We start from the raw sequence: 57671 nt of genomic DNA, 5'->3' as shown, positions 1-57671 counted from the left end.
GCGGACGCCCCGACCTCCTTGGCCAGCCGGTTGGACTCCGCGCGCGATTCGTCCGTCTGCCCGATCACCGTCGTGCGCCGGGAGAACAGGTCCTCCAGCGCGGGCAGGTCGAGCGTGAAGCCGCGGCGCGCCAGCTTGCGCACCGCGTCCGTGGCCGGGTCGAGCAGTACACGCGGGTCATGCATGGGGACCAGACTACTGAGCGGAGCTTGCGGAGCGATCGTCACTACTGAGCGGAGCTTGCGGAGCGATCGTTGCTATTGCGCGGGGCTTGCGGAGCGATCGTCACTACTGAGCGGAGCTTGCGGAGCGATCGTTGCTATTGCGCGGGGCTGTCCGTTTAGGCGTCGAGGCCGTGTTCGATGGCGTAGCGAGCGAGTTCGACCCGGTTGTGCAGCTGCAGTTTCCGCAGCGTGGACTGCACGTGGTTCTCCACGGTCCGGTGGGACAGCACGAGCTTGGTCGCGATCTGCCGTGCCGTCATGCCCTTCGCGACCAGCCGAAGGACGTCGGTCTCCCGGTCGGTCAGCCGCGGCAGGTCCTGCTTCGGTTCCGGGTCGGCCGCCATGCGTCGGTACTCGCCGAGCACCAGACCCGCGAGGCCCGGGGTGAACACCGCGTCCCCCGCCGCGGTCCTGGTCACCGCGTCCACCAGTTCCTCCACCGACGCGGACTTCAACAGGTAACCGGACGCGCCCGCCTTCACCGCCTCCAGCACGTCCGCGTGCTCACCGGACGCGGACAGCACCAGCACGCGGGTGTCCGGCAGATCGCTCGTGATCTGCCCGGTCGCGGTCACCCCGGACAGCGTGCCGAGGTTCAGATCCATCAGCACTACGTCAGGTCGCACGGTCCGTGCGATCCGCACCGCCGCTGCCGCGTCACTCGCCGTCGCCCGCACGTCGAAGCCCCGCTCCGACAGATCACGAGCCACCCCGTCCCGCCATATCGGATGGTCGTCCACCACCATCACCGAGATCATCGGTTCACCCGCAGCTCCCACTCGACGCCCTCTCCCGGTGCGGTTTCCAGGGTGATTGTGCCGCCGAGCTCGGCGAGCCGCCCCCGCAGCGACCTCGCGATGCCCATGCGTCCCTCGCGCTCCGCCTCGGCCATCCGGCCCGGCGCGATGCCCACGCCGTCGTCCCGAACGCTCACGACGATCTCCGAACCGAGGTCCTCGAGCAACACCCACGCCTTCGCTCCGTCGCCCGCGTGCCGCTCGACGTTCACGAGCGCCTCCCGCACCGCGGCCGCCAGCTCGGTCGCGACGACGGCCGGCACCAGCACCGGGGTGGCCGGCGCGGACACGGCGACCCGGTCGGTCTCCAGGACCTTCAGTCGCGCGCAGAGGTCCGCCATGCCGTCCTCGCTGGCCGCCGGCGCGCTGGACACCAGCGCTCGCAACGCCGTCTCCTGCTCGCCGGCCAGTATCGCGAGCTCCGCCGCCTCGCCACCCAGCTCGCCACCGCGCCTGCGCACGTGCGCGAGGACCTGCAGCACGCTGTCGTGGATGGACCGCGCCAGCCGCTCCCGCTCCGCGGTGGCCGCCTCGACGCGTAGCGCTTCGGCGAGCCGTGCCGCCGAGAGCCGCAACGACGTCGCCGCCAGGCCCAGCACGAAGCCGATGCCCACCAGCAGGAACATGTCGCGGGTCAGGTCGACGTCGAAGTAGCCGCGCACCCCGAAGTTGAACGCGGCGACGACACCGCCGAAGACGGCGCCGATCGTCGCGCCGGCACAGATCGCGCCGGCCGCCACAACACCGGTGACCCAGATGGTCGGGACCAGCGGCACCGCGTCGGCCCGCAGCCCGTCCGGTGTGAGGATCCAGCGGGAGGTCGTCATCACCGCACAGCAGAGGGCGAGGTCGACGACCGTGAAGGCGAGCAGGTTCGTCCCGTTCGGCCGCAGGTACCGGTAGGAGACGACCGCGGTCCACACGGTCATCACGCCGGCCATGGCGAGCGCGAAGTTCGGCCGCGCGTAGTCGGCCCAGTGGTGGTAGATGACACCGAGCGCGAACAGCAGGGTCAGGACCCGCAAGATCACCGCTGCCCGCCACAGCGGCAGCGTCGGGTCCTGTGCCTGCTTCGTGATCACGGTTCCCAGGTCGCCTTCGTGTCCTTGGGCTCCCCCTCGGGCGGGGGCTGCTCGTCCTGGCGCAGCACGTCCACGTCCTCCGGTTCGGTCACCTCGTCGTGGAGCAGCGACTTGACGCCGGCGTTCAGCACCGCGAGCAGCGGCACCGAAAGCAACGCGCCGGCGATGCCCGCCGCGATCAACCCGGCGGCGATCGCGAGCACCACGGCCAGCGGGTGCAGCCGCACCGCGCGGCCGAGCAGCCACGGCTGCAGCACGTGGCTCTCCAACTGCATCACACCGACCACGATCGCCAGCACGATCAGTGCGGCGATGAACCCGTTGGCCACCAGCGCGATCAGGACCGCGACAGTGCCGGCCAGCACGGCGCCGATGATCGGCACGAACGCGGACAGGAACACCAGCGCGGACAGCGGGATCACCAGCGGGACCCCCACGATCGCGAGCCCGACGCCAATGCCGACGGCGTCGACCAGCGCCACCGCGGCGGTCGCTCGCACGTAGCTGACCAGCGCGCCGAACCCGCGCCGCCCGGCGACGTCCACCTTGGTCCGCGCCCGCTCCGGCACGCCGCGCGTCACGAAGGTCCAGATGCCGGCGCCGTCGTACAGGAAGAAGATCAGCACGAACACGGTGAGCAGCAGCCCGGTGAGGATCTCGCCGATCGTGGTGGCGGTGGTGATCGCGCCCTGGGTGATCGCGGACTGGTTCTCCTTGATCGTGTCGATGATGTTGTTGACGAAGTCCGTGATCTGCTTCTGGTCGATGTGCAGCGGACCGTCGTTGAGCCACTTCTGGATCTGGTCTAGGGAGTCCGACACCTGTTGCTGCAGGTCGGGCAGGCCGTCGATGAACTGGATGATCACGAACGTCAGCAGCCCGCCGACGACCGCGATGCCGGCCACCATCACCAGCAGCGCCGACAGCCCGCGCGGCACGCCCCACCGCACGAGGCGTTCGACGCCCGGCGCCATCAACGCCGCGAGCAGCAACGCGATCGCGATCGGCACGACGAGGTGCGCGAAGTAGCCGGCGAGCCAGATCAGCACATAGAGCGCCGCGATGACCACGATGAACCGCCACGACATCGCGGCGCTGACGCGTAATCCGGTCGGCACCAACTCGGTCACGTCGGCCGGCGGATTCTTGCGGCGTCGCTTCTTCGGTGGGGGGTTCTCGGAGGTCACGAGAAGACGTTATCTAGCGACTCCGACATTCGGCAGCTGATCCGTCTCACAAGGTTCACACGATCGGGCGGATCGTCGGCTTCTGGCGTGCGAAGCGGGGCCCGAGAATGAAAGTGTCTCGCTGCACGGCCGGATGGGACCGAGTGTGATCAGTCGATCGCTCACCGTCCGTCCCCGTCCCCTACCCAGCGAGGATCAGTGACACAGGTGAAGAACGTCCTGCAGACCGCCGCGCTTTCGCGGCGTGTGGTCTGCCGTGCGTTGACGGTGGTGGGCGGCGCGGCCGCCGGCACCGCCCTTGCCTGGGCGCTGTCCTCCGCCTCCGCGTCGGCCGAAGTCCCGACGCTTGTCGGCGACGTGTCCGCCACGGTCCAGGAGATCACCTCCCCGGTCACCGAACCGGTCGACGCCGTGGCCCGGAACCTGCAGGAGCCGGCTCCGCCGGAGGCCTCGCTCGCGGATCTCCGCGATCAGGTCAGGGAGGCGTTCCACACCGAGACGCTCCCAGAGCTGCCGGCCTGCACGGTGTGCGCCGAGCCCCGGGACTACCTCACTGACAGCGTCAGCCGGTCCGACGTTCCGACCGCATCCGCGGTGCTGGTGCCAACTCCGTCGGCCACCGTCCCCAACGTGGTCGAGGCCGTCACCGTGCCCGTCACCGCCAAGGAGCGGGCGTTCACGGGCGGCATGAGCCGGCGTGCTGGGCCGGAGCTGAGCCAGCCGGCGCGGCCCGACGTGCCCGGCTGGCCGGCTCGACTGCCGATCACGCCCGCCGGCATCCCCACCGCCGGCAGCCAGGCCCCGACCGGCAACGTCACCGACTCGCAGCTGTTCGCGGCACTCCCGTGGCAGGACAGCGGTACCGATCTCGTCGCGCGGGGCATGGCCGCCGCGGCCGACGCGACTACCTCGGGGCGCCCCGGCGCCCAACCTGGTGTCGCTCCTGACTGATCCCTGACCGGCGCGTCCGTCAGAGCCCTGAGTTCTCGGCGGTCCTGCACCGTGTCAGCCCTTCTCGCGGTGCCGCGCCTTTCACCCTCGCGGGCCTCGCCCGCACTCCCAGATCCGGGTGGCCGACCGTCCCGGCGCGTCCTTCCGCGTCCGGCTACCCGCCCCAACCCTCAGAGGGACAACGAAAGGAGCAGCTGACAATGCAAACCTGGGCGAAGCGAGGTCTCCAGACCGCGCTAGTCACCGGTGGTTTGCTGATGCTGGGTACCGGCATCGCTTCTGCCGACGAGGACGTCAACCCCGACAAGCCCGCCTCCGAGCTTGACGGGTCGGTCAGCGTCCCCGTCCACATCGACAACAACGCGGTCGGCAACCACGTCGTGCCGGCCGTCCACAAGGACGTCACCCTTCGCACGTCCGACGTGACCGGCAAACTGCCGTCGAACAAGGCCACCGCGGCCGCCGACCCCGTGGTCAACACGGCCAAGCGGACCACCCTCGGCGCCGCCGCACCGGCCGTGGACCGGGCACGCGGCACGCTGTCATCATCCACAGAGGACGCACGCGACCAGGCGACCCCGCTCGCGGCCAAGACCAGGCCTGTCACCGACCGCCTCTCCGCCGTGCCGGGCGCCGACCGGTTCTCGCAGGTAACGGCCCTCGACAAGGTGGAGCTGCCCACCATCGCACGGGACGGCGAGACGGCCAGGGGCAACCAGGTCAACCTCGACCTCGTCATCCCGATCGAGATCACCGGCAACGCCGTCGCGGTCCTCAGCAACGCCTCGGCCACCAACAACTCCGCGCACAGCTACGGCCACGACCACGACGTGCACGGCAGCAGTGGCGGCGGAACCATCTCCGGCAACATCGTCGACGTCGACTGGGCGGCGCCCGTCCAGGTCACCAACAACGCGATCGCCGTGATGGGCAAGGCCTGCACGGACGGCACCAGCTCGCAGGACGCCTGGGCGACCGGCGACATCGTCGCCGACGGCTCGCAGAGCGTCCTCGGCGGCAACGTGGTCGCACCACAACTGGCCACCCCGGTCCAGGCCGACGGCAACGCGATCGCCGGTCTCGGCTACGCCGACGCGAAGTCCGAGTCGGACTCCTCCGCGACCTCCGGCGGGTACATCCTCACCTCCGGCGAGGACAGCGTCGGCGGCGGCAACGCCGTCCCGGTGCCCGTCGGCATGCCGGTGAAGGTCAACAACAACGCGTTGATGGGCCTCGGCAAAGCGAGGTCCGAGGGGAACTCGACCGCCGACGCGCACGCCGGCGCGACCCGCCCCGGCATGTACGGCGTGCCGACCTACACCGAGACCAGCGGCGCCTCGGCACTGCTGGGTGGCAACATCGTCGACACGTCGGGCTCCGGCCCGGTGCTGCTGTGCGGCAACGCCGGTGGTGTCGGTGGCGTCGCGGGCGCGACCTGCGACACGAAGAGCAAGGCCAACGCCGGTGGCACCAACCGCACCACCGGGGCCAACGGAATCGGGTCGGGTGCCATCGGCGCCCCGTCGGTCGCGCTGCCGGTCGACGGCTACGGCAACCCGGTCGTCGTGCTCGGCAGGGCCACGACGGACGCCAACAACACCGTGAACTCGTCGGCCGGCGGTGACTCCTACACCCGCGGCCACGAGGGTGTGCTGTCCGGCACCACGGCCACCGGCTCCGCGGCCGGCCCGCTCGAGCTGTTCGCGAACCCGATCGCAGGCGCCGGGCAGGCCTCGTCGACGGTGCACAACACCATGACCAACGACGCGGGCGGCCACTCCGGCACCACCGGCGACGACTCCGTCGGCGGCGGCAACATGGGCACCGTGCCGGTGGTCATGCCCGGGGAGATCTTCGGCAACACGGCGGCCGGCCTCGGTAGCACGGAGGCCACCGTCACCGAGGACAAGACGTCGGAGTCCGGCGGTGGCAGCAACACCGACGACGACAACGGCGTGCTGGCCTCCAACGTGGTCAACGCCCCGGCCGCGTCCGCGGCCCAGGTGTTCGGCAACGGTGCGGGCGCCGCAGGCGTCACCAAGACGACTGCCTCGACGGACGAAGAGGTCACCGCCGGCGGCCCGAGCAAGGCGACCGGCACCGCCGGTCTCGGCTCCGGCAACATCGGTCAGACCCCGATCTCGCAGCCGTTCCAGGTGTTCGGCTCCGGTGGCAGCGTGCTCGGCAAGGGCAGGCAGACGGCCATCAACAAGCTCGACTCGGAGTCCGGTGGCGACGCGACGAGCGACGGCACCCATGGACTCGCGGCCGGCAACGTCGTGTCCACCCCGGCCGGCGGCGCCGGGCAGGCGTGGGGCGAGTCCGTCGCGGTGCTCGGCATGAACCACGCGCTCGCCGGCTCGAAGACCGAGTCCGACGCCGGCGGCGACACCGACACCAGCGGTCAGGGTGGCACCGGATCCGGGAACGTGGTCAGCCCGCAGGCACTGCCTTTGGTACAGAGCTTCGCGGTAGCGGCGTCAGGACTGGGCGGGAACAACTCCTCCACGGCCACCAACCAGACCGACGCCGAGTCCGGCGGTGACATCGACACCAACGGAGACCGGGGCGTCCTGTCCGGGAACCTCGTGGACACCCCTGCCGGTGCGCAGGCGCAGCCGTTCGGCGACGCCGTCTCGGCGATCGGCAGCAGCTCGTACGCCCAAGGGTTGAGCGAGACCGAGGGTGAGGTCGGTGGCACGTCCGACACCAGTGGAGCCGGCGGCTCGCTGTCCGGCATCGACGCGACCACGCCAGTAGCCGCCAGGGCGCCGCTGTACAACGTGCCGATCGAGATCCTCGCGCAGGCGATCACCGAGTCGGCCAACTGGGACAGCCTGAAGGTCGGCGAGAGCAGCGAGCCCCAGTTCGACCTGGCGGCGAACAACGGCGGCATCGCGCCGACCGAGGTGCCCTCCTTCTCGCGTCAGGCCCGCACGATGCCGGCCGACCCGGTGCAGGGCGTGTTCTCCGGCATCCTGCCCGGGTTCGCCGGGGCCGTGCCGCAGGGCCCGGCCCGTGCCGAGGTGAACAACCCGGCCCCGAACCCGGCTGGCGATCTGCTCGGCGGCCACCTGTTCGGTGGGCTGCTCGGTGGCGGCGCTCCTGAGCTGCCGCAGACACCGGGCGCCCGCATGGACGCCCCGCAGGAGTACGCACCGGCGGCCGGCGACCTGGGTGACATGGTGGACGTCACGACGCTGGTCCCGGTCATCCCGGCCGCTCCGGTCAGTGCCGACCTCCCGGCACTGCAGCAGGCGCCGAGCCCGAGGGCCGCGCACGAGTCGTCGCTCGACTCGACCCGCGCCGCGCTCGCGAACCTCTTCACCGCTCACCCGGTCGCCTGATCGGGTAGCCGAGAAGGGTCCGGGAGCGCAGCCCGCTCCCGGACCCTTTTCCTGTCATTCCCAGTTGGCGAGCCACTTGGGTGCCGGCATCCCGATCGTGGTCGCGAGGTCCTGCGCGTCCCTTCGCATCCGGGCGAGCTCGTCCTTGGGGTCGGTGGCCCCCATGACGGAGCGCACCACGTCGGCGAGCGCGTGCGAGTCGTGTTCCTGCGCGGCGGCCCGAACCGACGCGGGCACGGACGAGTCGAACGACACCCCGAACCGCGACAGCCCGCCGCCGGCTCTCGCGCAGGCAGGACATCCGCAGTGGGTGACCTCGGTGCCCCTGAGGTCGACGCCCCGCTGCCAGTACAGCAGCTTCGGCACGAAGACCTGCGGGCTCCGCTTGGGCCGCACCCCGTCCTTGCGCTGAGCGACAGGCCCACCCAGATGCCGGGTCGAGGAGGACAACCCGATGGCGGCCACGTTCGCCCCGGCCGCGATGGCAGGGATGCCGATGGGCCCGGTCCGCAGGAGCTCGAGCCGGCGACCGGTCCGATTGCTCCACCGCAACAGCCGCTGCAACCCCTGCACCTTGTAGGAGGAGTCGACCGGATCGAACGGCGCGCCGAGCACGAGCGAGACATCCCGGTCGGCGGCCCGCAACTGCTCGGCGAGGACACCGCTGTGCTTGGACCCGAGCCACCCACCGTCGAGCACGAGGGACACCGACACGGGCACGGGATAGTCCCGGTGCAGTTCGGCCTGGAGCTCGTCGATCTGCCCGACCCGCAACCGTGGCCCGGCCGTCCGTACGACCGGCAACCCGAGCTCGGCCTGCGCGATCACCCAGTCGAAGACGGGCAGGTCGAGATCGAACCCCAACTGCCCCTCCACGACCGGCGCCTTGGCCCTGCCCCGCGCGAGATACACGGCTGGATCGAGATCGATCCCCCGCAGCTCCCCGGCCCGCGCGAGCCGCGTGGCGACGCCCAACCCGTGCAGCCCCTGGAGCGTCACCGCCCCGAACCGCTCCCGGTTGGCCACGACCTCGGCGGCACCACAGCGCCCGAGGTAAACCTGGACACGCCCAAGCGCCGAACGCGAGGGACGCCGGTCTGCCATGCCCCAACGGTATGCGAGAGCGTCAGGCCTGGGCCAGATCGGCGAAGCGGCTGTAGTGCAGCTGGTGAGCCACCGTGATCGTGGCGGTCGGGCCCGCGCGGTGCTTGGCCAGGATCAGGTCGGCCTCGCCGGCCCGGGGGTCGTCCCGTTCGAAGGCGTCCGGACGGTGGATCAGGATCACCATGTCGGCGTCCTGTTCGAGCGAGCCCGACTCGCGCAGGTCCGCGAGCATCGGGCGTTTGTCCGTGCGTTGTTCCGGGCCTCGGTTGAGCTGGCTGATCGCGATCACCGGCACCTCGAGTTCCTTGGCCAGCAGCTTCAGCTGCCGGGAGAACTCCGAGACTTCCTGCTGCCGGGACTCGACCCGCTTGCCGGACGACATCAGCTGCATGTAGTCGACGACGATCAACTTCAGGTCGTGCCGCTGCTTGAGCCGCCGGGCCTTCGCGCGGATCTCCATCATCGTCATGTTCGGGGAGTCGTCCACGAACAGCGGTGCCTCGCTGACCTCGCTCATGCGGCGGGCGAGCCTGGTCCAGTCGTCGTCGGTCATGCGGCCACCACGCATGTCCGCCAGGCGGATCTTGGCCTCCGCCGACAACATGCGCATGACGATCTCGGTGCGGCTCATCTCCAGAGAGAAGATCACGCTGGTCATGCGGTGGGTGATCGAACAGGACCGCGCGAAATCCAATCCCAGGGTTGACTTGCCGATACCGGGGCGCGCGGCAATGATGATCATTTGGCCTGGGTGTAGGCCGTTGGTCACCGCTTCGAAGTCGGCGAAACCAGTGGGGATGCCCAGGGACGTGCCGCCGCGGGAGGCGATCGCGTCGATTTCGTCCATCGTCGGCTGCAGGAGCTCTTCGAGGGCTACGTAGTCCTCGCTCATGCGGCGTTCGGTGACCTCGTAGATCGAGGACTGGGCGCGGTCGACGATCTCGTTGATGTCCGCGCCTTCGGCACCGGAGTAGCCGAGCTGCACGATGCGGGTACCGGCCTCGACCAGGCGGCGCAGAGTCGCCTTCTCCGCGACGATCTCGGCGTAGTAGCTGGCGTTCGCCGCGGTCGGGACGGTCGCGATCAGCGTGTGGAGGTACGGGGCGCCGCCCATCCTTCGTAGTTCGCCGCGGCGTTCCAGCTCGGCGGCCACGGTCACGGCGTCGGCCGGCTCGCCCCTGCTGTACAGGTCGAGGACGCAGTCGTACACCAGTTGGTGTGCCGGTCGGTAGAAGTCGCCGGGGCGCAGCACCTCGACGACGTCGGCGATCGCGTCCTTCGACAGCATCATGCCGCCGAGCACGCTCTGCTCCGCGGTCAGATCCTGCGGTGGCTGCCGGTCGTACCCGTTGCCGCCTTCCGCTGGCCCCGTCGCGGACGTCCGGTCATCGGTCAGAGCCACCGACGATGCCCCCTCATTGGCCGCCCCCTCATTGACTGCCCCCTCATTGACGCGGCCCCCTCAATCTCGAACACACGTTCGAACATCCACGATAAGCACTCGCGTTGGCGGCGGCAAGTCGCAGGCCGCCGAGCTGGAGCCGACACGCAGAGCAAGCGGACAGACGGAACCTAGATGGCGCGATTCCGGTCCGCAATCCCTCCTGTGGACAGACCTGTGGACGCCCTGTGGACGCCGTGTGGACGTGGTCGGGACGACCCAGGCAACCAGTCACAGCCAATCGGGCAGCCTGTGGACAACTTGGGGACAGCTTGCGCCATCGCCAAAGAAACCCCTGCTCAGGGGCTGTGTACAGGTTGTGGAAAAACTCCCCTGAATCCGACCGGCGTGTCGGAGGAAAACGCGCCTTCGGCGTGTCGCCGGCGCGTCACGGAACCGGTGTCGCGCGAACACCCGTCAGCCCCGGCCAGGTTGCGGAAACCCGACACGGGGCTGACGCGATGACGACTACTCTCCGTGCATTTAATGCGAGGCGGCGTTCAGCCCGCAGTGACCTCGAGCTTGATCGCGACGGTGACATCCGGGTGCAGCCGGACGTTGACCTGGTGCTTGCCGGTGGTCTTGATGTGACCGGGCAGCTCCACCGTCCGCTTGTCGAGAACCGGACCACCGGCCGCCTTGACGGCGGACACGATGTCGGTCGAGGTGACCGAACCGAACAGCTTGCCGGTGCCCGGGGCGGCCTTGGCCACCAGCTTCACCGGAGCGACCTTCTCGATCGCCGCCTTGACCTCCTTCGCGTGGTCGAGGCCACGGATGGCCCTGGCCTGCTGCGCGCGACGGATGGTCTGCACCTGCTTCTCGGCACCCTTGGTGGCCGGGATGGCGAACCGGCGGGGCAACAGGTAGTTGCGCCCGTAGCCGTCCTTGACCTCGACGATGTCGCCCGGCCCACCGAGACCCTCGACATCCGTGGTGAGGATGAGTTTCATCTGAGGACTCCTGATCAGCGCGCGGTCGAGGTGTAGGGCAGCAGCGCCATCTCCCGCGCGTTCTTCACCGCGATGGCGACGTCGCGCTGGTGCTGGCTGCAGTTGCCGGTGACCCGGCGAGCACGGATCTTGCCGCGGTCGGAGATGTACTTCCGAAGCAGCGTGGTGTCCTTGTAGTCGATCTGGTCCAAGGTGGCCTTGGCCTTCTTGTCCGCCTTGCAGAACACGCAAACCTTCTTCTTGGGCTTGCGAATGGGTGGCTTAGCCACTGGTCTTACTCCTCAGTCAAATCCCGAAGCTGTATGTCAGAAGGGTGGCTCGTCGGAGAACCCGCCGCCGGCGCCGGCCGGTGGGGCCGAACCCCACGGGTCGTCGGCCGGGGCTCCGCCGCCGTAACCGCCGCCACCACCAGCGCCGCCGCCGCCACTGCCGCGTGCCACCTTGTTGATCTTCGCGGTGGCGTACCGCAGCGAGGGGCCGATCTCGTCGACCTCGAGCTCGACGACGGAACGCTTCTCGCCCTCACGGGTCTCGAAAGACCGCTGCTTGAGCCGGCCGCTGACGATCACGCGAGCGCCGCGGGTCAGCGACTCCGCGACGTTCTCCGCGGCCTGCCGCCAGATGTTGCACCGCAGGAAGAGGGCTTCGCCGTCCTTCCACTCACCGGACTGGCGGTCGAAGGTGCGTGGTGTCGATGCCACCGTGAAGTTGGCGACCGCTGCGCCGGACTGCGTGAACCGCAGCTCGGGGTCGGCGGTCAGGTTGCCGATAACGGTGATGACCGTGTCGCCGGCCATGTTGTACCTCCAGGTGTCAGGCCCCCGCGGAGTCGCGCCGCAGGACCTTAGTCCGTAGCACCGACTCCTGGAGCCCCAGCTGACGGTCGAGCTCCTTGACCGCTGCTGGCTCGGAGTTCACATCGAGCACGGCGTAGATGCCCTCGGTGTGCTTCTTGATCTCGAACGAGAGGCGACGCTTGCCCCAGACCTCGACCTTCTCGACGTTCCCGCCAGAGGTGCGGATGACGTTGAGGAAGTTGTCGAGAGTCGGCTGAACCGTGCGCTCGTCGAGAGTGGGATCGAGGATGACCATGACCTCGTAATGACGCATGAAGACCACTCACCTCCTGTGGGCTTGGCGGCCACGGGCTCTCCGTGGCAGGAGGGGTCTTGCGGAAGACAGGCTACATGGCGGCCGGCAGCGCCCTGCGCAGCACCCAGGTGCGGACGAGCGCGGCCGTCACGCCGGACAGCATGAGCACCGCGAGCAGCACCGGGAACTCGACCCGCTGGCCGCGTGAGGGGCTCATCGCCTCCGCGCGCCCGGCGACGGAGACGCCGTCGTCCGGCGCGGTCTGCCCGACGATGCCGAACTCCGGCGAGTACCCCGGCACGCCGCCGCCGTAGCGGACGCCGGGCGACGGGGCCCACATGCCTGGCCGGGCGAACGGGATGTTCGAGTAGTCGGCCATCGGTGAGCGGCCGAAGTTCCACAGACCCGACTGGTACAGGTCGAGGCCGAGGCCCGACACGCCGCCGGTGACGGGTTGGTTGGGCGCCGGGGTGCCGCCGCCGGTGCTCGGCGTCGTGCCGGGGTTCGAGCCGGGAGACCCACCTGGCGCGCCGGGCGTGCTGCCCGGGAGGCTGGGGATGACCTTCGCCGTCGCCTCCTCCGAGGCGTCCGCGACGGCTGCCGCGCCGTCCTGCACGGGTGCCACCGCGGCGTTGGTGCCGGTGACCGTCACGCCACACACCTGCGTCAGCTGGGTCTGCACGCCGGCGATGAAGTCCGCGAGCAGGCCGCCGATCCCGAGCGGGTCCTTCCTGAGTTCCGTGGCCACGGCGTTCGCGATGGTGCCGCCGGTGATGTAGCTGGTGCCGTTCGGCACCGCGCCGATCGGGATGGGCGGCAGCGTGGCGATCACCTTGTTGGCCTCGGCGGCGATCGGCGGGCCGAGGAGGGGGATGGCCCGGATGACGTCGGTGATGATGCCGAGCACGGCGGCGGGCGCGAGTGAGATCGGCTGGCCCGGGGTGCCCTGGACATTGACGGAACAGTCGCCGATGATGATCGGCTCGGCCGCGTTGGCGGTGCCGCTACCGGCCAGAAGTGTCATCGACGACGTGGCGAAGACGAGCGCGGCCGCGGTGACGAAGCTCTTCACGCGTCGGCGCATCGTTCTTCCCCTCCCGGTACTCGCCGGTAACACCTGTTCAACGACGTTAACCCGCTCAGGTGACGTTGACCAGGCTGGCAACTTGCCTGACGGGCGTTATTGGACCATCCGGCCCAACGGTTACCTACTAAGGAGTAGGCCGGACACCTCCTCTTTGTGTCGGCACGGCCGACTACGCTCGCGGGCCATGAGCATCGGCGCCCACATCCACAGCGACGACCCTCTCGGCGCCGCGCGAGAGCGGAACGCGGACGTCGTGCAGTTCTTCCTCGGTGACCCGCAGAGTTGGAAGGCGCAGCCGCCCCACCCACAGGCCGACGCGCTGCGCGAGGCCGGCATCGACGTCTTCGTGCACTCGCCGTACCCCGTGAACATCGCCTCGACGAACAACCGCATCCGGATCCCGTCGCGCAAGACGGTGCTCCAGTACGCGGAGTCGGCCGCGAAGACGGGCGCGAAGGGCCTGATCGTGCACGGCGGCCACGTGACCCAGGGCGAGGACCCGGCCGCCGGACTCACAAACTGGCGCAAGTTCTTCGAGCGGCAGGCCGAGGCAGGTGGCTTCCCGCTGCCCATCCTGATCGAGAACACCGCGGGCGGGGACAACGCCATGGCCCGCCGGTTCGACATGCTCGCGCGGCTGTGGGACGAGGTGGGGGAGTTCGGCGCCGGTTTCTGCCTGGACACGTGCCACGCGTTCGCCGCCGGTGAGGACCTGGTCGGCATCGTCGAGCGGGTCAGGGCCATCACCGGCCGCATCGACCTGGTCCACCTGAACAGCTCGCGGGACGAGTTCGCGTCGTCACGTGACCGCCACGCCAACATCGCGACTGGCATGATCGACTCAGCGCAGCTCGCCGCGGTGGTCGCCGAGGCCGGCGCGCCCGTCGTGGTCGAGACGCCGGCCGAGGGGCAGGCGGACGACATCGCGTTCCTGCGTGAGGCCACGGGCCGGTGAGCATCGTGCCTGCCGGTGCGGCGGCGGCACCCGAGTCGCAACCGAGGTCAGGGGAGTCGGACGTGTCGGAGGAGGGGGCGGGGGATCGCACCGGCCTCGGCGTCCGCCTGACCTCGCTCGGGCTCGTCCTGCTCACCGCGCTGTGCGGCATCACGCTGATCCTGGGGTTCGTCAACAAGGACCGCTGTACCGGACCGCGTTTCGACGAGCTGGGCCGCAGCCAGCCCGACTTCGACGAGCGTCGGTACCAGGAGGTCTGCTACTCGGACATCCAGACGCTGTGGATCGGCCGCGACATCGACCGCCACGTCTTCCCGTACGTGCACGGCAAGTTGACCGACGAGGGCCAGCCGGTCGGCGGCGTGGTCGAGTACCCGGTCCTGACCGGCGTGTTCATCTGGGCGTCCGCGATCCCGGCGCACACCGACGCCGAGTTCCTGCTGTACTCGGCGTTGCTACTGGCGCCGTTCGGGCTGGCCACCGCGTGGATGCTCGGGCGGATGTCCGGCTGGCGGGCACTGCTGTGGGCGGTCGGTCCGCCGCTCGTGATGTACGCGTTCCACAACTGGGAACTGCCGGTGGTGCTGTGCGCGACGGCGGCGTTCTACGTGGTGCACCACGGCTGGGGCAGGCGAGGCGCCGAACGCCCGCTGCTGACCAGAGCCACGGTCGCGGCGGTGCTGTTGGGGCTCGGCTTCGCGTTCAAGGTCTACCCGGCGATCTTCGCGCTGCCGCTGATGCTGTACGTGCTGACCGGCGGTCGCGGCGGTGCGGAGTTCGGCGGCCGCGCCGGCCCCGACTGGCGCGGCGCGCTGCGCGTGGCCCTCACGGCACTCGGCACGGCGATCGCGGTGAACGTGCCGTTCATGATCGCGGGCTTCGAGGGCTGGCGCGCGTCGTTCACGTTCCAGCTGCTGCGCAAAGCCGACCTCACCACGAACTCGATCTGGTTCTGGGGGTTCCGCCCGTTCTCGGAGTCGAACAACGCGGCGGTGCAGGAGCTCATCGGTGTCCTGTCACCGCTGCTCATGCTGATCTCCTTCGTGGTGGCGTGCGCCATCGGCTGGGTGCGGTACCAGAAGGAGGGCACGTACCCGTGGGTGCCGGTGTCGGCGGCCATGCTGTGCGGGTTCCTGCTGCTGCACAAGGTGCACTCACCGCAGTACACGCTGTGGCTCGTGCCCATGTTCGTGCTGCTGCGGGTGCGGTGGGGTTGGATCGTGGCGTACTTCGCGGCGGATCTGGTGATGGGGATCGGCATCTTCCGCTGGCTGTACGAGGTCTTCTACGGAAGGCACGGCGGCATCCTCGACGGTCTCGCGGCGCAGGCGGTGATGGTCGGCGTGTGGGGCAGGGCCGCACTGCTGATCGGCCTGTTCTGCGCCTTCCTCACGGCGAAGGAAACGTTCCGAGAACGCTTGACAGTGTGACCATCGGACGTTCTGATGGCCCATGGCCAGAACGGACGGCACCGACGCGCGGCTCCTGGCCGGCGTGGTCGCGCTGACCGCGGTCGTCGTTCCGGTGATCGGCCTGAACGCTATCCCCGACACCACCTTCGATCCGACGGCAGGCACGCTGATCCCGCTGTTCCTCGCGGCGGCGGGCTTCCTCGTGATGATGCTGATCGTCGACCCGATGCTGAGCGCGAGGAAACCAACCACCCGCGACGACGTACACGTCTGGCTGTCGAAGTCGCTCGTGGCCCGCCAACCGGCGATCGAGCTCCCGGTGTTGGCCGGCCTGGTAGCGACACTGGTCGAGCGCGAAGGCAGCGTGCTGCTCATCGGTGCGCTGGGCACCATCGTGCTCGCCATGGTGTGGTGGCCGGGCGAACAGTTCTTCGGCGTGATGCGCCGCCGCCTGCAACCCCTGTCGGCGGACAAGCTGCTGGACGAACTACTGACGTCCTCGAACGGCCGCCTGTTCCTGAAGACCAGGTGATCTGTCCACACCTATCCACAGGCCGATGTGCGTAGGTCCAGGGATGTCGGCACCCTCCGGTAGCGTCGAATCCGGGGGCCGGAGGCCAAGCCGCGGAGAGGTGTTCCTCAGCTCGCGCCGCACTCGCGAAACCTTGTGCCCCAACGGATCCACGTACGTCCCTGTGTACCGGGCGTGGCCTCCGGCCCCCGGTTTCCAGCGTACGGCAGGGCACCGACAGTTCCCGCCGCCCGAGGTGAGTTGTCCACAGTCAGGAAGTTATCCACAGCCCAGGCTTTGGTCGGCACCGAAGACCCGGTCAGCCAACGAGTTCCTTGACGCGTTTGCGTAGGACGAACTTGTCCGGCGCGCGGTCCAGTACGCCGCCTGCCGGGTCGTCCTCGCCGCCCATGCGGATCAGGTCCCTCGTCGGGTGGTAGATCTCGTAGATGATCAGGACGCACAGGCCGATCACCGCCAGGTCGCGCAGCACGACGAACGACATGAACCAGTCGATCGGCAGGCCCTTCTTGTCGTCGCCGAGGTAGAACATCATCCGCGGGGCCCAGACCAGTGCGTCGAGCGTCATCCAGCCCAGGAGCAGTCGCCATCTCGGCACCGCGAGGACGGCCAGGGGCACCAGCCACAGCGAGTACTGCGGGCTCCACACCTTGTTCGTCACCAGGAACGCCGCCACCACCAGGAACCCCAGCTGCGCCACCCTGGGCCGGATCGGGGCGTGCAGTGCGATGTACGCGATGCCCGCACAGCATGCCAGGAACAGCACCAGCGTCACCAGGTTGAGCCACACCGGTGACTCGTTGAACGCGAGCGGACCGTCGAAGCCCTGCCAGCCGGTGAACTGGGTGATCACGTTGTAGATCGAGTCGGGGTCGGCGCCGCGCAGGCTGTTGCGGTGGAAGAACTCCCACCAGCCGCGCGGGAACAGCACGGCGATGGGCAGGTTCACCGCCACCCAGGTCGCCAGGGCCGCGCCGGCCGCCGTGTAGAACGCGCGCATTCGGCCAGCTCTCACGCACAGCACCAGCAACGCGCCCAGCAGGAACAGCGGGTACAGCTTGGCCGCGCCGCCGATGCCGAGCAGTACGCCGGCGAGGGCGGGGCGACGTCGGGCCCATGCCAGTAACGCGGTCGCCGCGCATGCCGTGGCGAGCGTGTCGAAGTTGGTGAAGGCGTGCACCATCACCAGTGGGGACGCGGCGATGAGCGCGGCGTCCCACGGACGTCTCCGTGCCGTCCTCGCGACCGCCCAGATCGTCACCAGCCACGCCAGCGCCAACCAGAACGCCGAGATGTCGAAGAAGACCGTCACGGCCAGGCCGGTCGGTAGCCAGCCAGCGTTCGCGATCTTCATCCAGCCGTCGGTGAGCTTCGCGTTCACCCACTGGAAGAGACCGGTCAGGACCGGGTACTCCATCCACCGCTGGTGCTGCGTCGGCTTGCCCTCGTCGTCGTACCAGCTCGTCTGGTACGGGAAGCCGCCCTTGTCGAGCTGTTCCGCGCTGTACAGCGGGATGATGTCCGAATAGCACATGGCGGTGAACGGCCGGTTCGACCGCCAGTCCAGCTCGAGCTTCTTCGTCTCAGGGCTGAAGTGCTGCTGGACGCAGGCCGCCTTGCCGAACCAGCCGATGGTCAGGCCGATGAGCGCGATCAGCAGCGCCGCCCGCAGCGGCGTCCAGAACCAGTGCCGGCCGATGACCGCGTGCACACCGAGCGGGCCGCCGAGCGGGGTGCTGCCGGCACGGGCCAGTGGCTCCGTCCACGTCGGAATGACGCGGTCCGTCGGTCCGAGCGTCGCGGTGTCGCTGACGGCCGCGGCGCGGGTACGAGCCGGGGCGTCGTCGCCATCGGTGTTGTCGTCGATGTCGTCGTCGGGCTCGGGGTGGCCTGGCACGCGGCCGATGCTACGGGGCCGGGGAGACCGCCCGGCGGCCCACCTCTCCCCCGAAAAGGAAAGAGGCCCCACATGGGGCCTCTTTCTCGGGAACCGGTCAACCGCCGCTGGTTCTACCCGTTGGCAGGATGTTGTTGGGGTTACCCGGATCCGGATCGGTCTCCGTCGGATCGGTCGGCTGAGTGTCCGTCGGATCGGTCGGCTGGGTCGTCGTCTGGCCGTTGTTGTTGTCGCCGTCGTTGTTGTTGTTGTCGCCGTCGTTGCCCCGGCCGTTGTTGCCGTCGTCGTTCTGGGTCGGGGGGTTCGTCGTGCTGTTCTTCTTCGACTCGCCGTCCTCGTCTTCCAACGCCTTGCCGATCGGCGAGAACTTGATGAAGGGCGTCTTCGGCAGGTCCTTCAGGTAGTTGTTCATGAACGTCTGCCAGATCTTGCCCGGTATCTTGGCGCCGGAGACGGGGTTGCCTTCCTTGTCCCTGACCGGCATCTGCTGAGTGCCGGTCGGGTCGGTGGCGGCCAGCGACACCGCGGTCGATATCTGTGGGGTGTAACCCACCATCCAGGCCTTGGCGTTGTCCTTGGTCTCGCCGTACTGGTGGGTGCCCGTCTTGCCGGCGACCGGGCGCTTGCCCGCGAGCGGGATCTTCGAGAACTCGGGGATCGGCATCAGAGCCTCGGTGACGTTACGGGCGATCTTCTGGTTGTTCTGCGAGTTGTTGGGGTCGAACGCGGCCTTGCCCTCCGTCGCCGCCTGGCCCGGCTCCCAGAAGAGCTTGCCGTCCGGGGTGAGGATCTGCTTCACCAGATGTGGCTTGTGGTAGATGCCGTTCGCGGCGAACGTGGAGTACGCCGAGGCCATCTCGAGGGTCGACACCTGCGTCTTACCACCGCCGATGGCGATGTTGCCGTCCGGCACGTCGCCGTTCGCCATCAGGTTCGTCTGGATGCCGGCCTCGGCAGCGGCGTTGGCCACGGCCCTCGTGCCGACGTCGTTCACCGCCATGTCGTAGAACACGGTGTTGATGGACTTCTTCATCGCCAGCGCGACGGTGCACTTCTCGCCGCACGAGTCGCCACCCGCGTTGCGGACCGTCTGGCCGTTGAACACACGGTTGTTGCTGCCGTCGTAGGTCTCGGCGAGTCCCCGGCCCGTCTGGAGCAGGGCGACCAGGTCGAACGGCTTGAACGACGAGCCAGGCTCCTGGGGTGTGCCCGCCCAGTCGAGGCCGTTGCCTTCCGCGCCGCCGTAGTAGGCGACCACCTCACCGTTGGCCGGGTTCACCGCGACCAGGGCCGACCGCAGGTTGTCCGGCTGGCCCGTCAACACCTCCGTCACGGCTGCCTCGGCCATGTCCTGCGCGGCCGGGTCGATCGTGGTCTTGATGATGTAGCCGTTCTTCCGGAGCTCGTCGACGCTCAGACCCGCCTCCTTCTCGACCTCCTTCAGCACGGCGTTCTGGATGTGCGCTCGCGATCCTTCGATGGCCTTCGGCCTGGCGTTCTCCACCGGGATCATCGACGCGGCGGGGAAGACCGCGGCCTTGCGGTCGGCGGCGGACAGCCAGCCCTTGTCGACCATCTGGTCCATCACGAACTTCCAGCGCCGCTGCATGTAGGCCTCGTCCTTGTACTTGCCAGGAGTCTGGATCATGCCGGCGAGCAGCGCCGCCTCGGACGGGGACAGCTGGTCGAGGTTCTTGCCGTAGTACGCCTTGGCGGCCGCGGCGATGCCGTTGGCGCTGCGCCCGAAGTAGATGGTGTTCAGGTACGCCTCGAGGATGGCCTCCTTCGAGTACGTGTTGTTCATCTTGTACGCCTTGACGACCTCGAGTGCCTTACGGCTGTAGCTCACCTCGTCGTCGCCGGTGGCCTTCTTGATGTACTGCTGGGTGATCGTGGAGCCACCACCCTTGCCACCGCTGACCTGGTCCCAACCGGCCCGCATCACGCCGGAGATGTCGAAGCCGGGGTTCGTCATGAACTCGGCGTCCTCGGCCGCGAACACCGCGTGCTTGACCGTGTCGGGAATGTCGTCGTACTTCACGAACTGACGGGTGCCGTCCTCGGGGACGATCTGGGACATCTGCTGGTCGTTCCCGTACAGCAGCGTGACGACCTGTTCCTGCTTCGCGGCGACCTGCTGGGGGGTCGGCACCTCGACCATCTGGTAGGCGACGAAGAACGCGATGATCGGCCCGATGATCCCCAGCGCGGTGAGCACGTACATCGTGCGCCGCACGCGCCGCCAGATCTTCTTCTTGCGGCTCCTGCGGTCCCCGTCGCTGAGCGGGTAGTCCTCGTCGTCGTAGAGGTCCGGATCGTCGTTCAGGTCCTCGTCGTAGTCCAGCTCCCGGTGCGTGAGCAGCTGGGGCTCCGGGCCGCCACCGCGGTTGGTGGGGCGCATCAGCTCCGTCGGACCGTCGGGGTCGACGCCTGGTCTCGCTCCGGGTCGGGGCGGCCCGGCGGGACGCGGCGGGCGGACCAGCTGGGTGGTCGGACCTCCTGGCGGACCCGGCTTCCGGCCACCGGGAGGTGGCGGCGTGTGCGGACCGCCGGGACGGCGCACCGTCGGCGACTCCTCGGCACTGGGCCACACCGGGGCGGCGCCACGGCGGGCGGCCGGGCGCGGCTGTGCCGGTGGCTCGGGACGGCGAGGCGCGGGTGGCGGCTCGTCGGCAGCCGGCCACTGGTGCCCACCGGCCGGCTCACCGCCGCTTTTGCGGGCATGCCCGTTCGAGCGCTCGTGCCGCCCGTTCGCACGTCCGTTCGTGTGCTGCGCCGCAGGCGCGTCATCATCGTCGTTCTCCCACAGGGGGCTCCAGAAGCCGGTGCGCTCCTCCCCCTGCGCGGACGCCCGTGGCTTCGGGTCGTCACCAGTCGGCCATGCCGGCTCACTCGCGCGGTGCCGGTGGTTTCGATGGTCGTTCACGACAACAGGCCTCCCATAGCGGCGCACGGCCATGCCCGCCGTGTGGTGGTCATAAGCTTTGGAGCAGGCAAAACGGTGGGTTTCACTCCGCCGCTGTCCTCCTCCGTGGCTTGTGGGTGTCAAGTCCGCCCGTCCCGAGGACGTATGACAGCACCAGGTGGTTCCATCCGCAGGTGCGGCAAACTTCAACGACGTAAACGGTGAACTCCGCGAAGAGTGTCGCCATTCGTGCCAGTTCGTCCGGCGCGCGAGCCGAGCCGGAGGCGTGCTTGAGCTCGTCTCCGTACACCCAGGACACCCTTGTCAGCGGCTCCTTGCGACAGACCGGACAGGTCACGTCGCTGGGCGCGCCGTGGAACTTGGCAGCCCGCACGAGGTACGGGTTGGCGTCGCAGACCTCCATGGTGCCGACGCGACCGGAGTGCACTTCCGCGAGCAGCGCCTTGCGCTGCAACGCGTAGTCAACCACCTGTCGCTGTGTACGCACGGGGACAGCCTACGCGGAGCCGTTACCACGTCCACGCACTGTTTGACGTACGGCGCGCGGGCATGTGGCCACTCTGCGTTGAAGAAGTGATGTCCCCATGCTTGTCAATGGCGCTGACCTGCAGTTGATCGTCACTGTGCGACGCCGCGCGGACTTCACGTACTGGTCGTGATCACGACCACGTCCACCTCTGAGACACCTCATGGATGTATCGGCGCGATATAGTGGTGCGGTAGGTCGAGTCACCAACGACAGCGTCGGACGCAAGCTCTGTGAGGAGGTCACCAGTGCTCGAGTTCGCCATCCTCGGGCTGCTGCACGAGGCCCCGATGCACGGCTACGAGCTGCGCAAACGACTGTTCGACATGCTCGGCACGCTGCGGACGTTCTCGTACGGATCGCTGTACCCGACGTTGCGCAGGCTGCTCAGGACCGGGCTGATCGTGGAAGACGACCCTCAGGACCTCGCCACCCGCGCGTGGGGCAAACGGGCCAAGCGCGTCTACAAGCTCACGGCGGAGGGCAAGGAGCGCTTCGCCGAGATGCTTGCCGACGTCGGCCCCCAGGCCTACGACGACGAGGGGTTCGGCGTTCACATGGCGTTCTTCTCCCGCACGCCTGCCGAGATCAGGATGCGCATCCTCGAAGGCAGGCGCCGTCGGGTGGAGGAGCGGCGCGAAGGGCTACGCGCCTCGATGGCGCGAGCGGGTGAGCAGATCGACCGCTACACCCGCGAGCTGCATCGGCTCGGGTTGGAGCACAGCGAGCGGGAGGTCCGCTGGCTCAACGAGCTGATCGCGACCGAACAGAGGGAGCAGAAAGAACGACAGGACGGCGTCGAGTAGACGCCGGCAGGTCAGTGCGGATCTGCATCTCGGCACCGCCCCGCGGCTCGGGAGTGGCCGCGGTTGACTAAGGAGGAGACCGGCATGGGCGAACAGAGTCGCAGTGTCCGGGTGGCAATCGTCGGGGTTGGCAACTGCGCGGCGTCGCTTGTGCAGGGCGTGCACTACTACCGTGACGCCGACCCGGACACGCGCGTTCCCGGCCTGATGCACGTCCAGTTCGGCGACTACCACGTCCGTGACGTGCAGTTCGTCGCCGCGTTCGACGTCGACGCCAAGAAGGTCGGCCGCGACCTTTCCGAGGCGATCGTCGCCAGTGAGAACAACACGATCAAGATCTGTGACGTGCCGCCGCTCGGGGTGACCGTCCAGCGCGGGCACACGTTCGACGGGCTCGGCGAGTACTACCGGGACATCATCACCGAGTCCGACGAGGAGCCGGTGGACGTCGTCGCGGCGCTGCGCGAGTCCCAGGCCGACGTGCTCGTGTCCTACCTGCCGGTCGGCTCGGAGGACGCTGGCAAGTTCTACGCCCAGTGCGCCATCGACGCGGGTGTCGCGTTCGTCAACGCGCTGCCGGTGTTCATCGCGTCCGACCCGGAGTGGGCGGCCAAGTTCACCGAGGCCGGCGTGCCGATCGTCGGCGACGACATCAAGTCCCAGGTGGGAGCGACGATCACCCACCGCGTGATGGCCAAGCTGTTCGAGGACCGCGGGGTTGAGCTGCTGCGCACGTACCAGCTCAACTTCGGCGGCAACATGGACTTCATGAACATGCTGGAGCGCAAGCGGCTCCAGTCGAAGAAGATCTCCAAGACGCAGTCGGTGACCTCGCAGATCCCGCACGAGATGGAGCGCGCGTCCGTCCACATCGGCCCGTCGGACCACGTGCCGTGGCTGGACGACCGCAAGTGGGCCTACGTGCGGTTGGAGGGCAAGGCGTTCGGGGACGTGCCGCTGAACCTGGAGTACAAGCTCGAGGTCTGGGACTCGCCCAACTCGGCCGGCGTGATCATCGACGCGGTCCGCGCCGCGAAGATCGCGCTCGACCGGGGCATCGGCGGCCCGATCCTGTCCGCGTCGTCGTACTTCATGAAGTCCCCACCGGAGCAGTACTCGGACTCCGAGGCCTACGAGGCGGTCGAGAAGTTCATCGCGGGCGAGCTGGAGCGCTGAGTCCTTCGCGGGTGCCCGCGCGGTCGTCGTACGCCGCGCGGGCCTCGTCGATGTCGTCGGCGTGGTCGACGGCCCACGCCATCAGCTGGCACACCGTGCTCAGCAATGTCCGGCCGAGATCGGTGAGGCGGTAGTCCACCCGAGGCGGCACGACCGGGTGCACCGTGCGCTCGACCAGCCCGTCGCGCTCCAGCGCACGCAGTGTCGCGGTGAGCATCCGCTGGCTGATGCCCCCGATGGCCCGCTGCAGCTCGGTGAACCGCAGAGTGTCGTGCCAGCCGAGCTTGTGGACCACCTCGATCGTCCACTTGTCGCCGACCCGGTCCAGGATCTGTCGCGCGTGACACAGCCTGGCCCGCTCCGCGTCGTCCACCTGCACGGTTACCTCCACGTCACCGACGCAGAAAAAGGTGCCGTCTTCCGGCCACTCCAATAGTTCCTCACGATGGGGTCAGTTACCAACAGGAACTGACCGTGAGGGGGAACTCCATGACCATCGAGGCATTGCCGGTCGACGAGTCGTTCGCCGTGCCCGCCGACGACGAGGCGCTCAGCCGGGCGGCCAAAGGGCTCCGGGAGCGGGGCTACCACGCGCACATCGTCGACACCGCCGCCGACGCCCGCGCGCTTGTGCGCGATCTGCTGCCCCGGGACAAGGCGATCTTCACGGCCAACAGCGAGACGTTGCGGCGCACCGGCCTCGTCGCCGACATCGACGACGGCACGGAGTTCGTGTCCGTCCGCGCACAGCTGGCCGACATCGACCCGAAGGACGTCCGCACACAGGTCACGATGGGCGCCACGCCGGACGTCGTCGTCGGCAGCGTGCACGCGGTCACCGAGGACGGTGTCCTCGTCGCGGCGTCGGCGAGCGGGAGCCAGCTCGGCCCGTACGCGGCCGGCGCGGAGAAGGTGATCTGGGTGGTCGGCGCGCAGAAGGTCGTGCCGGACCTCGACACCGCGTTCCGCCGTGTCCGCACCTACAGCTACCCGAGGGAACACGAGCGCTGGCGCGTGCAGGGCTTCGAGTCGTTCATCGGGAAGCTGCTCGTGCTGGAGCGCGAGTACGACCTGACCCGTGCGACCGTGGTGCTGGTGCGGGAGGAGATCGGCTTCTAAACGTTTTGGCCCATGCAGGCGTCAAGGGGGGCGTGAACACGGCAACCGACCCAGAACCCCGCACCGAGCGTGCGGGGTTCGACGCGTTGTTCGACGAGTGCTTCGAACCCATGAAGCGGCTCGCCTTCCTGCTCGGCGCGGACGATCCGGAGAACATCGCGCAGGAGGCGTTCGTCCGCCTGCACAGCCGGTGGCCGACGCTGGTCGACCAGGACAAGGCGCTGGCCTACCTGCGCAGGACGGTGGTGAACCTGTCCCGGTCGCGGCTGCGGCACCTGCGAGTCGTGCGCCGCGCGCCCCGCGAACGGAACCGGGACGCTGCGTCCGCCGAGTCGCTCGCGCTCGCCAACCGGGCGGTGTGGGACGTGCTCACCACGCTGACCCGCCGCCAGCGCCAGGTGCTCGTGCTCCGCTACTGGCTCGACCTCGACCAGCAGGCCATCGCCGACACCCTGGGGCTCGCGGTCGGCACCGTGAAAGCCACCATCCACCAAGCAATGGCCGCGCTGCGGACGGCGCTGGCCGAGGAGGACGACCGATGAACGACCTCGAAGATCGCCTGCGGGCCACACTGCGGGAGGCGGCGGACACGCTGCCGCCGACCCCCGGCGCACGCGCCGAGTTCGAGCGTCGTCGCGGCCGGGGGCGAGGGGTGCTGCTGGCCGCCGCGGCCGCCGCGGTGGTGATCGCCGGCGTGGCGGTTCCCGTGGCGCTGAGCGGGAACGACGCGCCGGCCGGCCACCGCGCCGCGACCGGGACGACGTCACCCAGGTTCGAGGAGAACAACGCCAAGGACAGCGTGAACATCCTCGGCACGTTCACCGAGGACGGGATCACCAAGGTCGCGGTGTTGACGGTGGTGGACGACAAGTGGTGTGTTCTCGAGGCCTTGCCGAAGGAACCGATCCCGATGTCGAGAGACTGTGAACCCGTGCCGACCTGGCCCGTTCCGGAGCCGCCGACGAGTCAGGGAGGGCGCGTCGTCACCGAAGCGGTACTCAGCGGCGGGACCCTCTACGGCGGTCCCCTCCCGAACCTGATGCTGTTCATCACCGCACCCGAGGTCGAAACACTGGAGGTGAGTGCCGGCAGCGGCGGCCTCGTGCACCTCCGCAAGGTGCTGGAGCGGCCGGACGCCACGTTCATCCTCGCCGACTTCCCGGAGACGTACGCCGGCTTCGGCTACACCGCCAAGGACGCGGCCGGGAACGTGCTGGAGAGCGCGATCACCTGATCACTTTCCGTGCGACCTGCGGTTGTTCATCTTCATTTCACTTGCTCCACGTGTTGGCCTCTTACCGTCGGCCCGTTCCCAGGACCTGACAGTGGAGGCCACGCGTGTCCCCAGCCGACAAACCCCGGCTTCTCCCGTTGTTCACGACCAACCCCAGAGGCGGCCGGTCGTCGATCACGTGCTTGTACCGGTGTGGCAACGCCTGCTCGCACGAGGCGCCGAACACCTCCGACAACCAGTACTTCGCCGACGTCGTGGCGGACGTCGTCAGCCGCCGCAAGATGCTGAAGGCGGGCGCCGTGATCGCGGTGGCCGGCGCGGGCATGGCGGCGGTGGGCACGGGAACCGCGGCCGCCGCGCCGGAGACCGACCGGTGGGGCGGCTACACCGGGCTCGACTTCGAGCCGGTCGCCCCGAACGACCTCGACGCCCTGGTCACACCGCCCGGCTACGAGCAGGGTGTGGTGATCCGCTGGGGTGACCCGGTGGTGCCCGGCGCGCCGGCGTTCGACTTCGCGAAGCAGACCGCGGCCGCGCAGGCCAAGCAGTTCGGGTTCAACAACGACTTCTGCGGGCTCGTGCCGGTCCCCGGCTGCCGCGACAAGTGGCTCATGGTGTCCAACCACGAGTACACGACCGAGTCGGCCATGTTCTTCGGATACGACGCGAACAACCCGACCCGCGAGCAGGCGGAGATCGCCTGGGCCGCGCACGGCATGTCCGTCGTCCTCGTGGAGAAGAACCGCCGCGGTGGCCTCGAGGTGAAGCTCGACCGGCACTACAACCGGCGCATCACGATGACCACGCCGTTCGTCGTGCAGGGGCCGGCCGCCGGCTCGAAGTACCTGAAGACGTCCGCCGATCCGACCGGCACCCGCGTGCGCGGCACGCAGAACAACTGCGCCGGCGGCGTCACCCCGTGGGGCACGATCCTGTCCGGCGAGGAGAACTTCAACCAGTACTTCGCCAACGCCAGCGCGGCCACCGACCCGGTCGTGAAGGCCCGGTTCGCCCGCTACGGCATCTCGGGTGGCGCGTCGCAGCGCAAGTGGGAGAAGTACGACCCGCGCTTCGACCTGGCCAAGGAGCCGAACGAGGCCAACCGGTTCGGCTGGATCATCGAGATCGACCCGCTCGACCCCAAGTCGACGCCGGTGAAGCACACCGCCCTCGGCCGTTTCAAGCACGAGGGCGCGAACGTCATCGTCGCGCGGGACGGTCGCGTGGTCGCCTACATGGGTGACGACGAGCGGTTCGACTACATGTACAAGTTCGTCACCGACGGGAAGTACAAGCCGGGCAACAGCCGCTACGCCCGCGAGCACAACAAGAAGCTGCTCGACTCCGGCACGCTGTACGTCGCGAAGTTCACCGGTGACAGCCCGGTCGCCGAGATCGACGGCACCGGCAAGCTCCCGGCGGACGGCGAGTTCGACGGCTCCGGCGAGTGGATCCCGCTGGCGCACAACAACACATCGTTCGTACCGGGCTTCACCGCCGAGGAGGTGTACGTCTTCACCCGCCTCGCCGCGGACGTGGTCGGCCCGACGAAGATGGACCGTCCCGAGGACGTCGAGCCGAGCCTGAAGAACGGCAAGATCTACGCCGCGCTCACCAACAACACCGACCGCGGCAAGCCGGGCAAGGAAGGCGCGACCGAGGTCGCCCCGCGCCTGAACAACAAGCACGGCCACGTCCTGGAGATCACCGAGACCCGGGGCAACCACACGGGCACCACGTTCGCGTGGAAGCTGCTGCTGCTCTGCGGTGACCCGAACTCGCCGGACACCTACTTCGCCGGCTACGACAAGTCGCAGGTCAGCCCGATCTCCTGCCCGGACAACGTCGCGTTCGACAGCAGGGGCAACCTGTGGATCTCCACGGACGGCAACGCGCTGTCCCACAACGACGGCCTGTTCGCGGTGCCGGTCGAGGGTCCGGAACGCGGCCATGTCAAGCAGTTCCTGACCGTGCCGGACGGCGCGGAGACCTGCGGCCCGGTCGTCACCGACGACTTCGTGCTGGTCTCCGTGCAGCATCCGGGTGAGCTGGACGGGGCGAGCGCGGACAACCCGCTGTCTCACTGGCCGGACGGCGGCACCTCGCAGCCGCGCCCGTCGGTCGTGGCGGTGTGGAAGAAGCGTCGATGATGCGCTCCGCAAGCTCCGCTCAAGCACGTCGCTGAACGGATGATCATCGGCAGGGCCTCTTGTCCAGGAGGCCCTGCCGATTTACGTTCGGCCAATGTTCCCTGCCGATAAGACGCTGTTCACCAAACCTTCACCAAGACGAGCATCCGTCACCTGCCAGTACCGCTGTGGCAACGCGTGCGCCCACGAGGCGCCGAACACCTCGGACAACCAGTACTTCGGTGACGTCGTCCGTGAGATCGTCAGCCGTCGCAGCGTGCTCAAGGCGGGTGCCGTCCTCGCCGTCGCCGGTGCGGGCACGGCCGCGCTGGCCGTCCCCGCCGCCGCTGCCCCCACCGGGCTGGACTTCGAACCGGTGGCCCCCAACGACCTCGACGCGGTGGTGGTGCCGCCCGGCTACGCGCAACAGGTGCTGATCCGGTGGGGCGACCCCGTGCTGCCGGACGCGCCGGCATGGGAGTTCACGAGCCAGACGGCGGCCGCGCAGGCCAAGCAGTTCGGGTTCAACAACGACTTCTGCGGGCTCGTGCCGGTGCCGGGTTGCCGCGACCGCTGGCTCATGGTGTCCAACCACGAGTACTCCAGCGAGAAGTACATGTTCCACAACTACGACCCGAACAACCCGACCCGCGAGCAGGTGGAGATCGGGTGGGCCGCGCACGGGCTTTCCGTCGTCGTGGTCGAGCAGGACCGCCGCGGCCGGCTGACCGTGAAGCTGGACCGGCACTACAACCGGCGCATCACGATGACGACCCCGTTCACAGTTCGGGGCCCCGCGGCCGGCTCGCAGTACTTGAAGACGACCGCGGACCCGGCGGGCCGGACCGTACTCGGCACCAAGAACAACTGCGCGGGCGGCGTGACCCCGTGGGGCACGATCCTGTCCGGCGAGGAGAACATCAACCAGTACTACGCGAACGCGGGTGCCGTGACCGACCCGGTGGTGAAGGCCCGGCTTGCCCGCTACGGCTTCCCGACCGGTGCCACGGAACGAAAGTGGGAGCGGTTCGACCCGCGCTTCGACCTGGCCAAGGAGCCGAACGAGGCCAACCGGTTCGGCTGGATCATCGAGGTCGACCCCTTGTCGCCGCACGAGAACCCGGTCAAGCGCACGGCGTTGGGCCGGTTCAAGCACGAGGGTGCGAACGTCATCGTCGCGCGGGACGGTCGCGTGGTCGCCTACATGGGTGACGACGAGCGGTTCGAGTACCTGTACAAGTTCGTGTCGGACGGGAAGTTCAAGCCCGGCGACGGCCGCTACGCCCGCGAGCACAACAAGAAGCTGCTCGACTCCGGCACGCTGTACGTCGCGAAGTTCACCGGTGACAGCCCGGCGGCGGAGATCGACGGCACCGGCAAGCTCCCGGCGGACGGCGAGTTCGACGGCTCGGGCGAGTGGATCCCGTTGGCGCGGGGCGACAGGTCGTTCGTACCCGGCTTCACGGCCGAAGAGGTCTACGTGTTCACGCGGCAGGCCGGCGACGCGGTCGGCGCGACCAAGATGGACCGTCCGGAGGACGTGGAGCCGAGCCTGAAGACGGGCCGGATGTACGCGGCGCTCACGAACAACAGCGAGCGCGGCAACACGGGCAAGGAGGGTGCCACCGAGGTCAACCCGCGCGTGCGGAACCGCCACGGCCACGTGCTGGAGCTGGAGGAGAGGCACGGCGACAACACGGCGACCCGCTTCGCGTGGCGGCTGTTCCTGGTGTGCGGCGACCCGGCCGCCGCCGACACGTACTTCGGCGGCTACGACAAGTCGCAGGTCAGCCCGATCTCCTGCCCGGACAACGTCGCGTTCGACAGCAAGGGCAACCTGTGGATCTCGACCGACGGCAACGCGCTCGGCCACAACGACGGCCTGTTCGCCGTGCCGGTCGAGGGCCGCGAACGCGGGCACGTCAAGCAGTTCCTGACGGTCCCGCACGGCGCGGAGACGTGCGGCCCGGTGATCAAGGACGACTTCGTGCTGGTGTCGGTCCAACACCCCGGCGAGCTGGACGGGGCCAGCGCCGACAACCCGCTGTCGCACTGGCCGGACGGCGGATCCTCGCAGCCCAGGCCGTCCGTCGTGGCCGTTCGTAGAGTGGGGGCATGACAGATCGACCGCGAGCGCTGATCACCGGCGCGTCCAGGGGCATCGGCATGGCGGTGGCCGAGGCCCTGGCGGATGAGTACGACCTGCTGCTGGGCGGCCGCGACGAGGAGGCGCTGAAGGCGCTCGCGTCGCGGCTGCCCTCGGCACACCCCTGGCCGGTGGAGCTGACGGACACGTCGGCCGTCGCCGCCGCGGCCATGGGCATCGACCGCCTCGACGTGCTGGTGCACTCGGCCGCCATCTCCCGGCTCGGCGCACTCACGGACCTGACGGCGGCGGACTGGCGCGACTCGTTCGAGTTGAACGTGGTGGCGGTAGCGGAACTGACGCGGCTCCTCCTGCCCCGCCTCCGCGAGTCGGCCGGCCACGTGGTGCTGATCAACTCCGGCTCGGGCCTCAACGCGAAGGCGAAGTGGGGCCCGTACGCGGCGAGCAAGTTCGCACTGCGTGCCTACGCGGACGTGCTGCGCGCGGAGGAGGAACGAAACGGGCTACGCGTGACCTCCATCCACCCAGGCCGCACCGCGACCGACATGCAGAAAGGCGTCCGCGACTTCGAGAACGCGGCCTACGTGCCAGAGCGGTACATGCGCCCGGAAACGGTCGCCGGCGTGGTCAGGACAGCGATCGAGACCCCCCGCGACGCGCACGTCCACGAAATCGTGATCCGCCAACCGAACAGCTGACCGGTTGGCCTCCGGGCCCCCGGTTTCCAGCCTACGGCAGGGGGCTGACGGTTTTGTCGCTTCGGACCGCGCCCTGTGGACAACTGGTCGGGCTGTGGACAACCCCCGTGGTGTCGATCTTGTCTGGCCGGGACTGTCGGTCCTGGGCGTTAGGCTGGAAATCGGGGGGCCCCCGGCGCGCGAGTGGGACTTTCGCTCGGGTTGGGCGGGTGAACTGTTTGCCGGTTGCCTGTTGTGTGGCCGGGAGTGTCGGTGCTCGCCGATAGGCTGGATTCCGGGGGCCGGAGGCTGACCCGGGGCGGGTGAGAGCCGGGGGAGCCGCTCTCAGGTGGCCGCACGTAAGCGCGTGGTCACCGCGCCTGCTTCCGCCTGAACCTTCGCTCGCTCGACTTTCGTGGGCTCGAAGTCGGCGACCACCTGCTCGCCGCCCACCCAGACGTCCCGCACGTCGCGGCCGGCGGACGCCCACACGAGGTTGGCCAGCAGGTGCTGGTTGGGCACCGACAGGCCCGACGCGAACGCCTCCGACGACGTGTCCACGTGCACGATGTCCGCCCACCGGCCCGGTTCCAGTGCGCCGATGTCGTCGCGGCCGATGGCATCGGCGCTGTCTCTCGTGGCGAGCAGCAGTACGTCCGCCGCCGTCAGGGCTGCCGAGTCCATCGTGGACAGGCGGGCCAGCAATGCGGCGAGGCGCATCTCCTCCCACATCTCCAGGTCGTCGTTGCTCGCCGGGCCGTCGGTGCCCAGGCCCACCCGCACGCCGGCGGCCCGCAGTTCGGGGAGCCGGGCGATGCCCGACGCCAGCTTCCCGTTCGAGCCGGGGCAGTGGGCGACCGCGACGTCGTGCCTGGCGAAGATCTCGATGTCCTCATCGGACAGATGCACCGCGTGCGCGGCCAGCACCCGTCCGCCCAGCGCGCCGATCGACGCCAGCAGTCGCGGCACGGAGCCGTATTCAGCTCGCTGCCCGGCGTCCTCCCCATGTGACTCCGCCACGTGCAGCAGCATCAACGCGTCCCGCGACCTGGCCGCCTCCGCGATCATCGTCAGCGCCTCGGGGGACAGCGTGTACGCCGAGTGCGGGCCGTACGCGATCTCGATCCGCTCGTGCGGGCGCAGGCCGTCGCCGTCGATGCGGGCGTTCACCTCGGCCAGCTGCACGCGCCAGTCGTAGTCCGGCGTGTCGACGATGGCCGGGCCGAGCAGCATCCGCGCGCCGGACGCGAGCACCGCGCGCACCATGTGTTCCGGCTGGAAGTACTGCTCGACGCTCGTGGTGATCCCGTTGCGCAGCATCTCCACCGAGCCGAGAAGCATGCCGGCCTCGATGTCCGACGGCGTGAGCAGTGACTCCGCCGGCCAGATGATCTCCCGCAGCCACCTGATGAGCGGCAGGTCGCCACCCATGCCACGCAACACCGTCATCGGGCTGTGGGCGTGGATGTTGACCATCCCCGGCATGAGGATGCCGGGCAGCGCGCGTATCGGCAGGTGGGCGGCGGGCGCCGAGGCGAACGGGCCCACGTAGCCGATGCGACCCGACGCGTCGACGTCCACGACCGCGTCACGCAGCACACTGCATGCCGGATCACAGGGCAGGACGATCGGCGCGTGCAGACGGATCATGCGTCGATCCTGCCAGGAGGGTTACCTTCGTTCGAAGATGAGGTCGCGGCTGACGCGCCCTTCCTCCTCTGCGCGGCTCTCGAACTTCGTCAGCGGGCGCCACGGCGGGCGCGGTGCCCAACCGCCCGGTTCGTCGGCGAACCTGTTGCGTAGCAACGGCTCGGCCGAGCCAACGGCCAGCATGTGTTCGGCGTAGTGCTCCCAGTCGGTCGCGAGGTGCAGCGTTCCGCCGGGCACGAGCCGTGACGCCACCACCGACACCAGTGACGGCTGCACCAGCCTGCGCTTGTGGTGTTTCTTCTTCGGCCACGGGTCGGGGTAGTAGATCCGCACAGTGGTCAGCGACTCCGGCGGTAGGTGCTGTTCGAGCAGCACGACCGCGTCGCCGCGCATCAGCCGGAGGTTCTTCAGCCCAGCGGTCTCGGCACGCATCATCAGCTGTGCGAGCCCCGGCTGGTAGACGTCCACGGCCAGGTAGTTCACCTCGGGCTCGGCCTCGGCCAGCGCGGCCGTGGTCTCACCCATGCCCGAGCCGATCTCCAGCGTCACCGGCGCCACCCGACCGAACCACCCGGGCAGATCGACCGGTCCCGCCGGCAGCGACGCGATGTCCTGGCCGAGCGACGGCCACAGCCGTTCCCACGCACGGGTCTGCCCGACGGTCATGCGACCGCCGCGGTTCACGAAGCTGACAACGGTGCGCCGGGGTACGTCCACGACGCATGACTGTGCCTCATCCGGGCCGGCCAGTTCAAAACAGGTGTCTACGGGGCGAGCGACTCCACCCGCGCGAGGTTCGCCCGCAGGTCCGCGAGCCCGGCCACCGCGATCGGCGCCGGCGAGTCGTCACCCGCGTGCACGCGAATCACGTCGATCCAACCGTTGTGCTGGTCGGTCAGCATGAGCGTGGTCGGCACGCCCGGTTCGGCCAGCTTGCGTTCGGACGGCACGTACTCCCAGAAACCCGAGTCGCCGTCCGCGGTCCACGGCACGTACACCCAGCCGGGCCGGGTGGACAGCAGCTTCGAGACCCGGTCCTCGACCGTGTAGCCCTCGAGTCGGGAGGTGAGCTTGCCGTCGGCCAGCGCACGCAGCCACCACGGGGCCGGTGCCGATGGGTCGGTCTCGACGATCGCGCGGTAGAGGGCGAGCACCTGCTGCTCGGGAGCGCGATGCACCCAGGATCTGCGGGTCTCGGACGGTGTGGTGGCGTTCTCGCCGCCCCACTGTTCGATTGCCTGCGACCATTCGAGGCCGAGCAGCGGTTCGACGCGCAGGGCTTCGGACGGTAGGTGTGACGAGCGCCGTTGCTCCTCAGCCGCGGCGGCGGCATCAGTAGTTGGGCCGGTGTCAACCACCGTCACAAGTCCACCTCCAGGGACGCCCCCCGCAATTAAGTTTAGGGCGTGGTTTGGGACTGCCTACTTACGATATGACCTCAGTTCATACCGTGTGTCCGCCTGCTGTGGGAAGGATCACGAGGACTTAACGTGGCTTTAACCACGTTGTGTGCTGTACAACACGCACCCCACCCAGTTGGGAACATCGAGTAGTTGGTTACGGCCGTTACCTGTTTGCGATCTTTTCGTTCGAAACGTACCCGAATGGCGTAGCCACAAAGAGACCCGAGCCGCCCCCCGAATGGCGACCCGGGTCTCCTGCCCCCGTCTGCGTCAGCGCTCCCCCGAGCGCTACGCGTCCCTCTTGTTGGCGGTGAACAACGCGATCCCGAGCATCACGACCGCGAAGCCGGCGAAGTAGGCGAGCGCCCCCCACGGTCCCAGCCCGGCGGCGGCCGGCGGCGGGCCCTCGGTGATGGCCCGGCCGGTCGGGTCCGGGTCACCGGCGATGAACATGTTGGCCATCTGGAACGGCATCCACTTCTGGATGTCGACGCCCACGTTCGGGATCAGGGCGACCAGGCTCTCCACGAGCAGCGAGTAGATCAGCAGCAGCGACACGGCGCCGGCGGAGTGGCGAATGAGGGTGCCGACGGCGACCGCGATCACGGCCGAGAGGGCGTAGACCAGCCCGACACCGGCGACGGCCCGCCACTCGAAGGCGGTGTTGACGGCGAGGTCGGCGGAAGACTGGAGGAGCTTGGTGATCGCGAGCGAGCCGAACGCGACGACCTCGCCGATCACCCCGGCGAACAGCGCGACGACCGTGGTCTTGGCCAGCAGTGTGCCGGTTCGGTTGGGGATCGCCTGGAAGGTGGCCCGGATCGTGCCGAACCGGTACTCGGTGGTGATCGCCAGCGTGGCCATCACCATGATCACCATCAGGCCGAAGTTGGCGCCGAACTGCGACGAGGCGACGGTGGCCGGGCTGTCGCTGTCCACTCCCGCGATCAGGGCGGCGAAGCCGACGGTGACCGCGACGGCGGCGAGGGTGCACCACAGCGGCGAGCGCGTGGTGAAGAGCTTGATCCGTTCGACGGCGAGCAGAGTCATGAGGTCACTTCCCGGCGGTGATGAGGTCGGCGGGGACGGCGTCGGTCACCGCGGCGTGGTACTCGACGGAGTCGCCCGTCAGCTGGATGAAGGCCTCCTCGAGCGAGCCGCGCTGCGGGCTCAGCTCGTGCAGCACGATCCCCTTGGCGGCGGCGAGCTCACCGATGTCGGCGGTCTCCATGCCGGAGACCACGAGGCTGTCGCTCTCGTCGCGGACGGTCGCGCCCTGCTGACCCAGCGCGGAACGCAGCAGCGCGAGCTGCGGGCTGCGCACCAGCACGGTGCTTTCCGTGGCCTGCGCGACGAACTCCTCGGTGCTGCACTGCGCGATCAGCTTGCCGCGGCCGATGACCACGAGCTCCTGCGCGGTGAGCGCCATCTCCGACAGCAGGTGGCTGGACACGAAGACCGTGCGGCCCTCGTCCGCGAGCCGGTGCATGAACCGGCGGATCCAGAGGATGCCCTCCGGGTCCAGGCCGTTGACCGGCTCGTCGAACAGCAACACCTCCGGGTCGCCGAGCAGCGCGGCGGCGATGCCGAGGCGCTGGCTCATGCCGAGCGAGAACCCGCCGGCGCGGCGGTTCGCGACGTCGGTGAGGCCGACCAGCTCGAGCACGTCGTCGACGCGGCTCGCCGGCAGCTTGTTGGACTTGGCGAGCCAGCGCAGGTGGGCGCGGGCCGACCGGTTCGGGTGCACCCACTTGGCGTCGAGCAGCGCGCCGATCTTCCGCAGCGGCTGGTGCAGCTGCCGGTATTTCTGGCCGTCGATGCGGACGTCGCCGCCGGTCGGCGCGTCCAGACCGAGAATCATCCGCATCGTGGTGGACTTCCCGGCGCCGTTGGGGCCGAGGAAGCCGGTGACCCGGCCCGGCTGAACGGTGAACGACAGGTTGTCGACGGCTAACGTTTTTCCGTACCGCTTGCTGAGGCCGACTGCCTCAATCATGGTCTTCTCCCTGGAATGTCCGTGTGGTCCCCGTGAAGCAAAATCCTGGCGGTACACGGTGTCTTCGCACGTCCACCTGAGGTCGCCAGTTCAGGTCAACTTCTGGGACTAGGCTCTATCAACCCAAAGGTGGGCGACTCCGGTATCCACCCTGAGGGAACCCTGAATCATCGACCCTGAGATCACACTCAGAACGGACTTCACGCCTCGCCTGGCCGCACGAGGCCGGTCTCGTAGGCCAGCACGACCGCCTGCACCCGGTCCCGGAGTTCCAGTTTGGACAGCACCCGGCCGACATGGGTCTTCACCGTGGCCTCGGACAGGAAGAGCTTCCGCGCGATCTCGGTGTTGGAGAGGCCCTGCGCGATCAGCAGGAGCACCTCGCGCTCCCGTTCGGTCAGCACGTCGAGCACGGCCGCGTCCCGCAGGTCGCCGCCGCCCGAGCCGAGGAAGCGGTCCAGCAGGCGGCGCGTCACGCTCGGCGAGACGACGGCGTCGCCGCTGGCCACCGACCGCAGAGCGGCCACCAGCTGCACCGACGGCGTGTCCTTCAGCAGGAAGCCGCTCGCGCCGTTGCGCAGCGCGGAGAGCGCGTACTCGTCGAGGTCGAACGTGGTCATCACGAGCACCTTCGCGAGTCCCCGTTCGGTGATCAGCTTCGTGGCCTCGACGCCGTCGAGCACGGGCATGCGCACGTCCATGAGCACGACGTCCGGGCGCTGCTCCTCGGCCAGCCGCACGGCCTCCTCGCCGTTGCCGGCCTCGCCGACGATCACCATGCCGTCCTGCGCGCCGAGCACCATGCGGAAGCCGGCACGCATCAGCTCCTGGTCGTCGACGAGCACCACCCTGATCACGTAGCCCAAACTATCGCCTCACGAGTTCCCGATGGGCAGGATCGCGTTTACCTGCCAGCCCCCGCTTGCCCTCGGGCCGGCCTCGAGCGTGCCGCCGAACACCAGCGCGCGCTCCCGCATGCCGATCAACCCGTTGCCGCCGGACACCCCGACGAGCGTGCCGGTCGCCCGGTGCCCGTTGTCCACAATGGACAATTGAACCCGCTCGCCGTCGCGTTCGACGCGGACGGCGGCGGAGCTGCCGGGGCCGGCGTGCTTGAGCGAGTTCGTGAGGGCCTCCTGCACGATCCGGTAGATGCCGAGCCCCACGCCGGCGGGCAGGTCGTCGATGTTGCCGACGATGTCGAGCTGGACGGGCAGGCCGACCGTCCGCACCCGCTCGGCGAGGTCGGACAGCGACTGGGTCCCCGGCTGCGGGGTGCGTTCGCCGTCCGCCTGCTCGCTGCGCAGCACGCCGAGCAGGCGGCGCAGCTCGGTGAGCGCCTCGCGGCCGGTGCTGGAGATGGTCTTGACCGCGCGCTCGGCCAGTTCTGGCTGGGTGTGCACGGCGTAGGCGGCGCCGTCCGCCTGCACGACCATCACGCTGACCGCGTGTGCCACGACGTCGTGCAGCTCGCGGGCGATCCGTGCCCGCTCCTCCGCGACCGCGATCCGCGCCTGCTGGTCGCGTTCGGTCTCCAGCAGCCGCAGCCGCTGCTCCACTTCGGCGTTGTAGGCGCGGCGGGCGCCGTTGAACTCGCCGAGCGCCCAGGAGAACGCGACCGACAGGTTGATCACGATCAGGGAGACGACCCACTCTTCCGGGTGCTGCCACGGTGTCTGGATGAGCGCGATGACCTCACCCACCGCGAGGTACAGCAGCGCCGCCCGGCGGCTGACGTACGCGACCAGCGTGTACAGCGCGACGCACTGGGTGATCATGCTCGCGACGCCGATCATCAACAGTGAGTGCGGTATCCCGACGGCGAGCGTCAGGTATGCGGCGATGATCGGGTGCCGGCGCCGGAACACGAGCGGGACGACCACGCCGGCGATCACCGGCAGTGTGACGTACCAGACCGCCGGCCTCGGCTCGGTCTGCGGTTCGACGACCCTGGCGATGAGGAGCAGCAGGTCGAACGAGGCGATGAGGGCGGCGAGCAGCGTGTCGCCGACCATCGGGTGTGCCTTCATCCACAGGCTGAACCGCCGCACGACCAGAGCGTAGGCACTCCGGCGCCGGACCGGCGTCACGCTGCGGTCTGATCATCACTACGCCCTGGGGTTGACCGGCCCGATACTTTGTATCAAGGGGGTGATACAAAATGGCGGACTGGCTCGAGCGGACCGTCGTCTACGTCGCCGTCGTCACCGCGGTTTTCCTCGCCCTGTGGCCGACGTCGCACAGCGGCAAGCGGCTCCTGCGGACCTGGGGCATCCCGGACCCTCGGCCGGACCAGGTCGACGAGGCCATTCGCTACCTGCGCAGGCGACGCCTGCTCGCGGTCGGCTTGTTCGTGGTCAGCGGTCTGGTCGCCGGGGCGGTGCTCCGCTCGGACGCGCCCGGCGTGGGGATCTGCGTGCCGCTGCTGGTCGCCATGCTGATCGCCGAACTGGTCGCCACCGTCCGGCCGGCGAGTGGGGTGCGGGTCGCCCTGCTCACCCGGCGCGAGTGGCGGGACCTGGTGCCCCGCTGGGCGATCCCGACCATGGCGGTGCTGGTCGTGCTGACCACGGGACTGGCCGTGTCCGGCCTGGTCATCGAGCCACCGGCGGGGCGGTACGCGAACATCGGCATGACGTCGTGGACGGCGCTCGGGTACGTCGTCGCGTGCGTGACGCTGGTGGGCCTGCTCGTCCACCTCGCGGTGCGCCGGCCGTCGGTCGCGGACGAGGAGGTGGACGCCACCCTGCGGGCACGGACCGCCCGGGTCGCGATCGGGCTGGGGTTCGGATGGCTCGGCGCCTCGGCGCAGCTCGCCGGCCAGCGGTACAGCGTGGTCAACATCGCCGAACCCGAGCACCCGCCTGCGGACTGGTTCGGCGACATCGCGCAGGCCGCCGGTGTGATCGCGTTCGCCGTCTCGATCGTCTGCTGGCTGTGGGTGGCGGTGCCCAGCCGCCGCTCGCTCGCACGCAAGGGGTGATGGCAGTGCCCTGGTGGCTGACGAACGTCGTGCTCCCCGTCGGCGTCCTGCTCGTCGTCATGTGGCCCACCGAGCGGACCGGTTTCCGGCTGCTGCGGGACTGGGGCGTCCCGGAACCGCGGCCCGACCAGGTAGACGAGGCGGTCCGTTACCTGTGGCAACGCCGGATCCTCTACGCGGTGCTCTTCGTGGTCGTACCACCGCTCGTCGACCGGGTGCTGTGGCACGACGCGGGCCAGCCGGTCCTCAAGATCTTCATGCCGCTGCTCGTGGCCATGCTCGTCGCCGAGGTGGTCGCCACCGTCCGGCCGGTCAGCGGTGTCCGGGTCGCCTCGCTGGACCCCCGTGGCTGGCGTGACCTCGTGCCCCGCTGGGCGGTGGTCGTCGCGGGGGTGCTGGTGGTGCTCACCGTGACGTGGTCGGTCGCCGGTCTCGTGGCGCGACCGTGGGCGGACCGGTTCGCCGCCGCGTTGCCACCGAACGACGAGATGTCCCCAGCGACCGGCTGGCTCGCGCGCGGCTTCGCCGCCGCGGCCGTCGCGCTGATGGTGCTGCTGGTCCACCTCGCCGTGCGTCGGCCCTCGGTCGCCGACGCGGCGGTCGACGCGGCCCTGCGCACCAGGACCGCACGGGTCGCGGTCGGTATCGGCATCGGCTGGCTCGGGCTCGCGGTGGCGCAGGCGGCCGACCGGGTCCGGTTCCTCCTCAACCTGGGGCCGCGCGAGCCCGGCCTCCCGGCGTGGTTCGTCAGCTGGTTCGGCTCGGCCAGCCAGGCCGTCGGCGTGGTCGCGGTGCTCGGCGCGGTCGTGTGCTGGATCTGGGTCGCCAACCCGACCCACCGGGCGCTCACCGCGGCGAGACGGTGACCGCGCCCCGTGTCGTCGTCGACCCCGGCAGCGGGGTCGCGCCGTGGCGGCAGGTGCGGGACCAACTGCTGCGGCTCATCCGCACCGGGGTGCTGCCGGTCGGCAGCCGGTTGCCCACGATCCGCCAGCTGGCCGGGGACCTCGGCCTCGCCCCCGGCACGATCGCGCGGGTCTACCGGGAACTGGAGGCGAGCGGCCTGCTGCGGACCGGGCGCCGGCAGGGCACGGTCGTCGCCGCGGTGCCGCCCGCCCCGCGTCCCTCCGCTCTGTCCGCCGCGCTCGCCGAGGCGGCGACCGCGTACGCCGCCCGTGCCGCCGAGCTGGGCGTCGACCCGCACACCGCGGCCGCCGCCGTGCACGCGGCGTGGCCGCCGGATCAGTAGGACCTGACCCCGATCGCCGGGCCAGCATGGCACGATCAGCGGTGCATGAATCACGAATAAGGGGTGAGATGACGACGGTGACCGATCAGCCGCAGCAGCACCTGGCCGGTCCGTTGTCGGCCGCTGTGGCCAACCTGTGCACGCGGCTGCAACCGCAGGTTTCCGCACGCACGGCCGCCGGGTTCCGCGAGGTGTTGCGCCGGTTGTCCGCACCCCTGCAGGTCGCGGTCGCAGGGCGCATCAAGTCCGGCAAGTCCACGCTGGTCAACGCGTTGATCGGGCGTCGGGTCGCGCCGACGGACGTCGGTGAGTGCACCCGCCTGGTCACCCGCTTCCAGTACGGCACCGTCGACCGCGTCGAGATCGTGTTCGACGACGGCCGCAAGCAGGTGCTGCCGTTCTCCGCCGACGGCATGATCCCCAACGACCTCGAGGTCGACTTCGACAAGGTGTCGCACCTGGAGGCGTACCTGACCAACGCCGTCCTGCGGGACCTCACGGTCATCGACACGCCCGGCCTCGGCTCGCTCGACGCGGCCTCGGTCAAGCGCACCGAGCAGCTTCTCGGCGCCGCCAAGCACCGCGCGCCAGAAGACGATGAGGAGAACGCCGAGGAGGGCGGCGACGAGCTCGACGACACCTCCCGCAACGCCGTCGCCGGTGCGGAGGCCGTGCTCTACGTCGTGACCCAGGGCGTGCGTGCCGACGACCAGCAGGCGCTGGCCGCGTTCACCGCCGCCACCGCGAGCCGCGAGGCCGGTCCGGTCAACGCCATCGCCGTGCTGAACAAGGCCGACACGATCGCCGCGGAGTCCGTGTCCGGTTCGGACGGCGACGTGTGGAAGGCCGCGAGCCTGCTCGCCGAGAAGCAGGCGGCCACGCTCAAGCCACGCGTCGCGGACGTCATCCCGGTCATCGGCCTGATCGCCGAGTCGGCCGAGACCGGAAACTTCACCTCGGCCGACGCCGACGCGCTACGCTCCCTGTCCAAACTGGACGACGCGACCTGGGAAACCATGCTGATGTCCGCGGACATCTTCACCACCTGGGACTGCGAGGTGGCGGAGGGCACCAGGATGCGCCTGCTGGAGAAGCTGGACCTCTTCGGCATCCGCACTGGCGTCGACGCCCTGCGCCGCGACCCCGAGCTGACCGCAGGCGCACTGCGCAGGACGCTGCTGAACGCCTCGGGTCTCGCGGGTGTCCGCGGCCGGCTCGACGCGGTGTTCCGCGCCAGGGCGGACGGCATCAAGGCGGCCGCCGCGCTCGCGTCGGTCACCGCGCTTGCCCACGCCTCCGGCGACCCGGGGGAGCGGCAGCGGGTCCACGACGCCATCGAGGTGCTGCTGGCCAAGCCGGAAGCACACCAGCTGCGGCTGCTCGAAGCGCTCACGCTCGTCACGTCCGGCGCGGTCGCCATGCCAGAGGACCTCGCCGAGGAGGTGCTCCGGGTGGGCAGCAGCGCCGACATCGGCGAGCAGCTCGGCATGAAGGGCAGACCGGCGAAGGAGCTGTCCGCCTACGCCCTCGAGCGGGCCGGGTGGTGGCGGTCGTTCGCGTCGTTCGGCGCGACCCCAGCTCAAAGCCGCGTCGCGCACGTCGTGCACCGCGCGTACTTCCTTATCTGGCAACAGCTTCGCGAACAGGCGGGATGAGGCACATGGCATCGTGGTTCAAGCGCCGTGACACGGCGGAGCCGGACGAGTCGACCATCGAGGTGAACGCCCACGTCATCGCCAACGCGATCCGCGCGGCCGAGCACCAACCGCAGCAGCAGGTCGGTCCGCAGGCCGGGATCGCCGCCGACGGCGTGGTAGCCGGCGGGGACTTCACCGAGCCGGACGCGCAGCCGCCGAACGGGCTCGACCAGGTCCTCGCGGAACGCAAGTCCCTGGTGCAGCTGTGCCTCTACGCGCTCGACCGGGCCAAGAGCCCCGGCGTCGTCGAACGCCTCGAGGAAGGTCTCGCCGGCGTCGGCGTCTCCGCGATCCGCCCGGACGGCGCACGGTTCGACCCCGCGCACCACGAGGCCGGCGGCACGGTCGCCACCGCCGACGAGACGCTCGACGGCGTGGTGGCCGAGACGGAGGTGGTCGGCTTCGCGGACCGGGGTGAGGTGCTGCGGGCGCCGATCGTGACCGTCTACAGCAAGAGTGCATCGTGAGTGCGCCGGCCCAGCCGAAGCCATCGTTACCTCAGCAGGTCAAGGCGACTCGCGAGAAGCTGCTGACCCTGCTCAAGGAGATCAACCCCGACTCGGCCCGCTGGGTCGAGGAGTTCCGCGCCAAGCGCAAGGGCACGCCGTCCGCGGTGGTGGTCGGGGAGACCAACCGGGGCAAGAGCTCGCTCGTCAACGCGCTCATCGGCCAACCTGGACTGTCCCCTGTGGACGCCGAGGTGGCCACCGCGACCTACCTGATGTTCGGGCACGCCGAGGAGTGGACGGCCCGCGCCTGTTACCCGGGCCAGCTCGCACCCGTGCCGGTGGAGCTTGCCGAGCTGGTCAGCTGGGTGTCCGCGGCCCACGAGCTGCCGGCCGGCCAGCTGCCGCCGAGGTACGTGGAGATCGACGGCCCGGCCGAGCTCCTCCAGAAGGTGTCCATTGTGGATACCCCGGGGGTCGGCGGCCTCGACTCGATGCACGGCGAGCTGGCAAGGGAGGCCGCCGCGTCCGCGACCGCTCTGCTGTTCGTGGTCGACGCGTCCGCGCCGTTCACCATCGGCGAGCTGAACTTCCTCGCGACCGTCGGCGAGAACGTCGAGACCGTGGTGTTCGCGCTGTCCAAGGTGGACCAGTACCGCGGCTGGCGGCAGGTGCTCGAGGCGGACCAGGCGCTGCTGGCCGAGCACGCGCCCCGGTTCGCCGGCGCCACGTTCCACCCCGTCTCCGCCCGCATGTACGAGATGGCCGCGAAGGCGCCCAACCCGGAGGCCGCGGCCATGCTGCGGGACCGGTCGGGTGTCGAGGAGCTGCGGACGGCACTCACCGGCCTGCTCGACGGCCGTTCGGTCATGCTCGGCGAGGCCAACACCATGCGTGCGCTGGCCACGGCGCTCGACGAGCTGAACGTCCGGCTCGAGGCCGAGAAACGCGCGCTGTCCACCGGCGAGGACGAGGCCGAGAAGCTCCGCGTCCGCAAGGAGGAGCTGACCACCGAGCGGCGCTCGTCCACCAAGGGCTGGCAGGTGCGGATGCGCACCGAGATCCAGCGCACCCGCGTCGAGAACAACCACGAGGTCGCCCGGCAGATGCGGGACGTGCAGTCGTGGTTCCGCCAGGCGATCGACGCCGCGGACAAGGACATGTTGCGGGGGATGCCGCAGCAGGTCGACGCCGCGCTGCAGATGGTGTCCGGCCGGATCAGCCAGTCGGTGGCCTGGAGGCTGAACCAGGTGGCCGAGGTCGTGCTCGGTGAGCTGTTCACGACCGACGAGGTCGCGGTGATCCGCGCCCAGTTCGCGAAGTCGAACACGCCCATCGTCGTGCGGCAGGCCGAGAAGCGCCCGCCGAGCACCGAGGACCAGCTGCTCGTGTTCATGGGTGTGACCGGTGGGTTCAGCGCCGGCAAGCTGGCGACCGCACCGTTGATCGGCCTGATCGGCGGGCCGATCCTGCTGGTGCCGACGATCGCGATCGCGCTCGGCGCGGGGTGGTGGCTGTCCAAGACACGCAAGCACTCCGCCGACAAGACCCACATGAAGCAGTGGCTCGGCGAAGCCATCGCCGACGCGCGCTCCACTGTGGACCAGCTGGTGGCCGAGCAGCTCATCGCAGCTGAGCAGCAACTCGCTCTTTCACTCGACGAGGCCCTCGGTAAGAGAATTGCGGGTATCGAAGAGGAGCTGCGTGAGGTAGACAAGGCACTGCGCCTGGACACCGCCGAACGGACGAAGCGCCTCAACCTGGTGAACAAGCGCCTGGCCGACGTGACCGCCGGCCGAGACCGGGCCGAGAAGCTGCTGGCGAGCATCCGATCGGTCCGGGACCGCGCGTGAAAACCCATGGAACCGACCGGGCTCACCATGAGTCCTACCTGCCACAAGACCACTTGAAGGGGGCACCCCGTGTACGTGGACGACGACACCTCGACCGACACCACCGACACCACCACTGACGACACGACCGAGGACACCGCCGGTCAGGACGACCTGACGGTCGAGATCGACGGCGAGGAGTACGCCGCCGAGGAGAACTACGACTACGACGGTGACGGTCAGAACGACACCGCGGTGGTGGAGACCGAGGACGGTTACCTCGCGTTCGCGGACACGGACGGTGACGGCACCGCGGACGTCGCGGTCGAGTACGACGCGGACGGTAACGTCGTCGGGGGCGCGGAGTACGACGAGTCGACCGGCGAGTGGGCCGCCGAGGACGTGGAGAGCCTGCCGACGCCGACGGGTGACGGCGCTGACGGAGCCGATGGGTCCGGCACCGACAGCACCGACGCGACGGACACCACCGACGACTCGACCACCGAGACCTCCGGCGACGGCGAGAGCATGTCCGTCGACCTGCCGGGTGAGGACGTGGAGGCGGGTCCGCCCACGTACGACACGGACGGTGACGGCACGAACGACACCTCCGTGGTGACCGATTCGGACGGCACGACCTACGCGTTCACCGACGTGGACGGCGACGGCGCGGCCGACCAGGCGGTCGTCATCGAGTCGGACGGCGACGTCACCGTGGCCGAGCACACCGGTGACGACGAGTGGACCACCACCGAGACCGGCCACATCGACGAGCAGGGCAACTACGAGTCCGACAGCACCTCGTCCTCGGCCTCTTCTGACGCCGTCTGGGCACAGGGGTGACCTGTACCACTTAGGCACCTAACGCAACATCAACCGATCCCGGTGGGCGCTCTGCCTGCCGGGATCGGTTTCTGTGCGGTAGACCACTCGTACGTCTGGGTGCTGAATCGATACCTAAATCGGTCTTGTGGCCCACCCGACACGCCAGTTCTCGTTTACCTGCGTGTCGCCCGGTTAACCTCAGAGGCATCCCCCAGCGAGGTCCCGTCCAAGCCACGGACGGGTGCTTCGCCGTTTGTACACCCAGGACGTCGTTGTCCGGATATCGGACGAAGGCGTCCTAGATGCATTCGGCGGCGTCCAGTCAGGAGATGAAGCGAAGATGACGGCAGTGGCAATCCCAGGAGTGGACCACGCACCGACTACCCACCATGGGCTTCTTTCCTGGGTCCGGGAGGTGGCCGAGCTCACCACCCCGGACGAGGTGGTTTGGGTCGAGGGCTCCGACCAGGAGTGGACCCGCCTGACCGATCAGCTCGTCGAGGCGGGCACCTTCACGCGGTTGAAGAAGAAGCCGAACTCGTTCTGGGCCGCGTCGGATCCTGACGATGTCGCACGCGTCGAGCAGCGCACGTTCATCTGCTCGGTCGACCCGGCCGACGCCGGCCCGACGAACAACTGGGTGGCGCCTGCCGAGATGAAGGCCACCATGACCGAGCTGTACCGCGGCTCGATGCGGGGCAGGACGATGTACGTCATCCCGTTCTGCATGGGCCCGCTCACCGCGGAGAAACCCATGCTGGGTCTGCAGCTCACCGACTCGGCGTACGTCGTGGTCTCGATGAAGATCATGACTCGGATGGGGACCAAGGCGCTCGAGCAGTTCATCGCACCGGACGGCACCGAACGCGAGTTCGTGCCGGCGCTGCACTCCGTCGGTGCCCCGCTCGAGCCGGGCGAGGACGACGTGCCGTGGCCGTGCAACACGGAGAAGTACATCTCGCAGTTCCCTGAGACCCGCGAGATCTGGAGCTACGGCTCCGGCTACGGCGGCAACGCGTTGCTGGGCAAGAAGTGCTACTCGCTGCGGATCGCCTCTGTGCAGGGCCGCGACGAGGGCTGGCTCGCCGAGCACATGCTGATCCTCAAGCTGATCTCGCCCGAGAACAAGGTCTACTACGTCGCGGCGGCCTTCCCGAGCGCGTGTGGCAAGACCAACCTGGCGATGCTGCAGCCGACCATTCCCGGCTGGAAGGTCGAGACGCTGGGCGACGACATCGCGTGGATGCGGTTCGGCGAGGACGGCCGGCTGTACGCGGTGAACCCGGAGGCCGGCTTCTTCGGCGTCGCGCCGGGCACCGACTACCACACCAACCCCAACGCGATGCGCACGATCGAGAAGGGCAACTCGATCTTCACGAACGTCGCCCTCACCGACGACGGCGACATCTGGTGGGAGGGCATGGGCGAGCCGCCCGCGCACCTGACGTCGTGGAAGAAGCAGGACTGGACCCCGTCGTCGGACGAACCGTCCTCGCACCCGAACTCGCGGTACTGCACGCCGATGTCGCAGTGCCCGATCCTGGCGCCGGAGTGGGACGACCCGAAGGGCGTGCCGATCTCGGCGATCTTCTTCGGTGGCCGGCGCGCCGACACCATCCCGCTCGTGACCGAGTCGCGGGACTGGCAGCACGGCACGTTCATGGGTGCCACGCTCTCGTCGGAGACCACGGCCGCCGCGAAGGGCAAGGTCGGCGTCGTCCGGCGCGACCCGATGGCCATGCTGCCGTTCATCGGCTACCACGCGGGTGACTACTTCCAGCACTGGATCGACACCGGCAAGCGCGCCGACGCGGACAAGCTGCCGAAGATCTTCTACGTGAACTGGTTCCGTCGCGGCGACGACAAGCGGTTCCTGTGGCCGGGCTTCGGCGAGAACTCGCGGGTGCTGAAGTGGGCCGTCGAGCGGCTGGAAGGCAAGGCAGCCGCGGTGGAGACGCCGATCGGCTATGTCCCGACCGCCGGCGACCTGGACCTCGACGGGCTGGACGCGCCGACGGCGGACATCGAGGCGGCACTCGAGGTCAACGCTGACGAGTGGCGTGCCGAGCTTCCGCTGATCGAGGAGTGGTTCGAGAAGATCGGCGAGAAGCTGCCGACGCTGCTGCGCGCCGAGCTGGAAACGCTCAGGACCCGGCTGGCCGAGTAGTCGTTACTGAGAACGAGCGGGGATCACCTGTCAGAGTGGTCCCCGCTTCGTTTGTCCACAACCTGTGGATAACCCTGTGCACAGCCCACTGATCCGGACCCCGTTTCTGACCAGGCGCAATGCCGGCGACACCCGTCGGACACGGAGATGTCATCCGCCGGACACGCAGTTTGTCCACAAGCCTCCGATCGGGTGATCGCTAGGGTTTGCGCCCTACCGCGGCGTAGCCGATCGACCGTTCCGGTGTGGTGGTGTCATCGAGCGACCCCGGCCGCCATTCAGACAGCCACACGACCCCAGGCTCCACCAGCTCCGTGCCGGCCATGAACGCGGCGACATCCTCACGGGTGCGCCCGCCGCCGGGAGTGCTGGTGCTGTTGTACATCTTCCAGCCGTCCTGCGAGCGTTGCAGATCGACCTTCGCCGCGTGGGAGAGCACGAGGTAGCTCCCCGACGCCATGGCGTCGACGTACCGGGCGACGGCGGCTCCCGGGTTCGCCGAGTCCGGCACGAAGTGCAGCACGGCCGCCATCAGCACGGCTATCGGCTGGTCGAAGTCCAGCAGCCGTCGCACGGGTTCGGCCCCGAGCACGCCGTCCACGTCGAGGAGGTTCCCCTGCGCGGCGCCGGCGTACTCGTTGCCATCGAGGATGAGGAGGCTGTGCGCGACGGCCACGGGCTCGCTGTCCACATAGACGACCCGGGAGTCGGGCACCTCTTTCTGGGCGATCTCGTGCACGTTCCCGACCGTGGGGATGCCGGAGCCGATGTCGAGGAACTGGCGGATGCCCTGGTCGACGCAGAAGCGGACGGCTCGGCGCAGGAACGCGCGGTTGCGTCGGGCCACCTCTCTCGCCTCGGGGATGGTCGAGAGGAGCTTCTCGGCGAAGACCCGGTCGTGCTCGAAGTTGCACGCCCCGCCGAGGAGGTAGTCGTAAACCCGTGCGGCGCTTGGTTGGTCCAGGTCAACGGTGGCCGGCGCCCAGTCCGGCAAAGAGTCCGACATGTGGCCACATTACGGGTGGTTTTTCACCGTCGAAGATCGAGTCGCCACGTCTGTCCGGTGAGCTCCTGGCCGAAGCGCTGGGCCTTGTCCTCCTCCACCAACTCGAAACCGGCCCGCTGGTAGATCCGCCGTGCCGGGGCCAGCACGGACACGGTCCACAGCTCCATCGCGTGGTAGCCCGCCGACCGCGCGAACTGGATGCACTCGTCGACCAGCGTCGAGCCGACCCCGGCGCCACGCGCGCTCGGCTCGACGTGCAGCAGCCGCAGCTTGGCAGTGGTCTCGTCCTTGCGTACGCAGAAGATCGCGCCAACCCGCTCGCCGTTCAGTTCCGCGATCCACGCCCGTTCGCGCTCCGGATCGTGCTTGTCCAGGTAGTCGGCCACGATCTGTGCGACCAGTGCCTCGTAGGAGGAGTCGAACCCGTGCTCGGCCGCGTACAGCGCGGCTTCCCGCTCGATCACCCAGCCGTAGTCGCCGGGCTCCGGCGACCGCAGTGGCACGTCCGGCCTGGTGTCGGGCCGGTCGATCCGCCTGCGGATGAGCTCCATGGCTTCCAACAGGCGGACCTGTTCCTCGTCGTTCAGGTCGGCGAGCAGGTCGCGGATCAGCCCGACGGACTTGGTGTCGAGCACGCGGAACGAGTCGTAGCCCTTGTTGGTCAACCGAACGACCTGCCGACGGGCGTCGGAGCGCGACCGTTCACGTCGCACGAGACCATTGTCCGCGAACCGAGTGAGCAGGCGGCTCAGATATCCGGCGTCCAGGCCGGCCGCCTGCCGCAGCGCCGTCACCTCGATCTCGTTCTGCTGCCCCAACTCGTACAGAACCCTTGCCTCAGTCAACGAAAATGGCGTGTTGAGTAAGTGCTCGTTGAGTGCGCCAAGGAACCTCGTGTAGCTGCGGTTGAACGCTCTAACTGCGGCGATCCGATCGGCAGCGATGTCGACGACCATGACAACCCCGTTTCCCGTGAAACAATTCCTTGACTAAGTCAAAGAGTATGCCAGGGCGGCGGCGCCGTACAACCCCGCCGCGGTGCCGAGTTCGGCCGGCTCGACCCGCAACCCCCGCAGGTACGACAGCCGGGCGTGCGTGGCAAGCGTGGCCCGCACGGGCTCGAACAGCAGGTCCCCGGTCTGGGCGACGCCCCCACCGACGACCGCGAGGTCGAGGTCGCACACCGCGGCGGTCGCCACGATCGCGAGCGCGACGGCCTGCCCACACCGCTGGAACGCCTCCCGAGCTACGGGATCGTCAGCCCGAGCGGACTCGGCCAACGCCCGCGCGTCAGCGCCGACCCAACCGCGTGCCAGCGCCCACCGAACGAGGTTGGGTCCACTGGCGACGGTCTCCGCACAGCCACGGCCGCCACAGGTACAAGGCTCCCCGTCCGGCTCGACGACCACGTGACCGACATGGCCGGCGTTGCCGGTGCGCCCGGCGAACGGCCGCCCGTCGAGCACGAGCCCACCGCCGATCCCGGTGGAGACGACCATCCCGAGCATGGCGTCCGACCCACGCCCGGCACCGACCCAGTGCTCCCCGAGAGCCATACACACCGCGTCGCCGGCAAGCGCCACGGGCGCACCCACCAGTTCCTTGACGTGGTCGACGAGCGGGAAGTCCCGCCAGGCCGGGATATTGATCGGTGAGACGGTGCCGGCCACGGTGTCGATGGGCCCCGCACACCCGATCCCCACACCCGCCACAGTGCCGACGTCCAACTCGGCGACCACCTCGCACAGCGACGAGAGCGGATCCGAGCCAGTGGGTCGCGAGGTGTGCCGCAGCAAGGTCCCAGCAGCGTCGACGAGGCCGCCAGCGATCTTGGTGCCGCCGATGTCCAGAGCAAGCATGGAGCAATCCTGAACGGCACCCCTGACCGCTTCACCAGCGGGATCGCCAACGGTGTGGCGCAGTCGTTGGCCTCCGGCCCCCGGTTCCACTCTCTCACGGAGGACCGACATTTTCGGGGCCGGCGGCGGGGAGGCTGTGGACAACCCAGACCATTACCGACCCGCCGATCGCTGGCTCGTCGCCGACGAACCGAACATCCCCCCGACGGCCGCGTCGTCGAACCGCTGCCGGATCGGACGGGCCGGGTTGCCGCCAACGATCGCGCGAGATACCGCGCGCCGACATCGCTCAACCTCACGCGCTGTCGACGCCACCTACACGGGAAGCGATCGCCGAGGTGGGCCCGGAGCTCGCGAGAGGCTCCAGGCACCGGATGCAGGTCCGACCAGGCGATTGTGGACAGCTCCCGGTTCATCACCTAGAACTGTCGGTGATCCCGACTATGCTGGTGTTCGGGGGGCCGACGGCCGCCCTCACGCCAGCCGCGAGGCGGCGGCGTATGCCATGCGCGGGGCGATTGCCGTGGCCGGCCGGCATGTCACGTGAAGGCCCGCGCTCTCCGAGAGGTGTCGCCCCACCCGGCCTGACGGTTGTGGACAGCTCCCCGTTCGTCGCCCGGAACTGTCGGTGGTGGCGACTACGCTGGTGATCGGGGGGCCGGCGGCCGCCCACGCGCCGGATTCCTAGTGCCGGTGCGTGTTGTCGGGCTGGCTCGGATCGCCTGGATGTTCAAATCCCGGCGCCAGTCGCACCCGCTCCGCGATCTGCAGGTCCAGCCACGCGGTGAACGCCCGTCGCCGCGCCGAGGCCGCCAGCCACCCGCCGATCGCCTTCATGTCGAGGGGCAGCATCCGCGCCGGCCGCACCTCCTCCACCACGAACGTGTGCGTCCCCAGTGGATCCCGCACCGGCCCGACCGTTTCCCCTGCCGCCGCAGCGAAAACCGCGTCCTCCGCCGGCCCGGTCAGCTCGCCGCGCCGCAGCACCCGCCGCCCAGCCGCATCCCGAATCACCCGCTCCTCCGGCACGCTGAACCGCTCCGGGTTGCGTCGGTAGAAGTCCTCGACCGCGGAAGGTGGCACGCTCACATCCGCGGTCACCGTAACGAACACCGCTCGTGCCAAGGGATTTCGGGTCAGCAGGTCGGCCGCGACGCTCCCCAGCGTCAGCATGGCGGCCCGGTCGGGTGCCAGTTCGGACAGCGCTGGCGCCCCAGCCTCGTCGAGCCCGCGGCGGGCGGCCTCGGCCGCCACCAACCGTTCGGCGACGAGCACCTGCACGAGCCACCGCCGCAGCTGCCGCCCCTCACTCGTCCGTTCCCGCGGCAGGGTCGGCGCCACCGGTCCGGCACGTAGACCCGCCTCCCGGGCATCCACATCGGACACATCGACCGGGGCGCCGGCCACCCATGCCACGGCCGTCACGGTGTCACCACCAGCGGCACCGCCGGCGAGTACAGCAACCGGCCCGCGCCGGCCACCCGGATCAGCGCCCACCAGCTGCCCGGCGCCACCCACTCCGGCACGGTCACGTCGAACGCCAACTCCACCTCCCCGTGCGCCGGCACCTCCGCGCCGACCGCGCGCGGGCCGACGAAATCCCACGTCCCCCACGGGCTGACCACCGCGGCCTCCAGCGCGAGCGGCGCTCCCGCCTCCGACGCCACCCGCACCGCGAGCCGTCCGCTTTCCCCGCGTGCCAACCGAACCGGCTCCGGGTCCGCCGACAGCCGGAGCAGGTTTCCGCGCTCGAACGCCGCACCGACCGACAGCACCGCGACGTCCTCGACCACCTGCCGCCAGCTCGGCGGTACCTCTCCGACCAGCTCCGCGCGCACCCGCACCGGATACCGCCCCGGCTCCGCGCCGGCTGGCGCGGTCACCGTGACCTCGCCGCGAAGGTGACCACCCGGCGGCAACCCGAACGGCAGTTCCGCCGGCTCGGCCACCCACCCGTCCGGCAGGGCCAAGCGAACGAAGCCATGCAGATCCATATCGGTGGCGTCCGAGGCGACGGACACCGTCAGCGTGTCGTCGGCGGTCACGTCGGCATGCACCGCGATCGGCAGCCCGCCCAGTGGCGCCGGACCCCGGTTGTGCAGCCAGTACTTGGCGTACAAGGGCTGGGCCGGCTCCGCCTCCGGGCCAAGTGTCCCACCCTCCACAACGGACCACTTGGCGGCGGGCCGCGCGAGGACCGTGACCGCGTCGCAGCCGGCAACCGTGATCTCCCCGGTCAGCGGCGCGCCGGGTTCTTCGAGCAGGTTCGCCGAGGTGAGCTCGGACAGCGTGACCACATCCGACGACAGCGTCGCCGTGACGGGTGCGCCCGTGTGCGCGACCAGCCGCACCGCAAGGCTTTCGCGTGGGTCGGCGGTTGCGGCGGAGCCGCTGGTCAGCGGGTTGCCGGCCGCCTTCACCGCGGCGAGTCGCACACGGGTGGCCAGCTCGGCGAACAGCAGCGAACCCTGTGCCGGCAGGCCGCGCGTGCCACCGTCCTCGGTCACCACCGCGTGAAGAGGGCGGCTGAACTCCGCGCTGTTGTCGGCGATCTCGGCTGCCCGCCAGTCGCCGTCGCCCGCGGCGATCGCGTACCGGAACTCGTGGGTCCAGTGCTGCAGCTGGAAGTTCGACCCGTCCGGCACCGTGCGGCGCGGCGGGTCGATCCACACCCCCGACGGCCATCCCGTGCACGACCGCAACAGCGACGCGTGCAACGTGCCGGCCGTGTCGACGGCGAAGCCCGGCAGGCCACGGTTGAGCAGCGCGACGGTCCGCCCGGCGTACTGCTCCTGGCCAGGCGATCCCGCACCGACGTCGATGACGTGGTCCGCGAGATCGTCCACAATGGACTTGACCTGGTCTGCCGGGACGATCAACACCCCGAGTGCACGCGCGTCCCGCAGGTCGGCGCTGGGCTGCCACACCTCGTCGAGCGGCTTCTCCGGCGGCACCCAGAACACGCCGTCGCCGCTGATCCCGGACCGTGTCAACACTTCCGCCGTGAACGAGTTGACCTCCGGCCCGCCGATGGCGATCCGCACGTCCGGCAGGTTCGAGTCGACGCCGAGATCGCCGTACCGTGACCCGGCAGCACTGCTCACGGTCGACGTCACCCCGGAACGCGCCAGCGCGACGGCCAGTTCTCGTGCCAGCGGCGCCGCTTCGGCCTCCGTCGGCACGATGATCTCCGCGACGCCGATGGGTCGTAAAGCGCCGTCGGCCAGTCTGAGCGACGCGGCCGCGGACAGCCCGAACCAGGTGTGCGCCGGGTTGTCGAGCGTCCTCGGGTGCTGCGCCGAGTCGACGTCGATCAGCCCGAAACCCCGTCCCACCACGGCGTTCCCGACTTCGCTGACCGGCAGGGCACCCGGCACCGCGCACGGCCAGCGCACGCGCAGCAGCTGGTCGGATCCGGTGAACTCGTCGATGGTCGTGGTGCAGTCCACCCGGTCCACGCCGTGCCACAACGTGATCGTCTGCGTGTAGCGAACCGAACCGACCTGCCCCTTCGCGATGATCCGCTCGCCGACCGGGCTCCGCTCGACGGTCACGTCGGCCGGCGCCGTGGCGGACGTGCTCACCGGGCCCTTGGGCAGCAGGTGCCACGGGCCCTCGCCGAACGTCGGATGCTGGTGGTACTCCTCGTACACGGCCAGCTCGTTGCCGACCGCGCCCGGCGTGATCAGCTCCCGCCCGGTGCTCAGCTCGACAAGGCTGCGCACCCCGCCGCCACTGTCGGGGTCGACGGCCACCTGGAACTGGTCGCTGGTCGCGATCCCACCGTCGACCGCGACCCAGCCCTGGTCCGCGCCGGCGCTCTCGGTGAGCCGGAACACCCGCCACCCCAACGGCGGCACATCCTCGGCCAGGAAGGTGACCGTGCCGTGGTCGACGAGCGCGGGGAGTTCGGCTCCGGTGTCGTCGGTGACCGTGACGCCCGTCGTCGGGAGCCGCACGGTGACCGTGTCGGTGCGCGCGTGGTTGAGCGGATTCCAGACCACAACGGGCTTTCCGGTGCCCTCCGGCAGTGTGACCAGCGTCGACAGCACGGTCAGCGCGCGCTCGCGGATGCCGACCGCCAGGTCGTGCGCGTCCCGCCAGCTGGTGACGAGGTCGAGGTAGACCTGGTCGGACTCGGAACCGGTGATCGCGTCATGGTGGGCGCCGTACGCGAGCTGGACCCACGCCTTGGCGAGCGCGGCGTCCGGATAGTCCGCGCCTGCGAGGATCGTGGCGAACGCGGCGAACGGCTCCGCCTCCAGCACGGCGGCTTCGGCAGCGCGTTGGGCCTGCTTGGTGTCGATGTAGGAGACGTCCTTGCCGGTGTAGATCGGGTTCATGTCCCTGGTCTGCGGCGTCGGAGCCACTCCGCGCTCGGCGAGCTCTGCCCGTACGGCGGCGAAGAAGTCCTTCGGCAGTGAGCAGACGAACCGTGGCCACACATACCGCCGCGCCCAGTCCTTGTGCAGCTCGGTGATCCACTTGTTGGGTGGCGTGTAGTCCCCGCCGACCGGCAGGAGCACGTGCCTGGCGATCGTCACCTTCTTCAGGTCGAGGAAGAGCTGGTAGGCGGCCTCGGCGGCGTCGTGGAGCGTGGGTGCCTTGTCGAACGCCCAGCCGGAGCCGTAGTGGTCGGTCATGTAGGCGGTCAACAACCCGCGCCCCGACGGCGAGATCCATTCGAACTCGCTGGAGAACTGCATCCGCGTCGGGTCGCCCCGGCCCGCCGCGGTCTTCTCCATCGGCCCCCACTGGTGGAACGGGCCGCGGGCCCAGGAACTGGAGGTGAGGCCGGCGTCGGCGGCGAGGCCGGGGAAAGCCGGGTCGTGCCCGAAGGCGTCCAGCTGCCAGGCGGTGTCGGGTCGTGCGCCGAACACGTCGCGCTGGAAACCAATGCCGTGAACGAAGTTGCGGACGGTCGTCTCGGGGTCGGTGAGGTTGGTGTTCGGCTCGTTGTAGGTGCCACCCATGACCTCGACGCGGCCTTCGTCGATGAGCCTTGTGAGGACGGCACGGTCCTGCGGGTAGGTGTCCCAGTAGGGCTTGAGGTAGTCGACCTCGGCGAGCACGAACCGGTAGTCCGGTTCCGCCAGCGCCAGGTCGAGGTGTGCTCGGACCAGGTCGAATCCGGCGAGCTGGCGGGCGCCGCGGTGCGAGCCGGGGAAGTCGAGCTCGTCCCAGGCCACGGTGTAGGCAGCCTGGGTGTTCCACCAGACCGGGTCGTAATGAAAGTGGGAGATCAGGTGCATGGTCCAGCCCGGTTCCGCGACCGTCAGCTCGAAGTCAGTCGTATTGCCGTCAATGACGACTCTCGCCGGCAGCACGGTGCCGGGTGTCGCACCGTGGGTATCCACCCCGACCTCGGCCCGGCCGGTGCCCACGACGGGCTCGGGGGTGTCGATGTTCGGTCCCTCGACGTGCACGCGCGCGGTCGTGGTCGCGTCCCAGGAAACCCGGACAACCTGAAGCGGAGCCGTGTCCGAGCCGACGAACAGCTCGGTCGACTCCACGGAGACAACACCCATGTCTCGCACTGTGCTTGCTAGATCAAGAACACACAACCCAGCGAAAGGATCTTGTCCGGCAGTGGACAGCTCGGCGCCGACACGCCGTAGGGGTTTCTCACTCAATATCGGGATCCTGCTAGAAAGCCGGATACGGTCTGATGGTGGACCCGGTGCGCAACCCGTTCGCCCCCGGCGCAGGTCAGCGTCCGCCCGAGCTTGCCGGGCGGGAGAAGGAGATCGCGGCCTTCGACGTCGTACTGGAACGGGTCGCGCGGGGCCGGCCGGAACGCAGCCTGGTGCTGACGGGCCTGCGGGGCGTCGGAAAAACGGTGCTACTTGGCGAACTCCGGTCCATGGCCGTCCGCCGTGGTTGGGGCGCCGGCAAGATCGAGGCCCGGCCGGACGCCGGACTCCGCCGCCCGCTGTCCGCCGCACTGCACCGGGCCGTGCGTGACCTGGCCGTACGGCACCGCGCACCGGACCGCGTCGAGCACGTCCTCGGTGTGCTGAAGGCGTTCGCGCTACGGGCGAGCCCGAGCGACTCGAAGCTGCGGGACCGGTGGCAGCCCGGCATCGACGTGCCTCCCACCCAGGGACGCGCCGACTCCGGGGACATCGAGATCGACCTGGTGGAGCTGTTCACCGATGTGGCCGAGTTGGCTCAGGACGTCGGCACCGGGGTCTCGCTGCTGATCGACGAGATGCAGGACGTCATGGCCGACGACATCTCGGCGTTGTGCGCGGCCTGCCATGAGCTTTCGCAGTCGGGTGCGCCGTTCGTCGTGGTGGGCGCCGGTCTGCCGCACCTGCCGGCCGTGCTGTCGGCGTCGAAGTCGTACTCCGAGCGCCTGTTCCGATACGTACGTATCGACCGGCTCGACCGTGCCGACGCCGACCAGGCCGTCGTGGTCCCGGTCGCCCGCGAGGACGCGAACATCACCGACGAGGCACTGGACGCGCTGTACGACGCGGCGGGCGGCTACCCGTACTTCATACAGGCGTATGCCAAAGCGGCCTGGGACGCGGCCCCGAGCAACCCCATCACGGCCGAGGACGTCGGTGTGGCCGCCCCCGAGGCGGAGGCCGAGCTGGCGGTGGGCTTCTTCGGCTCCCGCTACGAACGCGCCACCCCCGCCGAACGCGAGTACCTGCGCGCCATGGCGGAACTGACGAAGGGCAAGACCGACGAGGGCGCCGCGACCGCGGACATCGCCGGCCACCTGGGCCGCAAGCCGTCGTCCCTGTCCCCGGCGCGCGACAGCCTCATCAAGAAGGGCCTGATCTTCTCGGCCGAACGAGGCCGGATCGCCTTCACGGTGCCGCACTTCGGCCGGTACCTGAGGGCGCATGCCGGGGAATGAGGCGGCCCGGATCCGCCCGGGTGCCAGGACGGTCGTGACGTGGATGATTCCGTCCCCGATCTCGGGCTCGCGTGCCCGTCAAGTGTCGCGTACGGGACCTCCGCGGTACGTTCGTGACTGTGCCACTGACCACTGACAGCGCCTTCGCCGAGCGCATCCGGGCCTCGCTCGAGGAGGACCTCGCCCACACCCGTGCTCGCATCGCGGGACTGGAGCACGCGCTGTCGGACTTCGCGCACGCGGCGCGCGAGAGCGCCAGCGAGGACGACCACGACGAGGACTCGGCGTCGATGGCGATCGAGCGGTCCCAGACCTCCACCCTCCTCGACTCCGCCCGCGACCACCAGGACGAGATCACGAGCGCCCTGAAGCGGCTCGACGCCGGGACGTACGGGATCTGCGAGAACTGCGGCCAGCCGATCGCACCCGAGCGGCTCGAGGCGCGACCCATCGCCCGCCTGTGCATCCGGTGCGCGTCCTCACGCCACTGAGAGCCCCGAGAGAGCGGCCCGCCGGAGTCAGGTACCGCCCTCGAAGGCGATCCTGATCGCGGCCAGCACGGCGCGGTCCGGGTCCAGGTACCGCCCGCCGCGCGGAGACGCGGTGCCGTCCTGCCCGACGTCGTACACGATCGGCTGCGCGGTCGGGAGGTTGAGTTCTTCGAGCTCGGCGTCGCCGAGGTCGTCGACGATCGCGCACAGGGCGCGCAACGAATTGCCGTGCCCCACCACGAGCACGTTCTGGCCCGCCCGGAGACGGTCGAGCAGCAAGCCCTGCCAGAGCGGTCCCACCCGCACCACCACGTCGTGGAGGGACTCGCCCTCGCCGGGCGCGGCGGGCCGCGGCCCCGCCGGCTCGGCGGCGTCCCCGACGTCCGTACCGCGCTCGACGAACTCGACCGCCGCACGCTGCTCCTGCGGCATCGG

The 57671-nt window shown here is 69.4% G+C and carries 51 protein-coding genes (1 of these 51 running past the window's edge); 23 read left to right on the top strand and 28 right to left on the bottom strand.

The window, feature by feature from the left end; all coding sequences use genetic code 11:
- The 4 genes from serS to VF106_RS42700 all read right to left on the bottom strand — a co-directional run.
- A protein-coding gene (gene serS, locus VF106_RS42715) for a serine--tRNA ligase (protein ID WP_330845752.1) crosses the window boundary here: on the bottom strand, positions 1-185 show its 5' end (the start). 1105 nt of this gene lie to the left of the window's left edge; the window shows 185 of its 1290 coding nt (coding positions 1-185); its start codon is at positions 183-185; its stop codon lies beyond the left edge, outside the window.
- Positions 186-340: 155 nt separating this feature from the next.
- Positions 341-982 carry a response regulator gene (locus VF106_RS42710; protein WP_330845751.1) on the bottom strand — a complete coding sequence of 214 codons (642 nt, stop codon included), beginning with the start codon at positions 980-982 and terminating at the stop codon, positions 341-343.
- The gene (macS, locus tag VF106_RS42705; protein WP_330845750.1) at positions 979-2103 is read right to left on the bottom strand and encodes a MacS family sensor histidine kinase; all 1125 of its coding nucleotides are present in this window, start codon (positions 2101-2103) and stop codon (positions 979-981) included. The genes VF106_RS42710 and macS overlap by 4 nt, the downstream gene beginning before the upstream one ends.
- Complete coding sequence (locus VF106_RS42700; protein WP_330845912.1) at positions 2100-3191, bottom strand: AI-2E family transporter; 1092 nt, start codon at positions 3189-3191, stop codon at positions 2100-2102. Before VF106_RS42700 ends, macS begins: the two co-directional genes overlap by 4 nt.
- Positions 3192-3488: 297 nt before the next feature.
- Between VF106_RS42700 and VF106_RS42695 the strand changes: the two genes are divergently transcribed.
- Complete coding sequence (locus VF106_RS42695; protein WP_330845749.1) at positions 3489-4241, top strand: hypothetical protein; 753 nt, start codon at positions 3489-3491, stop codon at positions 4239-4241.
- Between the two features lie 200 nt (positions 4242-4441).
- Positions 4442-7588 carry a hypothetical protein gene (locus VF106_RS42690; RefSeq protein WP_330845748.1) on the top strand — a complete coding sequence of 1049 codons (3147 nt, stop codon included), beginning with the start codon at positions 4442-4444 and terminating at the stop codon, positions 7586-7588.
- 54 nt (positions 7589-7642) lie between these two features.
- Here the strand turns inward: VF106_RS42690 and VF106_RS42685 are convergent, their stop codons facing one another.
- The 7 genes from VF106_RS42685 to VF106_RS42655 all read right to left on the bottom strand — a co-directional run bounded on the left by VF106_RS42685 (position 7643) and on the right by VF106_RS42655 (position 13262).
- Positions 7643-8692 carry a hypothetical protein gene (locus tag VF106_RS42685; protein WP_330845747.1) on the bottom strand — a complete coding sequence of 350 codons (1050 nt, stop codon included), beginning with the start codon at positions 8690-8692 and terminating at the stop codon, positions 7643-7645.
- A 22-nt stretch (positions 8693-8714) separates the two neighbouring features.
- Positions 8715-10094 carry a replicative DNA helicase gene (dnaB, locus tag VF106_RS42680; protein ID WP_330845746.1) on the bottom strand — a complete coding sequence of 460 codons (1380 nt, stop codon included), beginning with the start codon at positions 10092-10094 and terminating at the stop codon, positions 8715-8717.
- A gap of 539 nt (positions 10095-10633) precedes the next feature.
- Positions 10634-11086, bottom strand: a complete 453-nt coding sequence (gene rplI / locus VF106_RS42675; RefSeq protein ID WP_330845745.1) for a 50S ribosomal protein L9 — start codon at positions 11084-11086, stop codon at positions 10634-10636.
- A gap of 14 nt (positions 11087-11100) precedes the next feature.
- Positions 11101-11355, bottom strand: a complete 255-nt coding sequence (gene rpsR / locus VF106_RS42670; protein WP_330845744.1) for a 30S ribosomal protein S18 — start codon at positions 11353-11355, stop codon at positions 11101-11103.
- Positions 11356-11391: 36 nt separating this feature from the next.
- Positions 11392-11883: a single-stranded DNA-binding protein gene (gene ssb, locus VF106_RS42665; protein WP_330845743.1), complete on the bottom strand. Its 492-nt coding sequence runs from the start codon at positions 11881-11883 to the stop codon at positions 11392-11394.
- Between the two features lie 16 nt (positions 11884-11899).
- Positions 11900-12196, bottom strand: coding sequence for a 30S ribosomal protein S6 (gene rpsF / locus VF106_RS42660; protein ID WP_330845742.1), 297 nt, complete (start codon positions 12194-12196; stop codon positions 11900-11902).
- A 73-nt stretch (positions 12197-12269) separates the two neighbouring features.
- Complete coding sequence (locus VF106_RS42655) at positions 12270-13262, bottom strand: hypothetical protein (RefSeq protein WP_330845741.1); 993 nt, start codon at positions 13260-13262, stop codon at positions 12270-12272.
- Between the two features lie 187 nt (positions 13263-13449).
- Between VF106_RS42655 and VF106_RS42650 the strand changes: the two genes are divergently transcribed.
- The 3 genes from VF106_RS42650 (at position 13450) to VF106_RS42640 (ending at position 16164) form a co-directional block, all read left to right on the top strand.
- Positions 13450-14220 carry a deoxyribonuclease IV gene (locus tag VF106_RS42650; RefSeq protein ID WP_330845740.1) on the top strand — a complete coding sequence of 257 codons (771 nt, stop codon included), beginning with the start codon at positions 13450-13452 and terminating at the stop codon, positions 14218-14220.
- A 62-nt stretch (positions 14221-14282) separates the two neighbouring features.
- Complete coding sequence (locus tag VF106_RS42645; RefSeq protein ID WP_330845739.1) at positions 14283-15650, top strand: glycosyltransferase family 87 protein; 1368 nt, start codon at positions 14283-14285, stop codon at positions 15648-15650.
- A 22-nt stretch (positions 15651-15672) separates the two neighbouring features.
- Positions 15673-16164 carry a hypothetical protein gene (locus VF106_RS42640; protein ID WP_330845738.1) on the top strand — a complete coding sequence of 164 codons (492 nt, stop codon included), beginning with the start codon at positions 15673-15675 and terminating at the stop codon, positions 16162-16164.
- A 298-nt stretch (positions 16165-16462) separates the two neighbouring features.
- On the opposite strand, the gene VF106_RS42635 is transcribed toward VF106_RS42640, so the two are convergent.
- From VF106_RS42635 to VF106_RS42625, 3 genes are all read right to left on the bottom strand, one after another.
- Positions 16463-18031 carry a glycosyltransferase family 87 protein gene (locus tag VF106_RS42635; RefSeq protein ID WP_330845911.1) on the bottom strand — a complete coding sequence of 523 codons (1569 nt, stop codon included), beginning with the start codon at positions 18029-18031 and terminating at the stop codon, positions 16463-16465.
- A gap of 127 nt (positions 18032-18158) precedes the next feature.
- Positions 18159-20987, bottom strand: a complete 2829-nt coding sequence (locus tag VF106_RS42630) for a transglycosylase domain-containing protein (RefSeq protein WP_330845737.1) — start codon at positions 20985-20987, stop codon at positions 18159-18161.
- Positions 20988-21069: 82 nt separating this feature from the next.
- Positions 21070-21474 (bottom strand): DUF5318 domain-containing protein, encoded by a 405-nt coding sequence (locus VF106_RS42625; protein ID WP_330845736.1) that lies wholly within the window; start codon positions 21472-21474, stop codon positions 21070-21072.
- Between the two features lie 287 nt (positions 21475-21761).
- Between VF106_RS42625 and VF106_RS42620 the strand changes: the two genes are divergently transcribed.
- Together VF106_RS42620 and VF106_RS42615 are read left to right on the top strand one after the other, a co-directional pair.
- Entirely contained in the window at positions 21762-22319 is a 558-nt protein-coding gene (locus VF106_RS42620) for a PadR family transcriptional regulator (protein WP_330845735.1), read from the top strand.
- An 84-nt stretch (positions 22320-22403) separates the two neighbouring features.
- A complete protein-coding gene (locus VF106_RS42615; protein ID WP_330845734.1) occupies positions 22404-23495 on the top strand; it encodes an inositol-3-phosphate synthase in 1092 nt (363 codons plus the stop codon).
- Here VF106_RS42615 and VF106_RS42610 read toward each other — a convergent pair.
- Positions 23470-23874, bottom strand: coding sequence for a winged helix-turn-helix transcriptional regulator (locus tag VF106_RS42610; protein WP_330845733.1), 405 nt, complete (start codon positions 23872-23874; stop codon positions 23470-23472). The two genes, VF106_RS42615 and VF106_RS42610, sit on opposite strands and share 26 nt — an antisense overlap.
- A gap of 110 nt (positions 23875-23984) precedes the next feature.
- On the opposite strand from VF106_RS42610, the gene VF106_RS42605 reads away from it, so the two are divergent.
- The 6 genes from VF106_RS42605 (at position 23985) to VF106_RS42580 (ending at position 30782) form a co-directional block, all read left to right on the top strand.
- Positions 23985-24614 (top strand): LUD domain-containing protein, encoded by a 630-nt coding sequence (locus VF106_RS42605; protein ID WP_330845732.1) that lies wholly within the window; start codon positions 23985-23987, stop codon positions 24612-24614.
- A 32-nt stretch (positions 24615-24646) separates the two neighbouring features.
- Positions 24647-25156 (top strand): sigma-70 family RNA polymerase sigma factor, encoded by a 510-nt coding sequence (locus VF106_RS42600; protein ID WP_330845731.1) that lies wholly within the window; start codon positions 24647-24649, stop codon positions 25154-25156.
- On the top strand, positions 25153-25848 hold the full coding sequence (locus VF106_RS42595; protein ID WP_330845730.1) for a hypothetical protein: 696 nt from the start codon (positions 25153-25155) through the stop codon (positions 25846-25848). The genes VF106_RS42600 and VF106_RS42595 overlap by 4 nt, the downstream gene beginning before the upstream one ends.
- A gap of 104 nt (positions 25849-25952) precedes the next feature.
- The gene (locus tag VF106_RS42590) at positions 25953-27998 is read left to right on the top strand and encodes a PhoX family protein (RefSeq protein ID WP_330845729.1); all 2046 of its coding nucleotides are present in this window, start codon (positions 25953-25955) and stop codon (positions 27996-27998) included.
- A gap of 94 nt (positions 27999-28092) precedes the next feature.
- Positions 28093-30096, top strand: a complete 2004-nt coding sequence (locus VF106_RS42585; protein ID WP_330845728.1) for a PhoX family protein — start codon at positions 28093-28095, stop codon at positions 30094-30096.
- Positions 30093-30782, top strand: a complete 690-nt coding sequence (locus VF106_RS42580; protein WP_330845727.1) for an SDR family oxidoreductase — start codon at positions 30093-30095, stop codon at positions 30780-30782. The genes VF106_RS42585 and VF106_RS42580 overlap by 4 nt, the downstream gene beginning before the upstream one ends.
- Before the next feature lie 324 nt (positions 30783-31106).
- On the opposite strand, the gene VF106_RS42575 is transcribed toward VF106_RS42580, so the two are convergent.
- From VF106_RS42575 to VF106_RS42545, 7 genes are all read right to left on the bottom strand, one after another.
- Entirely contained in the window at positions 31107-32411 is a 1305-nt protein-coding gene (locus VF106_RS42575; protein ID WP_330845726.1) for an amidohydrolase family protein, read from the bottom strand.
- Positions 32412-32432: 21 nt separating this feature from the next.
- Positions 32433-33077, bottom strand: a complete 645-nt coding sequence (gene trmB / locus VF106_RS42570) for a tRNA (guanosine(46)-N7)-methyltransferase TrmB (protein ID WP_330845910.1) — start codon at positions 33075-33077, stop codon at positions 32433-32435.
- 98 nt (positions 33078-33175) lie between these two features.
- Positions 33176-33775 (bottom strand): hypothetical protein, encoded by a 600-nt coding sequence (locus tag VF106_RS42565; protein ID WP_330845725.1) that lies wholly within the window; start codon positions 33773-33775, stop codon positions 33176-33178.
- Between the two features lie 327 nt (positions 33776-34102).
- Positions 34103-34864 carry an ABC transporter permease gene (locus tag VF106_RS42560; protein WP_330845724.1) on the bottom strand — a complete coding sequence of 254 codons (762 nt, stop codon included), beginning with the start codon at positions 34862-34864 and terminating at the stop codon, positions 34103-34105.
- Positions 34865-34868: 4 nt separating this feature from the next.
- On the bottom strand, positions 34869-35810 hold the full coding sequence (locus VF106_RS42555) for an ABC transporter ATP-binding protein (protein ID WP_330845723.1): 942 nt from the start codon (positions 35808-35810) through the stop codon (positions 34869-34871).
- A 200-nt stretch (positions 35811-36010) separates the two neighbouring features.
- A complete protein-coding gene (locus tag VF106_RS42550; protein WP_330845722.1) occupies positions 36011-36667 on the bottom strand; it encodes a response regulator in 657 nt (218 codons plus the stop codon).
- A gap of 18 nt (positions 36668-36685) precedes the next feature.
- A complete protein-coding gene (locus tag VF106_RS42545; protein WP_422653105.1) occupies positions 36686-37840 on the bottom strand; it encodes a sensor histidine kinase in 1155 nt (384 codons plus the stop codon).
- A 131-nt stretch (positions 37841-37971) separates the two neighbouring features.
- Here VF106_RS42545 and VF106_RS42540 point away from each other — a divergent pair, with 131 nt between their 5' ends.
- From VF106_RS42540 to VF106_RS42505, 8 genes are all read left to right on the top strand, one after another.
- The gene (locus VF106_RS42540; protein ID WP_330845721.1) at positions 37972-38793 is read left to right on the top strand and encodes a hypothetical protein; all 822 of its coding nucleotides are present in this window, start codon (positions 37972-37974) and stop codon (positions 38791-38793) included.
- Positions 38793-39659 (top strand): hypothetical protein, encoded by an 867-nt coding sequence (locus VF106_RS42535; RefSeq protein WP_330845720.1) that lies wholly within the window; start codon positions 38793-38795, stop codon positions 39657-39659. Before VF106_RS42540 ends, VF106_RS42535 begins: the two co-directional genes overlap by 1 nt.
- Complete coding sequence (locus VF106_RS42530; RefSeq protein WP_330845719.1) at positions 39656-40042, top strand: GntR family transcriptional regulator; 387 nt, start codon at positions 39656-39658, stop codon at positions 40040-40042. The genes VF106_RS42535 and VF106_RS42530 overlap by 4 nt, the downstream gene beginning before the upstream one ends.
- A 68-nt stretch (positions 40043-40110) precedes the next feature.
- A complete protein-coding gene (locus VF106_RS42525; RefSeq protein ID WP_330845718.1) occupies positions 40111-41697 on the top strand; it encodes a dynamin family protein in 1587 nt (528 codons plus the stop codon).
- A 5-nt stretch (positions 41698-41702) separates the two neighbouring features.
- A complete protein-coding gene (gene grpE / locus VF106_RS42520; RefSeq protein ID WP_330845717.1) occupies positions 41703-42206 on the top strand; it encodes a nucleotide exchange factor GrpE in 504 nt (167 codons plus the stop codon).
- Positions 42203-44038 (top strand): dynamin family protein, encoded by a 1836-nt coding sequence (locus tag VF106_RS42515; protein WP_330845716.1) that lies wholly within the window; start codon positions 42203-42205, stop codon positions 44036-44038. The genes grpE and VF106_RS42515 overlap by 4 nt, the downstream gene beginning before the upstream one ends.
- Positions 44039-44107: 69 nt before the next feature.
- A complete protein-coding gene (locus tag VF106_RS42510; protein ID WP_330845715.1) occupies positions 44108-44860 on the top strand; it encodes a DUF6802 family protein in 753 nt (250 codons plus the stop codon).
- A 322-nt stretch (positions 44861-45182) separates the two neighbouring features.
- Entirely contained in the window at positions 45183-47009 is a 1827-nt protein-coding gene (locus VF106_RS42505) for a phosphoenolpyruvate carboxykinase (GTP) (protein WP_330845714.1), read from the top strand.
- A 199-nt stretch (positions 47010-47208) separates the two neighbouring features.
- On the opposite strand, the gene VF106_RS42500 is transcribed toward VF106_RS42505, so the two are convergent.
- From VF106_RS42500 to VF106_RS42480, 5 genes are all read right to left on the bottom strand, one after another.
- Positions 47209-48015, bottom strand: coding sequence for an SAM-dependent methyltransferase (locus VF106_RS42500; protein ID WP_330845713.1), 807 nt, complete (start codon positions 48013-48015; stop codon positions 47209-47211).
- Between the two features lie 23 nt (positions 48016-48038).
- Positions 48039-48971 (bottom strand): bifunctional helix-turn-helix transcriptional regulator/GNAT family N-acetyltransferase, encoded by a 933-nt coding sequence (locus tag VF106_RS42495; RefSeq protein WP_330845712.1) that lies wholly within the window; start codon positions 48969-48971, stop codon positions 48039-48041.
- Positions 48972-49004: 33 nt separating this feature from the next.
- Positions 49005-49874 (bottom strand): ROK family protein, encoded by an 870-nt coding sequence (locus VF106_RS42490; RefSeq protein WP_330845711.1) that lies wholly within the window; start codon positions 49872-49874, stop codon positions 49005-49007.
- Between the two features lie 684 nt (positions 49875-50558).
- Positions 50559-51299, bottom strand: coding sequence for a DUF7158 domain-containing protein (locus VF106_RS42485; protein WP_330845709.1), 741 nt, complete (start codon positions 51297-51299; stop codon positions 50559-50561).
- Positions 51296-55402: a glycoside hydrolase family 38 N-terminal domain-containing protein gene (locus tag VF106_RS42480; protein WP_330845708.1), complete on the bottom strand. Its 4107-nt coding sequence runs from the start codon at positions 55400-55402 to the stop codon at positions 51296-51298. Before VF106_RS42480 ends, VF106_RS42485 begins: the two co-directional genes overlap by 4 nt.
- Positions 55403-55545: 143 nt before the next feature.
- Between VF106_RS42480 and VF106_RS42475 the strand changes: the two genes are divergently transcribed.
- Both VF106_RS42475 and VF106_RS42470 read left to right on the top strand, forming a co-directional pair.
- Positions 55546-56745, top strand: a complete 1200-nt coding sequence (locus VF106_RS42475) for a DUF8462 domain-containing protein (protein WP_330845707.1) — start codon at positions 55546-55548, stop codon at positions 56743-56745.
- Positions 56746-56864: 119 nt separating this feature from the next.
- Positions 56865-57236 carry a TraR/DksA family transcriptional regulator gene (locus VF106_RS42470; RefSeq protein ID WP_330845706.1) on the top strand — a complete coding sequence of 124 codons (372 nt, stop codon included), beginning with the start codon at positions 56865-56867 and terminating at the stop codon, positions 57234-57236.
- A 27-nt stretch (positions 57237-57263) separates the two neighbouring features.
- On the opposite strand, the gene VF106_RS42465 is transcribed toward VF106_RS42470, so the two are convergent.
- Positions 57264-57671, bottom strand: a 408-nt coding sequence (locus tag VF106_RS42465) for a histidine phosphatase family protein (RefSeq protein ID WP_330845705.1), incomplete at its 5' end; no start/stop codon positions are given.

Source organism: Actinophytocola sp., from assembly GCF_036378875.1.
Classification (GTDB): Bacteria; Actinomycetota; Actinomycetes; order Mycobacteriales; family Pseudonocardiaceae; genus Actinophytocola.
The sequence above is the reverse complement of the archived record's forward strand: the minus strand, read 5'-3'. Positions and strand labels throughout refer to the sequence as shown.

Coding starts and splice junctions, on each gene's coding strand:
- VF106_RS42710 (WP_330845751.1), bottom strand. CDS start 982: ATGATCTCGGTGATGGTGGTGGACGACCATCCGATATGGCGGGACGGG.
- VF106_RS42700 (WP_330845912.1), bottom strand. CDS start 3,191: ATGTCGTGGCGGTTCATCGTGGTCATCGCGGCGCTCTATGTGCTGATC.
- VF106_RS42690 (WP_330845748.1), top strand. CDS start 4,442: ATGCAAACCTGGGCGAAGCGAGGTCTCCAGACCGCGCTAGTCACCGGT.
- VF106_RS42685 (WP_330845747.1), bottom strand. CDS start 8,692: ATGGCAGACCGGCGTCCCTCGCGTTCGGCGCTTGGGCGTGTCCAGGTT.
- rplI (WP_330845745.1), bottom strand. CDS start 11,086: ATGAAACTCATCCTCACCACGGATGTCGAGGGTCTCGGTGGGCCGGGC.
- ssb (WP_330845743.1), bottom strand. CDS start 11,883: ATGGCCGGCGACACGGTCATCACCGTTATCGGCAACCTGACCGCCGAC.
- rpsF (WP_330845742.1), bottom strand. CDS start 12,196: ATGCGTCATTACGAGGTCATGGTCATCCTCGATCCCACTCTCGACGAG.
- VF106_RS42655 (WP_330845741.1), bottom strand. CDS start 13,262: ATGCGCCGACGCGTGAAGAGCTTCGTCACCGCGGCCGCGCTCGTCTTC.
- VF106_RS42650 (WP_330845740.1), top strand. CDS start 13,450: ATGAGCATCGGCGCCCACATCCACAGCGACGACCCTCTCGGCGCCGCG.
- VF106_RS42640 (WP_330845738.1), top strand. CDS start 15,673: ATGGCCAGAACGGACGGCACCGACGCGCGGCTCCTGGCCGGCGTGGTC.
- VF106_RS42615 (WP_330845734.1), top strand. CDS start 22,404: ATGGGCGAACAGAGTCGCAGTGTCCGGGTGGCAATCGTCGGGGTTGGC.
- VF106_RS42605 (WP_330845732.1), top strand. CDS start 23,985: ATGACCATCGAGGCATTGCCGGTCGACGAGTCGTTCGCCGTGCCCGCC.
- VF106_RS42595 (WP_330845730.1), top strand. CDS start 25,153: ATGAACGACCTCGAAGATCGCCTGCGGGCCACACTGCGGGAGGCGGCG.
- VF106_RS42585 (WP_330845728.1), top strand. CDS start 28,093: ATGTTCCCTGCCGATAAGACGCTGTTCACCAAACCTTCACCAAGACGA.
- VF106_RS42580 (WP_330845727.1), top strand. CDS start 30,093: ATGACAGATCGACCGCGAGCGCTGATCACCGGCGCGTCCAGGGGCATC.
- VF106_RS42575 (WP_330845726.1), bottom strand. CDS start 32,411: ATGATCCGTCTGCACGCGCCGATCGTCCTGCCCTGTGATCCGGCATGC.
- trmB (WP_330845910.1), bottom strand. CDS start 33,077: ATGACCGTCGGGCAGACCCGTGCGTGGGAACGGCTGTGGCCGTCGCTC.
- VF106_RS42560 (WP_330845724.1), bottom strand. CDS start 34,864: ATGACTCTGCTCGCCGTCGAACGGATCAAGCTCTTCACCACGCGCTCG.
- VF106_RS42555 (WP_330845723.1), bottom strand. CDS start 35,810: ATGATTGAGGCAGTCGGCCTCAGCAAGCGGTACGGAAAAACGTTAGCC.
- VF106_RS42545 (WP_422653105.1), bottom strand. CDS start 37,840: ATGAAGGCACACCCGATGGTCGGCGACACGCTGCTCGCCGCCCTCATC.
- VF106_RS42540 (WP_330845721.1), top strand. CDS start 37,972: ATGGCGGACTGGCTCGAGCGGACCGTCGTCTACGTCGCCGTCGTCACC.
- VF106_RS42535 (WP_330845720.1), top strand. CDS start 38,793: ATGGCAGTGCCCTGGTGGCTGACGAACGTCGTGCTCCCCGTCGGCGTC.
- VF106_RS42525 (WP_330845718.1), top strand. CDS start 40,111: ATGACGACGGTGACCGATCAGCCGCAGCAGCACCTGGCCGGTCCGTTG.
- grpE (WP_330845717.1), top strand. CDS start 41,703: ATGGCATCGTGGTTCAAGCGCCGTGACACGGCGGAGCCGGACGAGTCG.
- VF106_RS42505 (WP_330845714.1), top strand. CDS start 45,183: ATGACGGCAGTGGCAATCCCAGGAGTGGACCACGCACCGACTACCCAC.
- VF106_RS42500 (WP_330845713.1), bottom strand. CDS start 48,015: ATGTCGGACTCTTTGCCGGACTGGGCGCCGGCCACCGTTGACCTGGAC.
- VF106_RS42495 (WP_330845712.1), bottom strand. CDS start 48,971: ATGGTCGTCGACATCGCTGCCGATCGGATCGCCGCAGTTAGAGCGTTC.
- VF106_RS42490 (WP_330845711.1), bottom strand. CDS start 49,874: ATGCTTGCTCTGGACATCGGCGGCACCAAGATCGCTGGCGGCCTCGTC.
- VF106_RS42480 (WP_330845708.1), bottom strand. CDS start 55,402: ATGGGTGTTGTCTCCGTGGAGTCGACCGAGCTGTTCGTCGGCTCGGAC.